A 54,662-nucleotide genomic window follows, 5' to 3' on the forward strand; every position below is an offset into this window, starting at 1 on the left:
CGGGCCGTGGAGGACCGGAAACCAAGGAAATATGCGGTGGCAGCGGTGCATGACTCGCCTTTCCTGCTGCCACAGCACGAGCTGCAGGACCTTACCTTCGAGGAGCAGCGCACTGATGTCCCCGTCAAACGCTGATCAGGAGCGGCGCGCCCCGGTCTCCGTGGTCTGCGTCTTCAATAACCCTGCAGTGCTCCGGGATTGCCTCACGGCTTCCATCGCAGCCGGCCTTCCGGACGCCCCGGACCTCGAATACCTGCCCGTCGACAATACTGCGGGGCAGTTTTCCGCCGCCGGAGCGGCCCTGAACCATGGCGCAGCGTTGGCGCGGAACGACGTCGTGGTTTTTGTCCACCAGGATGTCTTCCTGCACTCCATCCCGGCGATGGAGAAGGTGGCAGCCGCCATGATGGCGGATCTGTCCCTGGGCATGGTGGGCGCAACCGGGATGACCGGAGAAGGCCGCCTCCTGGGGCTGATCCGCGACCGCATCGTCCTGTCCGGCCGCCAGGAACCCGGCCTGACGGATGTGGACAGCCTGGATGAAGTCCTGTTCATGGTGCGCCGGGACCACATCCGGCGGCAGCCGCTGAGCGAGGAGCCGGACCTGTCCTGGCACGCCTACGCCGTGGAATACGGAGCCCGGCTTCGGTCGACCGGCAGCCGCGTGGCGGTGGCCGACATCCCCTTGACCCACAACAGCCTCACCATCAATCTTGACCGGCTGGCCGAGGCGCACCAGTGGATTGCCGGAGCGTATCCGGATCAGCTGCCGATCGTGACGACCTGCGGTACCGTGCAGCAACGCCCACGTGTTCCCGCCGTCCTGTCCGGCCTGGTGGACTCGCAGAAGTGGCGGTACCGGTGGCTCCGGGAATCAGTATCCGCGCACAAGCTCCGCAGCAGATCCCCGTTGCGCCCCGTCACGGTCCTGGGCGACCTTCGCCGCGACATAGACGACATCTGTGCCGCCGCCGGACTCGACGCTGCCACAGTGATCAATGTGCTCCCCGGCATTACCGGAGGGCATGAACTGGGCAAGCCACTGGAGCTGGACCGGCGAGGTGTCCGGTTCCGCTTCCTGGCAGTGGACGACGCGGCCGCTGCCGCCCTGGTGTCCGCCCACGGGCCGGACCGCACCGTCGCCGTGACCAACATCAGCTTCGACACCGCCGGTGAGGTGGTCGGCGCCTTGGCGGGACGGAGGATCATGCTGGGATTCCACGAAAATACCGGACCATGGCTGCTCACGGGGCCGGCGGTTGATGCGGCGGAGGAATACTACCGAACCCCCCGCTCGACCCCCCTCGCTATGAAGGTTGGCTAAGCCGCCTCCGGGCGTCCGACACCCACGCCCGGCCGTGGTCCGGAACCAACTGGGCCAGGCCCATATGCGGTGACTTCCGCCAGGCCGCCCACTGCCGGATCCGCTGGGCGGCTCCAAGGAAGGGCGTGATGTCCGCCCAGGCCGCGTCCAGGCCGGCAAAGCCGGTTTCCTGCTGCACCAACCCCACCAGCCGGTCAACGGGTCCGTCTCCCCAAGGAGTGGGCCCCGGTGCAACCGGCCCAGGTGGCGCCAGTGCCGCCTCGGTGTACACGCGCTCCGCCGTTTCCCGCCAGGCCGAGGGGCTGTGGCCCTCGACGATTGCCCTGCGGGTGGCGGATCCCCGCGCGGTCCTGGCGGACTCCGAATCTGCCAGTTCCGCCAAGGCTGAGACGAATCCTGCCGGTGTTGAGGGGGCGAGGAGGAGGTCTTCAAGTCCTGGTGAATCCGACCCAAGGACTGCACATTCGTCCGGATGGCCCCTGAACGTCACCAGCGGCAGCCCGTGTGCGCCCGCCTCCAGCAGCGAGGTCAGCGACGCGAAGGGAAAAGAGTCCACGTAGGCATCGGCGATGGACAGCAGCGGCGAAATGTTGGCAAGCCGCCCGACGGCCCGGATCCTTCCACCGGTGGCAGCTGCCGCCGCCGCCCAGGCTCCGGCGGGGGAGGGGCCTGCCACCAGGAGGTGCGCATCCGGCCGCCGGAGCAGGAAGGACCTGAACAGGCCAATCAGGGAGTCCGGACCGACGGGATCGTATTTGCTGCCCGCTGCGGCGGATACCACCACGAATGCCGTCTCCGGGATGCCCCACCCGGTCCGTGCAGCGGACCTCTGCGATTCCCCGGCAGGCCCGCCCGGCCCGGCAGGGGCGAGTTCGAGCGGGCGATTGGCCACCACGCAGCGCCCGGCATCAACTCCCCGGCGGCGGATGGCCAGGTCCCGTCCACTCGCCCGCAGGCACAGGACGAGGGCAGCGGCAGACGTTCCCTGCCAAAAGACATGGTCCGCATGGTTGACGTAGACGGCGGGCGGCGCGCCGTGGCCGCCCAAGGCAAGGGAGGGAACGACGTCGTGCGGATGCGCGTGCACAATAACGACGTCGGCCGGGGCGACGATACGGCGCAATGCCGTTGCCCTCTTCATGAGCCCGCCCGGCCGGCGGTCCAGGAGGACCAGATCGCGGGGGTCCGCCAGGCAGGCGACAATTTTGGCCGGACACTCGGTGCTGCCCTGGCGGGTGACCACAACCCGGTGGTGTGAGTCCGGATCCTGGTTGATCCAGTGCGCAATGCTCTGGGTATGGCCGCCGGTTCCATACAGTTGCGTGGCCACGTGGACCACACGGCGCCTGCCCGGTTTTCCCGGCGCCGCAGGCCGGGGATGTGCAATGGAGGACCGTAGCCTGGCCAGGACCTCTTCAAGCCCTTGGTGGCCGAAATACCCGGTGTGGTCTGTCCAGGCGAAACGGGCGGCAAGCTGTGCCTGCACCGCAGCGCGCTCCCACAGCCCGGCTGCTGCCAGGAGGCCTGCGGTCTCCACCAGGCGTTCAAAGGTTTCCCGGTTGGCGTTGATGCCCTGCAAGGCCACCGCTCCTTCCCAGGTTCTTCAACATGGCAACGTCGGCGTGCTTCAACCACAGCAGGCCCGCAGTGAGGGAGCCGGCGACTGCACCTGAGAGCAGCAGGGCCCAGGGGACTCCGAGTTCCATCCGGCCGAGGAGGGCAGAGGCGGCCAACAGCACTGCGGCGGCAGCCGAGGGCAGCAGCAGCTGCCGGAGGACCCGGAGCGGTGGGACGCCCACAGCCCGCAAACGCCAGAGATACAGGGGCAGGACCAGCGCGGCGACGACGACGAATTGGGCCATGGCCACCCCGGCGATGCCGCCGCCGGCGCCGAGAAACAGTGCGGGTAGCAGGGCCACCAGCCAGCACACCTGGATGGACATGATGGAGCCTGTCATTCCCGCAACGACCAGGTAGTCATAGATCAACTCGAAAAGGATCCGGAGCCCGGCCACCATGGCAAGCCAGAACAGTGCGGCGCTTGCCCCCGCCCAGGCGTCGCCGTACACGATCCGGACGATGGTTTCGGACTCTGCCGCCAGGAACGTGACGGCGGGGAAGACGACGCACGTCAGCACACCGATCAGGGCCGTGACCGTGGAGCCCATTCTTTGCGGGTCGTGCTGCATACGGGCCAGCACCACGGGAGCGACGCTTCGGAGCGGCTGGGAGAACATGGTCACCGGCCAGCTCGACAGGTTGAAGGCCAGGACGTACATCCCCAGCATCACCGGCCCGAGCGTACTGCCTGTCACCAATTGGTCCAGGTAGCCCACGCAGAACACGATGATGCTCGTCCCTGCCAAGGGCAGCCCGAACCTCAGCAGTGGCATCAGGACACTGCGGTCCAGTCCCAGGCGCAGGGGAAGGGGCGACTTGATGACGAAGAGCAGGCCGCCGGCCACCGTGCCCGCCAGCCGGCCAACGGCCAGGCTCATTGCACCCATACCGGCCAACACCAGGCAGATCGAGACGATGGCCCCCACCCAGACATTGACCTGGTCGATCAGCATCTTCGTTTTCTGGTCGAATGCCCGCTGCATCAGTGCTGCGGGTGTGGCGACGACGCCGCTGACCAGGACGCAGCACACCATGACCCGGACAACGTCGGTGGCGCCGGGGTCGCCCATGCGGTCCGCGAACCACGGGGCGGCGGCGAGGCCGGCCACGCAAAGCACTGCGCTGGAGAGGATCGAGATGGTGGTCACGGTGGGCGCGATCGGTGCGGGATCCTCCGGCCACCTCACGATGGCGAGGCTGACCCCCAATTCGTTGACGGTCAGGACGGCAAGCAACGCCACCATGGCCACCGCGAAGCTGCCGTACGAGTCGGGCCCGAGCAGCCGGGCCAGGACGATTCCGATTCCCAGCGTGCCGAACCTGGCCACCGCAGTGTTCAGCAGGCTCCAGCCCAGCGCGGAGGTGGCGCCGGGCGCGTTCTGCGGCCCCGCGGACGGCCCTGCGGACTGCTGCCCGGCCTCCCGGACGGAGGCGTGGCCGGGGCGCTTCACCGCTTCCTCCGCTCGGACGTCGTCAACGGACTACGGCTTCGCCGCTGCGCAGGACACCGCAGCAGCAAGCGCCCCAGCAACCCGTTCCTGCTGTTCGGCAGTGATATGCGGGAACAGCGGAAGGGACAGAATCCGGCCGGCAGCGTCCTCGGCGACGGGGAAGGAACCGATAGTCCGGCCCGCATATGCCCCGCTGCGGTGCACCGGAACCGGGTAGTGGATTCCCGCCTGGATCCCGGACGCGTGCAGCGACCCAAGGACGGCGTCCCGGTTCCGGACCCGCACCACGTACAGGTGCCACACGTCCGCGTTCCCGGGTGCCTCCCGCGGCAGCTCAACGCCCGGCACGTCTGCCAACAACGCCGCGTAGCGTTCCGCCGCGGCCCGGCGGCGCAGGTTCCAGCCCTGCAACCTCGCCAGCTTCGCCCTCAGGACCACGGCCTGGACGGTGTCCAGGCGCGAGTTGAACCCGATGGCATCGTGCCGGTACTTCACCGAACTGCCGTGCGCACCCAACAACCTGACATGCGCATCAACACCGGCGTCGGACGTCAGCACGGCTCCCGCGTCCCCGGCCGCGCCGAGGTTCTTGCCGGGGTAGAAACTGGTTCCGGCGGCGAGGCCCCAGGTTCCCGCATGCCGGCCAAACCGAGTTGCGCCCTGGGACTGTGCGGCGTCCTCGATGATCACCGCGCCGCAGGACTCGGCAACGGGGATCAGTCTTTCCATAAAGGCGGTTTGCCCGAACAAGTGCACCGGCACGATCGCCTGCGTGCGGGAGGTTACCGCCGCGGCCGCGGCGTCGGGATCGATCAGGAGGTAGGAGGGGTCGACGTCGACAGGCACCGGGACTGCCCCGATCCGGCTGACTGCCTCAGCCGTGGCGATGAAGGTATTGGCAGGCATGATCACTTCCCCGCCACGCCGCACGCCCCCGGCACGCAGGGCAAGTTCCAGGGCATCCGTTCCGTTAGCAACACCGGCGCAGTGCCGCGCGCCCACGAATGAGGCGTATGCCGCCTCGAATGAGGCAACGGCCGGCCCGCCAATAAAAGATGCCGAACGAAGGACCGTGTCCAGTTCGGCCATGACCTCATCATGGACTTCAGCCTGCTGGGCTGCCAGGTCCACCAGCGGGACCGTTTGGACCTCCACGTCGGAACTCATGAAATACCCCCAACACTGAATCTTTCACCGTCAATTTCGCGGGCGGGCACCCCAACCCACGTCTGCCCGTCGGGCACGTTGCTCAACACCGCAGCCCCCATGCCTACGGTGGCGTATGCGCCCACGGACGTGCGTTCGCGCACGCTGGCGTTCATCCCCAGGTAGGCCGCCCGGCCAATCCGGACTCCGCCGCCCAGCGACACTCCTGCAGCGAACGTGGCGAAGTCCGCCACGTCGTCGTCGTGCGTGAAGGTCACCGAGGGCATGGCCACCACGTGCGCTCCCAGGGTGACGGACGCGGTGAGCGTGACATTCCGGAGCAGGATGCTGCCCCTGCCCACCCGGCACCCCTCGGGGTACTGGACCGAGGGATCGATCGCCGTCGCGTAGCGCGCCTCGGTGAGGCCCATGGCCGTCAGCCGCTCCACCACCGATTCCCGCACCCTGCCGGAACCGATGCACACCAGGATGAACGCGTGTGTGTACTTCGCGGCGTCATCGATGGTTCCCAGCACCGGGGCCCCGTCCACGGTAACGCCCGCCATTTCCCTGTCGTCGTCCAGAAGGCCGACGACGTCGTACTGGCCGCTGCTGCGCACCATCGCCAGGACTTCGCGGGCCAGGCCGCTGGCGGCTATCAGGATCAACTCGCTCACGTGCGCATCCCGGCTGCCGCGCCTCGGATGGTGCCGATGATCCTGTCCAGCCCCTCGTCGTCCAGCTCGTGGTAGACGGGAAGGATCAAAGTCCTGTCATTGAGCCGCTCGGTTTGCTGCAGCAGGGAGCCGCCCGAGTTCCGCCACCGGTAGGCCGGTTGGCGGTGTGCGGCCATGATGCCCCGCCGGGCCGAGATTCCGGCATCCGCCAGCAGCTCCATCAGCCCGTCCCGTGTGGTCCCAAAGCTGGGCAGCACTTCCACCCAGAAGGACTGGAAATTGGTGGTGCCGTAGGGCGGGTCCGAGACGAGCCGGAGGCCCGGGACCCGGGAAAGGGCGGCAACGTAGCGGGCCGCGATAGTCCGCCGCCGCTCCAGCACTTCCGGCAGCCGGGCCAGCTGTACGATTCCGACGGCGGCCTGCAGGTCAGTCATCCGGTAGTTGTACCCCACCTCCAGGTAAACCTCCGGTGGGGCCAGGAGTGATCCGTGCCGGTCCGCGGCGGACACGCTCATGGAGTGCTCCCGCAGCGTCCTTGCCCTCGCCGCCCAATCAGCGCGGTTGGTGGTGAGCATGCCGCCTTCACCGGTGGTGAGGATCTTGCGTGGATGGAAGGACCACACCGCCACGTCCGCGCCGGCCCCCACCGGCCTGCCCTTGTACGTGGACCCCACCGCGCACGCGGCGTCCTCGATCACCATGATCTCGTGCCGGTCGCAGAGTTCGCGGATGGGGTCCAGGTCCAGCGGCACTCCGCCCTGGTCCACCACGATGACCGCCCTGGTGTCCAGGGTGAGGGCGGCGTGGAGGGTTTCCGCGGTAACGTTCCCGGTGGCCGGGTCCACGTCGCAGAACACCGGCCGGGCACCTACATAAGTCACCGCGTTGGCCGTGGCAATGAAGGACAGGGAAGGCACCACAACGTCATCCCCCGGACCGATTCCGGCCACCACCAGGGCAAGGTGCAGGGCCGTGGTGCAGCTGGAAGTGGCCACCGCGTGCCGGACGCCCTGATACTCGGCGAACCTGGTTTCGAACTCCTTGACCTTGGGCCCTTGCGCCACCCAGCCGGATGCCACCACCTCGGCCAATGCCCTTGCTTCCTCGTCGCCGAGCCAGGGTTTCATGACATTGATCCGGGCGAGGACTGGTTCGGCAGTCATCAGGCACCAACCTTCCGCGTGGCCGCAATTTCTTCGCGCAGGGGCATCCACCAGCTGACGAGTTGGCGCAGTCCCTCGTCGAGTTCCACTTCCGCCTTGAAGCCAAGGTCGCGGGCGGCGGCGGACGTGTCGGCCAGCCGGCGGACCACACTGTTCACCTGCCGGGCCGGGCCGTGCTCCACGCTGAGGTCCGAGCCCATGGCCCGCAGCAGCGTGCGTGCCATGTCCAGCAGGCTGGTCTCCGTCCCGCTGGCCACGTTGTATGTTCCTTCGGCAATCCCGCTGCCGGCGGCCAGCACGTTGGCGCGGGCCACGTCCGCCGTATAGATGAAGTCCATGGTCTGGAGGCCGTCGCCGAAGATCAGCGGCGGCTGCCCGTCCATGATCCGTTCCATCCACCGCACCAGAACCTCCGTGTACAGGCCGTGGACGTCCATCCGGGGCCCGTAGACGTTGAAGTAGCGCAGCATCACGTAGTCCAGGCCCGTCATGGCACGGAAGCTCCGGGCCATCCCTTCATTGAAGGACTTTGCGGCGCCGTAGAAAGTGTCGTTGTTGGCGTGGTGGTGCCGTTCGGTGGTGGGGAACTCTTCAGCCATCCCGTAGACCGATGCGCTGGACGCGGCCACGAGCTTGGCCACCTTGTGTTCCGCAGCGGCCTCCAGGATGTTGAAGGTGCCATCCACCAGGACCTCCAGGGCCAGCCGGGGTTCCTCCGCGCACTGGGTGATCCGGATGGCTGCCTGGTGGAACACCAGGTCCTTGCCGCGGGTGAGGTCATGCACCAGGTCACGGTCCTGGATGCTGCCCTGCACCAGTTCCACCTGCCCGGTGGCCAGCGCGCCGGAGAGGTTGTCCAGCCTGCCGCGGACCAGGTTGTCCAGGACGTCGATCCGGTGCACCCCCGCGGCCAGCAGGGCATCCACCAGGGTGGATCCGATGGTGCCGGCGCCGCCGGTGACCAGGACGTTGGCGCCCTCCAGTGCGCTCACCGGGCCCCCTCCAGTTCGGCGCCGGTTCCCGCCATGGCGGCACCCGCCACGGCGGTGGGCCGGCCGTCCAGGGTCAGGCTGCGGGTGACCGCTTCAAGCACGGACAGCACCCGGAGCCCGGAGGCGCCGCCTGTCCGTGCCTGCCGTCCGGTGCGGATGCACGATGCGAGTTCCTGCACCACCTGGCCAAGGGCCTCCCGTTCGGGCAGCGCCGGGGACCAAGTATCCCCCAATCGGTAGGAGACGGCGGTGGACGCCTTCTCGCCGGCCGTTTTCGGCTGCCGGTCCAGGCTCACGCCGCGGTCGTAGACACTGAGCCGCTGCTGGGGGTTCAGGTCGTCCCACACCAGGGTCCGCAGGGATCCGCCGATCACCATCTGGCGGATTTTGGTGGGACTGAGCCAGTTAACGTGCACGTGGGCGGTGGCATCGTTGGGGAGCCGGAAGTTCAAGTGGCCCACGCAGTCGCGGCCGGTCCCCAGCGGGTCCGCCCCGAACGCCGAGACCTCGGCGGGGTTGAGGCCGCCCGGGAGGACGAAGTCCAGGATGGACAGGTCATGCGGGGCGAGGTCCCAGAAAACGTCGACGTCGGGCTGCACCAGGCCCAGGTTGATCCGGGTGGAGTCCACGAACAGGATCTCGCCCAGGGATCCGGACTGCACCAGCTCCTGCATCTTCAGGACCGCCGGGGTGTAGCAGTAGGTGTGGTCCGCCATCAGGACCAGGCCGTTCGCCCGCGCTTCGGCCACCATCTCCAGCCCGTGTTCCCGGCTGTCCGCCAACGGCTTTTCCACCAGGACGTGCTTTCCGGCGCGCAGGGCCGTCATGACCGCTCCATGGTGGGTTCGCGCCGGCGTCGCGATGGCCACGGCATCGACGTCGAAGCTGTCCAGCAGCTCGTCCAGGGACTCGACGCAGGGTACCTGCCCCAGCGTGTCCGCCAGCTTGCGGGCCCGGTCGATGTCCAGGTCGCAGATGGCCACCATGTCCCAGTCCGGGCTGGCCTGGAGGTTGCGCGCCAGGTTGGGACCCCAGTAGCCGGCTCCAACGACGGCGATGCGGAGTTTCGGTGCAGGTTGCGGATGGTTGGCGGAGTGGAAGGGACTGCCGAATTTTCTCATGTCATTTTCTTCCCATTTTGTGAGTGTGTCAGTAAGCGCCGGACGGCCGGACGACAGCCCGGAACGTCCGCCAGAGGATCAGGAGGTCACCGGCAAGGGACCAGTTTTCGACGTAGTAGAGGTCCAGCCGGACCGCTTCTTCCCACGGAAGGTCTGAGCGGCCGTTGATCTGCCAGAGGCCGGTGATACCCGGCTTGATCAGCAGCCGGCGGTGGGTGTGGCGTTCGTAGCCGCTGACTTCCCGGTCCAGCGGCGGGCGGGGACCCACCATGCTCATGTCGCCCAGCACCACGTTCCAGAGCTGGGGAAGCTCGTCGAGCGAGTATTTGCGCATCCAGCGGCCGCAGCGGGTGACCCGGGGGTCATCCTTCATCTTGAAGAGCACCCCGGCGCCTTGGTTCTGCTGGTTCAGCCCCGCCAGCCGCGCCTCGGCGTCGACCACCATGGACCGGAACTTGTACATCCCGAAGACGTGGCCGTCCTTGCCTATCCGGGCCTGCCGGAAGAGGACCGGGCCCGGGCTGTCCCGTTTCACGATCAGGGCGAGCACCAGGAGGACGGGCGCGAGGACCAGGAGGGCCGCCAGCGCAGCGGCCACATCCATGATCCGCTTCATGGCGTGCTTCGCCCCGCCGTACTGCGGAATGTCCACGTGCATGAGCGGCAGGCCATCCACCGGCCGCCAGTGGATGCGGGGACCGGCAACATTGGTCAGGGTGGCGGCGAGGATCAGCTCCGCGGAGGACTCCTCAAGTTTCCAGCCAAGCTCGCGGATAAACCTGTTGCCGCCCGGCAGGGGGCCGGCGATGATCACCGAGTCCGCGTCTGCGAGGCGGACAGTGCGGGCAATATCGTCCGTCGAGGAAAGGACCGGCACCGTGCAGCCGTCCACCCGTAGTCCTGCGCCGCGGCGTGCTCCCGGAAGGCATGCGCCCAGGATCTCGTAGACAGCCCCGGACTTGCGGACCTGCTGGATCACGTACCGGACGTCCTCGGGTTCGCCTACCACCACGGCGCGGGAGAGGTGGCGTCCCTTGGCCTTCTCGGCAGTCAGGCGGCGGCGGAATGCACGGCGGTTCAGGGTGAGAGCCACCAGGCCCAATGGCAGGGATACTGTCACGAAGGCACCGGCGCCGTGGATGGAGAAGATCACGGCAGCGAGGGCCAGGAGGCCAAAGGTGCGGAGCGTTGCCGAGGCAACGCGCTTGTACTCGTCAGCACCGATGCCGAGCACCTTCGGATCCCGGGTGTGGTAGATCTCCAGTGCCGCCAGCCAGGTTGCCGTCAGTGCGGCTGCCGCTGCTGCTGCGCCGCCGTCCCGGGGGCCTTCGGGCGAGAACCCCGCCTCGGAGAGCAGGAAGCCGGCGTAGGCGGAGAGCATGACCACCGCGGCGTCCGCGGACCGGAGGAGGGTGGTGTGCCGGCTGATCCAGGCGGCCGTTGCCTTGCGGGGCCGGGCCTGTGCCGCGGAAGGGAGGGGGGCTGCCGGCGGCAGGGGGAACCGGGTTCCTGCGGTTTCCCCTGCCGCCGGCTGCTGTGTTGCCACCCGCTGTGCAGCAGCGGGCGGAACAAGCCAGTCGAAGGCCGAACGTCGGGTCCTGACAACTGGTATCTCTGCCATGATCACCCTCTCGGTCGTAGCGCCTGTCCCCTGGCTGTGAAGCAAAACTAGCCGTGGCGGCTGGCGTTTGAAGGGGGAGGCCGGGGCCTTTGTGGGTCTTGCAGGGGAAGGCTGCGGAAACTGCGGGTACCGCAACCGAGGGGATTTTGGCTACAAAACGGGCAGCACGTAGGGTTCCCTGGCGGCCTGTCCCTTGTCCGCCGCGAGGGCGGTGAGCTGGGCCCGGGACTCAACACCAAGCTTGCGGTAGATGGCTGTCAGGCGCACTTCCACCGTGCGCACGGAAACATACAGCGTGGCGGCAATTTCCTTGTTCCGCATGCCCCGGGCCACCATTTTGGCCAGTGACCGCTCATGGTCTGCGAGCATCAGCATGGCCGGGTTGCCCTGCTGCCGGACCGGTTCCACGCGTTCGTCCAGGAGCAGGGCATCCACGTGCTGGGTCCAGGCATCCGCCCCCGCCTCGTCGAACATCACCTTGGCCCGGAGCAGGGTGTCCCGTGAGTCGCGCAGTTTGCCGAACGCGTGGAGCCGTTCCGCATAGCACATCAGCGTCCTGGCCTGCTCGAGCATGTGCCCGTTCCGGCCCTGGAGGGCCTGGGAGAAGAGCTGCAGTGATTGTTCGCCGTCGGCCAGCATGGCGCGGCTCCTGGTCACGGTCATCATCAGCCAGGGTGAGCGCAATCCCACGGAGCGGCCCTCGAGGCGCATCAACGCCTGGGTGGCCTCATGGTGCCGGCCCAGGCGGATGAGCACTTCCACCAGGTCGGCCTCACAACGCAGCAAAGTGGGATTGCCGAATCCCATGCCAATCTCGACGGCCCGCGACAACTGGGCAACAGACTCCGCGAGGTCTCCGCGCAGCAGGGCGAAATGGCCCTGGCAGGCGGCGAGCTGTGCAGTCAGGGCCGGGTGGCTGTCCGCGCCTGCGTAACGGTGGGCCTCGACGGCGTGCGCCTGGGCACGTGCGGCATCGCCCACGGCATAGGCGCGCCACACCCGGAAGTAGTGCCGCACCCCGCGGTGGTATTTGATTTCGGGTTCGGAACGCTCCAGGTCGTCGATCAGCGTGACGGCGGCGCGTACGTTACCGGCCCGGATTTCGTTGTCGACTGCCATCAGGGCTGCTGTTTCGCGCCAGTTGACGTGCTCGGGTTCGGCGGAGCCGCGGAGCATGGCAAAGGCCTCCTGGGCGCTTTCATAATGCTCGGCGTAGGTCAGGGCCCGGCCCTGCGCCAGGAGTCCGGCCACCCGCGCGGTGCCGGATTGCTCATACTTGGAGGCAAGGTTTGCGGTGTTGCCGCTGATGGATTCCACCAGCGTTGCCGCCCGGCCGGCAATGGCCAGGCACTGGGCGGAGGCGGAGCCCTTGAAGCCGCTGCCGCACCGCAGGAGTTCGGCGGCGTCCTTCAACTCCCACCTCTCGGCGTAGTAGAGGGCTCCGATGGCCAGCAGGCTGGCCGCGTAGGCGGGATCGTGCTGGCCAAACTCCTTCACGAGCCGCAGCACCATGCTTGAGCGCACCGCGGCGCCCTGGGCGAACTGGATCTCGAAGGACAGGCCGGTCAGGCGCAGGATCAGGGCGGGATTCCGGGTAACCCGTTGCGCCCATTCCAGGTAACGCTGGGCATAGACGAACTCCCCTCGGTTGAACAGGAGCTCCGCCAGCGTGGTGAGGCGGGCCGCCGTCTCGGCCTCCCAGGGGTTGATGGTCAGTGCCCGCTCGATGTATTCCACCGCGAACACCACCTCGCCCCCGCGGATCAAATCCACGGCGTGCCGGAGCAGCTGGAAAGGGGTTTTGCGCTCCAGTGCGGTAAAGCTCAAGTGCCACCTGCGGGCGTAGGGGTCCGTGTTGTTGGCTGCTTCCGCGAGGGAGCGGTGGTTCGCGGTCCGCACTGCCGGGGTCATGGCATTGAAGACGGCTCCCCGGAGCAGCTGGTCACCGATCCCAAGGTGCGGCCCCGTGCGTTTCACCAGGCCGGCGCTGAGGAGTTCGTCCACACTGGTCCACACGTCATGGTCGATCTTTTCGATCGTGGAGATATCGCTGCGGTAGGACAGTGCCAGCAGGTCCAGGACCCCGCGGGCTCCGGGCGTCAGCGCGCCAACCATGGACGCGTACTCGGCGTCAAAACTTCCCGCGGAGGCGAGAGGGACGGGCAGGGCGTACTTTCCTTCGGCGTGCCTGTCCATGAGCTGGTTGTAGAGTTCGACGGCGGCCAGAGGGTTGCCGCGGGTGGCTGCGGCCACGGCGTGCGCGGCCGCCGTCGTGGTCCGTTTCGTGGGGATGCATTCCAGCATCCGGACGGTGTCGCTGTAGCTGAGCGCGCCAAGCTGGAGCACGGGCAAGCCGCTGAACGGGCCTTCCGGCAGGTCTGCCCGCAGGCCGAGGATAAGGACGACGTCGGTACCGGTGAGGCGGCGCGCAAGGAACCCAAGGACTTCCTGGCTGCTGTGGTCCAGTTGGTCGGCATTGTCGATCACGATCACGGTCCTGGTCGAGGAGCGCTGGTGCAGTCCGTTCAAGAGCATGCCGGACACGGCGGGTACGTTCCTGTCTCCGGTGCTGTCGCGAAGGAGATCGTCGGCAATCCGGTTCAGGACGGGATCGTCCATGTTGTTCAGGAGCGCAGTCAGTCCGGAGAGCGGCCAGTCCGATTCGGCGGCGCTGGCGGCCATGAAGACGGCCCGGTAATCGGAGAGGGTGGGGATTTCGGAAAGGAGGGCTGATTTTCCGGTGCCCCTGCTGCCGGCTATTGCCAGGGCAGCTTCCTTGGGTCCGCGGACCACGGAAAGGATTCGGTCCAGTTCTTTGTTCCGGCCCACAAGTGGCATGGCGTCCCCATTCGTCGAAGAAGGAGACCGCATTCTTTCGCTGCCAATTCAAGGTTGATTCACGCGCCCCAGCGCGGGTTCATCCGGTAAGAGTGAATATAGTGCGGGAAGGAAGAAACGGCCATACTGCAGGCGCTGGATTTCATCAAGATTTGGTACAGCTATTGCTCAAGAATCCGATTATCCTAATTTCGCGCGAATTTTGTTCGCTGTTTATTGCATATCGTGAAACAGCAGGAAGCGGTCCCGGGACCTGTAAGGCAGCCCCGGAACCGCTTCCCGTCCGTCCGTCCGGCAGCGGACCTAGGCCGCCGGCTTGAGCGCCGTTCGCCAGGCCACAACGGCGCGGGCGGCGCTCAAGGTCCAGGTGGCTGTTCCGCTGGCCCCCGCCGTCGCCTGCGGTTTGTCAGCCTGCTCGGCAATCTGGCCGGCCGCTGCCTCCCAGCGTTCGGTCCATCCCGACGGAGCGGTGACCACCGGAGCGCTGCAGTCGCAGCCCACTCCGCCGATCAGCATGGCACCGTTGGTGGCCGTGGTGATGCTGCCCACCGTGATGCTGGTGGCGGAGTAGCTGGTGTCAGCCGCCGTCACCACGGGACTGTCCAAGGGCGTGGCGTTGTTGACCCCGCGGTATGCCGTGATGCCGCCGCCCCACTTCGCTGCCGAACTGAGGGTCCAGTTGTAGGTGGCCGGATCAGAGGCACCCACCACCTTGTAGTAGGCGTAGGCCCGGGCCCCTGCGGTGGAGGAACTGTTGATGGACTGCCCGTTGACCATCGCCGTCCAGCCGGCCGGTGCCGTCAGTCCGGGGTTGAGGTCCACGGTGATGGCGGCAACCAGGACGTCGCCGGCCGCAGTGCCGGCGGGAACCGCCAGCGTCGCTGTGGTCACGGCGGTGCCCGAGTTCGCGGTGTTGGCGTTCACCACCGTGATACCGCCGGATGTGGGCGGTGGAGGTGTGCTGCTGACGGTGATCGTGGCCGTCGCCGAGGATGATCCCGTGCTGTTGGTAGCCGTGAGCTTGGCGGTGTAGCTCCCGGCCGCCGCGTAGGAGTGGGCGGGATTCTGCACTGTTGCCGTGCCGCCGTCGCCAAAGTCCCACGCCCAGGAGGTAGGCGTATTCGTGGAGGTGTCAGTGAAGGTGACGTTCAGCGGTGCCGTGCCCGTGGTGGGGTTGGCGGTGAACGACGCCACCGGTGCCTGGCCTGCCGGTGGCGGTGGAGTGCCGCCCAGGGGCCGGTCGGAGAACCAGTATCGTTTGGCCACGTTGTCGCTGGCCATGACCACCAGCCCGGTGGTGTTGTTCACGCTCTGCTTGCTGGTGGTGACGTCATTGATGTTCGACGACGAAGCAGCCTGCATGATGGGCGTGCCGCGGCCGGAACCAAAGACAGGATTGTCCATGGAGGCGGTCTTTTCGTAGATACTGCCCGCTACGCCTGAGAACGCGCAGCCGGATACCGAGGTGGGCGGCGCCGTGTGGAATGCCCGCACCAGGTTGTTCTGGGTATCCAGGACGATCTGGGGGCGGGAGACACAATCACCGGTGGTGGCAATCGTGGACTGGGTGAAGGCACCGGTGCCCGGCTTGAAGACCAGCAGGATGAGTTGCGGCAGTGTCTTGTTGGAGGACGTGTCGTTGAGGCTCGTCTTCACTGCAGCGAAGACCCGGCCCGAGGTGTCGGCCTGCAGGGTCTTGAGGTTCAGGTGGTCATCGGCCTGCCCGTTGCCCCTGAGGGCCGGCTGGAGTTTCCAGTTGGAGTTGGCGGGCTTTCCGTCGGCGTGCGTGGCCCACCACATGGTGTCCGTCAGCTGGTCGCTCCACATGACGCCGATCTGGCCGCCGCCGAATGCCACCACCGCGGAAATGTCATCGGGTGCCGGGTTGGGGCTGGCCACCGGGAGGACGAACGGGGTGCCCCACGTTCCGCCGTTGTTGGTGGAGTAGTTCACGTAGACGGTGTTGGTGAATCCGGAGGTCGAGTTTCCGCCCACCTGCGTCCAGGTTGCCCACACGCCGCCCACGGAGTCCGCGTCGATCGTCATTGATTCGCTGGAGTTGTTGGTGATGGTGGTGGGGAAGCCGCTGTCCAGGGTGTACTTTCCGCCGGAGTAGCTGTACCTGTAGAGCTTGGCGGGCTGGCCCGAAAGCGAGGGTTTGGGGGAGCCGTCGGTGCTGACGGTCACCACGTGCGAGGCGATGAACAGATGGGTGCCGTCCCAGAGCGTATCTGCGAGGGTGCTGCCCCTGGTGTCGTTCACCACCCCGGTATCCACCCAGCTGTTGGAGGTCCGGTCCAGCCGGTAAATGCTCCATCCGGTGCCGGTCTTCCACATGTCCGCCCACCAGGATCCGTCGTTCCACCACAGCTTGCTCTGCGGTTTGTCGGACGTGGGCGGGTTCGCCACCCCTGAGTAGGCCATGCCTTGGGTGCCGTAAACGGTGTCCGCCACAGCGGCCCCCGGTACGCCGAGGATGGAAGCTGCGAGAACGAGTGCGACGACGAGGGCCTGGCCCATCCGACGGGGGAAGTGTCTGAGCTTCATAAGGGAACTCCTGGGGCATTTGGGAAAAATTGAGGGGACGTATGCCCATTGGCCCAGAAACAAAGAGCTCAAGCCCCCAAGTACCGAGTAGCGTAAGCCCGAACGCCGCCGCGGGCAATGCAGGTGCCATACCTAAATGGGGGATTTACGCACTCCCCTACCTAATGGTTCCGGGGCCGCCGTAATCCCCTATACCTAACCGGAATGGCAAACACCGAGCCCTCTACTTGCCTAACAGGGGGTGAACCCCAGGTGAAATGTGAGTACCTACTACTCGTGATACCCGGATTAGGTAGGGGGTAGTCTTCCGGGAACGGCCAGAGGATTGGCGATGGGTTGCTGGGGGATCAGCGACCAGACCATGACCGGATCAAGCGTATGTGCCGCGGCGAAATCGCCGGCGGCATTGTCCAGAATCCGAACTGTCATGAAGTGGTGAGGCAATTGTCGATTTCGCCCCAACTGCCGGCTTTGTTTTCCCAGCCGGGACTCTTATTTCCGCAAGCCTCAATCAGCGTTGTTATTCCTACGTTGAACGAGGAAAAGAACCTTCCCTGGGTTCTGCGCAGGATGCCCTCCTACGTCGATGAAGTGGTGATCGTGGATGGCCGTTCGCAGGACAACACTGTCGAAGTGGCCAGGGCGCTCCGCGCGGATGTCGTGGTGGTCAACGAATCCCGGAAGGGGAAGGGCGTGGCCCTCCGTTCCGGCTTTGCGGCCGCCAGCGGGGACATCATCGTGATGCTGGACGCGGATGGCAGCATGGATCCGCAGGAGATCGGGTGGTTTGTGGCGCCCCTCCAGCACGACTTCGATTTCGTCAAGGGATCACGGCACGTCACCGGAGGCGGGTCCGAGGACCTGACCCGGCTGCGGAAGGCCGGCAACCGGGCGCTGACCGGACTTGCGAACGCTGTCCTGCACAGCAACTACTCGGACCTCTGCTACGGCTACATCGCGTTCCGGCGGGAATGCCTGGAGGTGCTGGAGCTGGAGTCCGACGGTTTCGAAATCGAAACCGAACTCATCGTCCGTGCCGCTAAGGCGGGACTGCGGATCGCCGAGGTTCCCAGCCTGGAGCTGGACCGGATCTCCGGCGCATCCAACCTCCAGACCTTCCGCGACGGCTGGCGCGTGCTGCACACCCTGGCCCGGGAGTGCGCCGTGTGGGAGGCCCCGACGGCCGGGGCCCGCCCCGAGGCCCTGCGCCGCGTGAAGTACACCTATTCCAACGTCCGCTTCCCGCGGCTGCCCGTGGACCCGCACAGCGTCCTCGCCCCGGCGGTGAGCCACCATGCTTGATCGCATGAAACCCCTGTCCGTGACGGTGGTGATCTGCGCCTACACCTCAGCGCGGTGGGGGATGTTGCTCGATGTCATCGAATCGGTCCGCCAGCAGACCCTGGCCCCGGACCAGGTGCTGGTCGTCGTTGACCACAATGAGGACCTGTACGAGAGGCTCGTCGAAATCGTCGACGACGTCACCGTGGTGGAGAGCACCGGCCAGGCCGGCCTGTCCGGAGCCCGCAATACGGGCGTCGGGCTCGCTGAGTCTGACATCGTCGCCTTCCTTGATGACGACGCCGAGGCGGCGCCGGACTGGCTCGAACGCCTGGTTGCGCTGTACGACGATCCGGACGTCCTGGCCGTCGGCGGCAAGGTGGTCCCGCTGTGGGAGGCCGGCCGGCCGGGTTATTTCGCCGAAGAACTGGACTGGATCGTGGGGTGCAGCCACCGGGGCATGCCGCGGGTGGCCTCAGAAGTCCGGAACGTCATCGGTGCCAACATGTCCTTCCGGCTCGAGGTGCTCCGCCAGGTGGGTGGCTTCAACCTTTCGCTGGGACGTAAAGGCACCTTGCCGCTGGGCTGCGAGGAGACCGAAATCTGCATCCGGTCCCAGATTGGGTCACCCGGCTCCCGCATCGTGTACGAGCCGGCGGCACTGGTCCGCCACCACGTCCCCGCCTCCCGGGGAACATGGCGGTACATGATGTCGCGGTCCTGGTCCGAGGGCCTCTCCAAAGCCCAGGTCAGCCAGTTGGTGGGCCACAAACGGGCTTTGGGGCCTGAGCGCCGGTACGTGCGCAGCGTCCTCCCGCGCGCGGTGTTCACCGGGCTGCGTTCCTGGGGCCGCGACGGCAGCCCCGACGGCCTTGGCCGCGCGGGCGCTGTGATCGCGGTGCTCGCCTGCACCGCTGCCGGCTACTTCCAGGGGCGCCGCCTGCAGCACTGGACGGGACCGGATGACGTCGACAACGCGCTGGTTCCGGCCGGCGGACAGTGGAGGGAAGTGCAATGAGCGAGGGCGCCAGCCGTGTGCTTGACGGGCTTCAGGGCGAAGCGCTGATCCTGGTGCCCGCCATGGAGTCCGTGTTGCCCCCGGTCTGGCCCGGGGCCCGATGGATAGGGTCCGTGGACCTGGAGGACCTCGCGGACTGCTCGCACTTTGAACTGGAGAACCATGCCGGATACGAACGGGCACGGCTGCTGGTGCGCGCGTCGGGGGTCGTGCGGGGATTCGTCGACGTGCCGTCGCCGTCGGGAATCGTGGATCGGGCTGTATTCGAGGACGCCCTGGCGGCCTTGCCGCGTGTCACATCATTCCCGCCGGCAGTGACGGCCCCGCACATCACAGTGGTGGTGTGCACCAGGGACCGCACCCCGCAGTTGCGCGGGGCGCTGATGACCATTCTTGCGCTCGACTACCCGCGGTTCGACGTGGTGGTGGTTGACAACGCACCCGCGACGCACGACACGGAAGAACTGGTGCGCCGCGATTTCCGGGACAAGCGACTGCGCCTGGTCACCGAACCGGCTCCCGGCCTCTCCAATGCCAGGAACACCGGCCTGGAACACGCCAGGGGAAGCCTGGTGGCCTTCACGGATGACGACGTGGTGGTCGACAGGTCCTGGCTGTGGGAGATCGCCGCGGCGTTCGAAGCCGCTCCGGAGGCAGCGTGCGTCACGGGGCTCGTCCCGGCAGGGGAGCTCAGGACCCCCACCCAGGGCTACTTCGATGCGAAGGTGAGCTGGTCGCGGAGCCTGGTGCCGCGGGTCTACTCGCTGGCAGACCCGCCCGAGGGGCTGCCGAAGTTCCCCTTCAGTCCTGGAGCCTTTGGGACCGGAGCGAATTTCGCCCTCAAGCGCCACGCCGCCCTCACCCTGGGCGGATTCGACCCGGCCCTGGGCGTGGGTACTCCCACTGGCGGGGGCGAGGACATCGACATGTTCACCCGGGTCATCCTGGCCGGCCACGCCCTGGTGGTCCAGCCCGCAGCCATCGTCTGGCACCGCCACCGGGACGGCCTCGAAGACCTCAGGGTGCAGGCCCGGGGCTACGGCACCGGCCTGGGCGCCTGGATGGCGAAAGTGATGATGGACCCGCACACGGCCAGGCTGGCACTGGCCAGGAGCTGGGGCGTAGGGCTCGAATACCTGAGCCACCCGCACGCCACCCAACCGGTGCCCCACGGATACCCTGCCCACAGTTCCCTCGAGGCGCAGGTGGCCAGGCTCGCCCGGCTGCAGCTGTTGGCCGTGGCCTTGGGCCCCTACAAGTATCTGCAGTCCCGCCGGACAGCAGGCAGCTAGAACAAACAGTCCACCGAGTGCTGGTGCGGAGAACCACTCCGCCAGTGGCAAGCCAATCCAGGAGTTGAAACAGTATGGCGCTTCTTATCAGGGGTGACGTCTCCGGTCCCATGGACTCCCGCACTTCGCGCCGGCACAGGCCCGGGTACGCCGATTACGCCCTGGCCCTGCTGAGTGCCGTGACGGCGGCCCTGATCCTGTTCGACATTGGAGGCGAGTCCTTCGCCGGCGTCAAACTCCTGGCGTGCCTGGTGCTGCCCGGCTGGGCGCTGGTGCGCTGGCTCCCCAGCGTGGACCCGGTAGCGCGCCTGGTCTTCACCGTCGTTGCCGGCGCAACGGCGTTCGCCCTGACCGCCGCGGCCATGGGGTGGCTGCAACTCTGGAATCCCCGGCCCGCCGCCGTCGGCATCATGCTGGCGGCCGCCGTCGCCCTCCTGGTCCCGGGCCCGGCGCGGTCCAGTACTGCCACCTCCCCGCTGCCCCGCCCGCAACTCATCACCTATGCGCCGTGGCTGGTGCTGGTGGCCGCCATGGGCATGTGGGCGGCCTCCCTCGCCGCCACCAACCCGCGCCTGGGGACCTACGGGCTCCTCACGGCTTTCCCGCTGACCTGGTATATCTCACTGGCTCTCGTGGTGGCCCTGTGCATCTGGAGCATCTCGCGGCAGCGGCCGCATTCCGGCTGGCTCACGGGCGCCTCCATCTCCGGGCTGGTGGTCATGCTGTACGCCTCTGCCGGCTTGCTGACCGCGGTCCCGCGGCTGCCCTGGACGTACAAGCACATCGCCGTCACGGACCTGATCCAGACCACCGGGCACTTCGATCCCAGCATCGACATCTACAACCGCTGGCCCGGATTCTTCCTCTTCAGCGCGTTCCTCGGCGAATCCAGCGGATACCAGGACCCCATGGCCTACGCAGGCTGGGCTGAGCCGGTCTTCGCGCTCATGAGTGTTGCGCTGGTGCTCGCCATTGCCAGGACCCTGACCCGGAACCCGCGGATCTACTGGACCGCCGCCCTGGTGTTCACCCTCACCAACTGGCTCAACCAGAACTACTACTCACCACAGGCCTTTGCGTACACCCTGCACCTGACAATGTGCCTGGTCATCCTCACATTCCTGCGCGGCACGCCCGCCGCCTGGGTGCTCAGGCTGGAAGGCCGGCTGGCCGCCAGGCTCTCCAAGTCCGGCCCCCGGGTGGAAGAGCCCGCAACGTACACCGGCCGCCAGCAGGCACTGGCAATCGTGGCGGTCCTGGTCCTGCAGGCAATGATTGTGATGAGCCACCAGTTGACGCCCTACCTGGCCATCCTGGGCCTCTTCCCGCTCTTCCTGACCCGCTACTTCAAGCCCGCATGGGTTGCGCCGGCACTGCTGCTCATGGCTTTGCTCTACCTCCTGCCAAACGTCGATTTCGTGGCGGGCAAGTACGGCCTCTTGAGCGGCTTCGATTTCTTCGCCAATGCCGGCTACAAGGCGTCCAACGGAAGCCCCGGCCCCTCGCTCCTCTCCGGGCGCTGGCTGGCACGCGAGGCGCTCGCCCTGTCATTGTTCACGGCATTGCTGGCCGGGCTCGGATTCATCCGCAACATCCGCCTGGGCAACATCCGCACCACCCTGATCGTGGGGACGCTGGCGGCAACGCCGATCCTTGGGCTTTTCGGCACCTCCTACGGTGGCGAGGGCAGGCTCCGCGTCTTCATGTTCGCCCTCCCGTGGCTGGCCATCGGCGCAGCCTGGTTCCTCTGGTCCGGCAGGGTGCCCACCCGGAGGGCAGTAGTGGGGGCAGCGTCCTCCATCACGGTCCTGGCCGTGATGTTCACTGCGGTGTACTTCCAGAACGAGGCCAACGTCCGGGTGCCGGCAGCGGATGTTTCGGCCAGCCGCTGGCTCGATTCAAATGTCCAGAAGGGCGACGCGGTGGTGGAGACCAACTACCACCTGCCGCTCCTGATCGGCCCGCACTATTCCTTCTTCCTCCGCACCGGCCAGCTGGTGTCGGTTGCCTCGAAGCTCCACAGTTCCACCCAGCCCTTCACCGGCGATGACATGGTGGCCTATGTGGACAAGACCCGGGCAGGGGCGAACCTGAGGGCCTCGGACCGGCTGTTCGTTGTGGTCTCGGACCTGCAGCAGCGGACCTCAACGGGTGTCCTGCGGCAGTTTGCCAAGGACGCCATGGTCCCGTTGGAGCACGACCTGGACGTATCCAAGGCCGCCCAGGTTGTCTTTGAGAACAAGTCGGTGCGAATTTATGAGGTTTCCCGTGCTGACTGGGGCAACTAGCGGCCGGGTGTACCAACTGTCGCTGGTCACGGTGACGTCCCTGTCCCTGGTCGGGGCGGCGCTGCTGGCCCTGCACGCGGATTCATCCCAAGTCAACGGGGCGCCCCGCGGGGACCTGCCCTCGTGGCGCCAGACCATGGTCCAGGACTTCAACTCCCCTGCGGCCGCAGGGGCGGTGGGCCGCGTCTATGGCCCGGACATGCGCGGCTATGACGGACTTTCCGATTCCTCCGGGTTCGGAACGTACACCCCCGACGAGGTCCTCTCGGTCCACGACGGCTACCTTGATTTCCACCTCCACTACTCGAACAACAGGCCGCGGGTGGCCAGCGTCATCCCGTTCGGGTATTCGGGCCAGACCTACGGAAGGTACTCCGTCCGGTTCAGGTACGACTCCATTCCGGGGTACAAGGTGGCATTCCTTCTCTGGCCGGCCAGTGACGACTGGAACGAGGGGGAGATCGACTGGCCGGAGGGCGCCCTGGACGGCTCCCTTTACGGGAACTCCGCGATCAAGGGCACCCGGACCTCGAACGGCATGCAGTTCGACCCCGGCGACAGGCGCTATTCGGCGGCCCGCCCGGGCCAGTGGCACGTCGCCACCATCGAATGGCGTCCCGGCCTGGTCCAGTGGTTCCTGGATGGCCGGCTCGTGGACCAGACCACCAAGCCGGCGGGAGTGCCGGACACCCCCATGCGCTGGACGCTTCAGGTGGAAACGGCCGACGACGCCTCCAGTACCTTCCCTGCCCCCGGCACCGCCGGACACCTCCAGGTCGATTGGGTCGTGCAGTATGCGTACACACCCTAGGCTCCCCGAACAGCTTCACACCGTACCCCCGGACTTGGCTCCGGCAACCGATTGGAGGGTGGCGCCGTGGACGTCCTGAACAGCGTGCCGGCAGGCGGCATTGCGGCTGAAACCCTGCGCGTCCATCCCAAGGTGGCCGCTGTGTTCGACGTCCTCAATGCGTCCGACTGGCCGTGGCTGCTGCTCCGCGGCGAGGAAGACCTCGCGTTGCCGTCCGGCGACGTGGACATCCTCGTGGACAGCGGCCTCCTGCCCCGGCTTGATGAACTGCTGGCCGCCGCAGGGTTCTGCCGGGTGCTGGCCCTGGGCCACGGCAGCCACCGGTTCTACTTCTGCTACACGGTGGATGACGGAGCCTGGATCAAGCTCGATGTGGTGTCCGACCTCGCATTCGGGCCCTACCAGCAATGGCGCACGCCGTGGGCGCCCCGCTGCCTGCGCCGCCGGGTCCGCCGCGGCACTTACTGGATGCCGGACCCGGCTGACCAGGCCTGGCTGCTCCTGCTCCACCTGTTCATGGACAAGGGCGGGATCTCCCCGGAGCGGCAGCCGTTGGCGCTCGCGGCGGCAAGGACCGCGGCCGACGGCGGGCGGATCGCGGAGTCGGTCAGGCGCAGGGTGGGTGCCGGGCCGGTGGCCGAGATGGTGGACCTGGTCCTGGGCGGACGGTTCGACGATGTGCCCGCCACGGCGGCCCGCATGCGTGCCGCCTGGCGCGGCGGCGTGAGCCCGCGCCTGGTCGCAGCAGCCAACAGGCTGCTGAGGCGTTCCGGGGCCCAGGTCCGCGGGCACACTCCGCTGCTGGGCGTCATGGCACCGGACGGGGCCGGCAAGACCACGTTGCTCAACGGCCTGCACGCCGATGTTCCGTTGCCCACCAAGTACGTCTACATGGGCCTCTGGGGTGCCGGTCCCTGGGACAAGGTCCTGGGCCGGATTCCCGGCGGCCGGACCGGGAAGAAGATCTACCGGCTGGTGCGGGGCGGAGTGCTGGCCAGGTTCTACCGCCTCATGGGCAAGGTGGTGCTGATGGACCGCGTGGCGTACGACGCGCTGCTGGGCGGCTCGGGCGGCGGACCCCTGGCCGGGATGAGCAATGCCCTCGCGCTGGCGGTGATCCCGGCCCCGGACGTCCTCCTGGTGCTGGACGTGCCGGGCCCGGTGATGTTTGAGCGGAAGGGCGAGCACACCCCGGAGCTGCTGGAATCATGGCGGCAGGACTACTTGCAGCTGGCTGGGCGCCTCCCCGGCGGCCGGGTGGTTGATGCCGCCCAGCCGGCGGAGGCCGTCCAGCGGGTGGCCACCGGCATTATCTGGGAGACGTTGTCCCGGGCCGCCGGCACCCGCCCGGCCAACCGTCGTCGCCATCCAGGGCACGACGGCGGTCCTGTTGCGCCGGAGAACGCGGCCCCGGTGGCCCAGGAGGCGGGCGCGGCGGAGGCCCTGGCCCTGCACCTCTGGCGCCTCCTGGACTGGCGTTTCCTGATCCCTGTGCTGCAGCCCCGCAACCTCGGCTTCGGCGGACAGGTAAGCCGGGAAACCGAGTCCGCGCTGCGGCTGTTGGACCCGGAGGCCGTCCGCCTGGCAGGCCCTGGCGCGGGAACGGGCGGCGCGTCATGCGACGTGGTGTTGCTGGCCTCTCCGGAACGCGGCCATATGGAAAGCGCCGGGCTGGCGCTGGAACCCGGAGGATGGATTTGCGTGGAAGCCAGCCGTTCCCTTCTCCGGCGTTCCGGACCCAGGACGCTCAGGGGATGGAAACGGACACTGGAGCGCCGCGGCTACCAGGACGTCACCTTGTACTGGAATGCACCCAACCGCGACCGCACCGCCAGGCTGGTTCCGGTCCGTTCCGGGGTAGCCATCCGCGACACCCTGGCGTTGCGGAAAGACGTTCGGTTTGGAGCGCTCAAAGCTGCCGCGGCCCACCTGGCCCTGGCACTTCACGTCTTCGACCTCATGGTTCCGGAGGGCACCGTCACGGGCAGGCGACCGGAACGGGGCGGCCGGCCATGAGTTTCGTCGACCAGTTCCTCCGTGAGCACTTCGAGGAGTTCGCCCTTGGCCAGTACGGCCTGGGCAGCCGGTGGGAAACGTTGCTGCTCACGCCGCGCTTCACCACCTCCCGGCACGTGGTGGCCCTGGTGTTTCCGTCCCGCGGCAGCGAACCCGCCCTGGTGGTGAAGATCCCGCGCCAGCCCGGTGACAGCAGCGGCGTCCGGCGTGAGGCCGCCATGCTGGACCAACTCTCGGCCGCCGTCGACAGCCCGGGCGTTCCGCGCCTGGTGGGAATCCGGGACCAGGGGCCTTACACGGTCCTGGTGGAAACAGCATTGACCGGCATTCCCCTGGACCCGCGGAAGGTGGCCGCGGACCTCCCCGCCGCCGTCGCGGCCGGGACCGGCTTTGTGGGGTCCCTTCCCTGCACCCATGCGGCGACAGACAACCCGGACTGGTACCAGCGCACGGTCGCCGCCCCGTTGGCGGCACTGGAGCGGCTGGCCGGACCGGACGCGCAGACCGGCCGCCTTGTGGAGCGCACCCACGAACTCCTTGAGCCCCTGCGTGCGGCCCGGCTCCCGGCCGTCGTTGAGCACGGCGACCTCAGCCATCCCAACCTGCTGGTCAAGCCCGGCAGCGGCCTGCAGGTCATGGACTGGGAACGCTCCCTTCCGGATGGCGTTCCCGGGCACGACCTCGTGTTCTACCTTCAGTACCTCAGCGAGTCCAGCGAGCAGGCGTTCGCCAGGGACGCCCAGATCGCAGCCTTCGACAAGGCGTTCGGCCCGGGCGGCTGGGCGCTGGATCCGCTGTCGCGCCACCTGGGCGTGCGGGGAGTGGAGGCCTCGCTGCTGCCGCTGCTGGTGATCTCCACCTGGGCGCGGTCCACCGCAACGCTCGCCGACCGCCTGGCGCAGGAAGCGGAAGCCGATCCGTCGCAGGGCAAGGACAAGGTCCGTGCCGCGCTCCAGGCGGACAGGGACTACTGGCTGTGGCGCCATGTCGTCACAGCCGCCTAGGACACGGCTTCCCGTCGAACACGGCACGCGGTCGAAAGCGGCCGCGCATCAAAACCGGCTGACCTCAGGAGACGTGGTCGCGTGCCGGCCCAGGGGAGTCGTGGCGGTGCGTGAAGAGCCCCAGGATCTCGTCGTGCAGGCCCCGGTACCCGAACCGCAGCACCGCGTAGACCAAGGCCACGCCGGCAACGACCATGACGGCGAGTGTCAGCACGGGTCCCAGCGCATGCCGTGACAGGTTGAACAGGCCCACCAGGGCCACGGCCGCCCCGCAGGCCAGGCCCGGTGCCGCAGCGCGGAGCATCCGGCGCATCCTTGTCCCCATCACCTTGGCAGCCACCGCCTGCATGCCAAAGGCGAACACCACCGCCACCACCATCTGGGCGCACGCAACACCCACAATGCCCCACCGCGTGGCGAACACCAGCGCGGGGAGCAGGACCACCAGGCGGACCACGGAGATCCAGATGGAAAGCCCGGGCCTGCCCAGGGCTTTGTAGACGTCATTCGCCCCGGCGCCGAGGGAACGCGCCGCCGCGTAGAGGGCAAGAAATACCAGCGGCGTTACGGATTCCTCCCACTGCTGGCCGAAAAGGACCGGCACCAGGACCGGCGCCACCACGGAGAGTCCCACGCCGGCCGTGATGCCGTACAGGGCCTGCACCGTGACGCTCTTCAGGTACCCGTCGCGCAACCGCTGCCGGTCGCCGCGGACTTGTGTGTAGAGCGGGAACAGGACGGTGGAAAGCACGAAGAACACGTTGAGGATCAAGGCCTCAGGCAGCCGGAAGGCCAGCGTGTACAGGCCCAGCGCGTGGGCCCCCAGCACGATCCCGATCACCAGGTAATCGACGTCGAAGATGGCCCTGGCCAGCATGGTGCTCCCCGCAACGGGGGCGCCGAACCGGATGTTCTCGCCCAGGGCGCTCCTGCTCACGCGCCAAAGCTGCCAGGGCGCCTCGTGGCGGACCAGGAACCAGCAGGTGGCGGCGTAGGCGACCGAGCCCGCGGCCGTTCCGACGGCGAGCGACCAGGCGCCGTGGCCGGTGAAGGCCAAGTAGAGGGTCACCGTTCCCATGGTCGCGGCCCGCAGCACCGGGGCGGCGGTGAGTTGCCGGAACTTCAGGTCCCGGCGCATGATCGCCTCCGGGACGGCCCCGCAGGCCGTGGCCAGCACGGAGACGCCTAGTACCCGCACCAGCGGGGCCACGCCGTCGAGCCCTATGAGGTCTTCCACAACATCAGCCGCGAGCATGGCCGCCAGGGCCAGCATGGCCCCGAGGGCCACCGACAGCAGGAGCGCCGAACGCGCTATCACTTTCGTTTTGGGAAGGTAGACCAGCGCCTGGCCCACCCCGGCATCGGCGATGGTTTCGGCGTACGCCATGAGCACCAGCGCCAGCGCAACGAGGCCATACTCCTCGGGCGACAGCAGCCGGGCCAGCACCACGGTGGTCACCAGCACGATTACCCGACCGGAAGCGAAAGCGAGCCCCTGCCACAAGGCTCCCCGGACTCCCTTGCGTTCGAGCTCGCCGGGCGCGTATGTCACAGTTGCCTTGCGGTGCCGGATAAGTCCCCGGCGGCGGATGACGCAGCCACGGCCGCCCGCACCTCGGCCAGGTACTCTCCGGCCACCGTGTCCCAGGAGCGAACGGTGCCGGCCTGGTCCGCAGCGCCGCCGGGTGTGCCATGCGGCGGCCGGGGTGCCCTGAGGTGTTCCACGATCTTGCGGACCATCGCGTCCCGGCCGGCCTCAACGGTGAGCAGCGGGTGCGGGGGAAGTTCCCGGGCCGCCACCGGGGATGCCACCACGGGCAGCCCGGCCGCGAGGGCCTCGAGCACGGAGTTCCGGATGCCCACGCCGTGCTCGTCGGGGAAGACCGCGACGTCGGCTCCCTGGAAGATGTCCGGGAGCGAAGGCACGTTGGCAAGGATTTCAACCTTCGGACCGGCCAGCGCCTGGACTGCTGCGGTCGGTTGCCGTCCGGCGATGACGAACCGGGCCTCGGGCACCTCCCGCCACACCAGGGGGGCGATGCTGGTGGCCAGGACCGTGGCACTGTCGACGTTGGGGGCATAGTTGAGGCTGCCCGCGAAGCAAACCACCGGCGAAGTCCTGTCCCGGCGCGGGCCGGTGGCCACAGTTGTGCCGTTGGGCACGCTTTGCACGGCCCTGCCGAGCTTCGCGGACCAGGCTGCAGCGTCCTGCGCCCCGACGGTCAGCAGCCGCGCCCTGGCGGGCAGCGACCGTTCCGCGCGTCCGGCGAGTAGTTCGCGCAGCCGGTAGGCCGGCCGCAGGGAGCGCGCAATGGCCGTGTCCATGGCGGCCCGGATGGACCAGGGGTCCACGGTTTGCAGCACCAGGGGACCGGCCGCGAAGTGGGACAGGAAAAGGGCGTGGGGCCCGTGGATGAGGGTGGCATCATTGCGGCCGGACAGGGTGGCTGCCGCTGCCCGCGCTGAGGGGGTGGAGCGCCGCTGTTTTCCCAGGCCGGCAAGCCCGCCGAAGGAAAGGACAAACGCGGCGGGGTCAGCCCGCGGGGCCAGTTCGTGGACGGTTTCGCAGCGGGCCCGGATCTCCGCCGGAACCGGCACGGGGCCGGAAAACGTCAGCAGCGTGACGGCAACATCTGCGGGAAGATGGAGGATCACTTCGTACGGGATCATGGAGCTTCCATCACCGAGTTGCGGGTCCCGGTTTGGCACGCTTTCAGTCACGTACAGGAGCTTCATTGCAAGAGTGTACTGGATCACACTCTGGCGGCAGGGTTGCTTTGGGTAACTTTGCGGGGAACCGCAGGAAACTAAAAAAGGGGCGACGGCGGGGAGTCCCCGCCGTCGCCCCTTTTGAGGAAGCGCGTGGCTGGCTACTGCCAGGCGCGCACGTAGTCCACCAGCATCTGGGACTGCGGGCCGTACACCGGGTTCGTTGACGAAGCACCGACGTTCAGGACGATGTACTGCGGGGCGTTTCCGTCGTCCGTGGGGTAGGACTTGACCTTCACGCCGTCGAAGTAGACGTCGGAGGAGTTGGCCATCCGGTGCAGGCCGAACGTGTGGTACTGGTTGGCCCAGTCGCCGCCGACGGCACCCTGGTTGTGTGCGCCTGAGCTGGAATGGAAATTCACGGTCATCTTCCCCTGGAGGACCTCAGCGATGTCGTTCTCGCCGGTGGCGGGCCAGGACTGCCCGGTGGTCCAGAACGCCGGCCAGTTGTAGAGGCCGTTGGCGTTGCCCGGGAACTTGATGCGGGCCTCGACGTAGCCGGTGGTGAACTGGTAGCCGGTGCCCGCTCCGCCCTTCGGGTTGGTGGAGACCAGGGACCCGGACGAGGACGAGGCGAGGCTGAGGGCCAGGTTGCCGTTGGCCACGGAGACATTGGCGGGGCTGGTGGCCACCTTATTCATGCTTCCGCAGTTGGGGGCGAACCAGCAGTTGGACCACTTTGCGCTGTCCAGCCCGGAGCCGTTGAACTCGTCGGCGAAGGTCATGGTCCAGTTTCCCGGGACCCCCGTGGGCATGGGCGTGCCGCTGTTGGCCAGCTGGGCCGCGGCGGGGGCCACGGCGATGGGGGACTGCGGGGCCGGAGCGGCCGCTGCGGGTGCCGGGGCGGCTGTAGCGGGAACCGGTGCCTGCGCCGGAGCCTGCTCCGAGGCGGGAGCGGGGGCTGGGGCGGGGGTGGTGGCCGGTGCGGACGGGGCTGCGGCGGACGGAGACGCTTGAGCCTGTACTTCGCTGCCGACCTCGGAGGCGCTGGCTACCCGGGAGACATCTGCAGGTTCATTGCCGTTGGCCAGGCCGAGGCCCAGGGAAGCTGCGCCGAGGACGGCTGCCGCAAGGCCGGCGGCCAAGGGCAAGCGGCGGCGGGATTCTTTGGATGTCAGGAACTGCCGGAGTCCGGCCGGAGCTGTCTCGTTTTGATAACGGCGCGCGCGTTTGGCGCTCACTTTGCGGGATGCGGGCATGGGGAATTTACCTCTCAACACCTGCGGAGTTAGCTGTCGGGTTCGAATGTTGCCATTCGGCCGCGCACTGCGGCTTCACCCCGAGGGCAGGCGGAAGCCATACCCGTGACGCTTGGGTCCCCCGCCTCTGCCTTGGAACCTAAGGGATCGCGGAAGCGGCAGAGTTGGGCGTCTTCCGGGATTGGGGCCGGCTGGGGCGGCCCCTCGAAGACCGTACACGAAAATCCCCGCGGAATCACAATTGGGTAACGGATGCGCGGTAGCGGGCGTGGCGTGCCGCCCCATGGCCACCCGGGAGTCTATCGGAGGCTGCCTGATTCCCGCGTTATCCACATAGGTGGCAAACGGTGCGGCCTCCGCAGCATCACGCGGCTAGCGTTGAGTCAAGCGCGAATCGCCTATCAGGTCCAGATGCACTAAGATATTGAAGTCTGTGCTGCGTCCTGCCTCCCTATCGGCGGCAAGGCACTGCACGGAATCGCAAATGAACCTCCTGTTACGGAAATGCCGTAACCGCTTAGCCCAAAGGAGGTGGGTTCACATATGCGTCCTTACGAATTGATGGTAATCATCGACCCCGAGGTCGAAGAGCGTACCGTTGAGCCGTCGCTTCAGAAGTTCCTGAACGTCATCACCAACGATGGTGGAACCATCGAAAAGGTTGACATCTGGGGCCGTCGCCGGCTGGCTTACGAGATCAAGAAGAAGTCCGAAGGTATCTACGCCGTGGTGAATTTCACCGCCAAGCCGGAAACCGCCAAGGAACTTGACCGCCAGCTGTCTCTTAACGAGACCATCATGCGCACCAAGATCACCCGCCCCGAAGAGCAGAAGGTTGTTGCTGAGTAATTCAGCAACCGTCTTCATTCTTTACCCCGCAGGAAACGCACTCTTCACCCAGGATCGAACAAGGAGGCAGTAGATGGCAGGCGAGACCACCATTACGGTCATCGGTAACCTCACCAATGACCCGGAATTGCGGTTCACACCGTCCGGTTCCGCAGTAGCGAACTTCACCATCGCTTCCACCCCCCGCACCTTTGATCGCCAGTCCAACGAGTGGAAGGACGGGGAGACCCTGTTCCTCCGCGCCGCTGTATGGCGTGAAGCTGCCGAGAACGTCGCCGAATCCCTGACCAAGGGTATGCGCGTGATCGTGACCGGCCGCTTGAAGAGCCGTTCCTACGAAACAAAAGAAGGCGAAAAGCGCACCGTTATCGAGCTTGAGGTCGACGAAATCGGCCCCAGCCTGCGCTACGCCAACGCCAAGGTCAACCGCACCCAGCGCTCCGGCGGACAGGGTGGGGGCGGCTTCGGCGGCGGCAACGGCGGCGGTGGCTTCGGAGGCGGCAACCCTGGTGGAAACCAGGGCGGTAACTCCGGTGGAGGCTGGGGCGGCGGCAACCAGCAGGCTGCACAGGACGATCCCTGGGCCACGCCCGGCGTGTCCAATGCAGGCGGCTGGGGCAACGGCCCCGATTCCGAACCTCCCTTCTAAAACCCAAACAACGGCCCGACGCCGGGACAGCCCGGGAGCCGCAAGGCACCCAAGGTTTTACCGCCGCCGGACCACCACCATCCCGTGGATCAATATCCACGGGCTCCCTAGAATAGGAGCTCCACGATGGCTAAGGCTGAACTCCGTAAGCCCAAACCAAAGTCCAACCCCTTGAAGGCCGCTGACATCACTGTCATCGACTACAAGGACGTAGCATTGCTGCGCAAGTTCATCTCCGACCGCGGAAAGATCCGCGCCCGTCGCGTCACTGGCGTCACGGTGCAGGAACAGCGCAAGATCGCCCAGGCAATCAAGAACGCCCGCGAAGTTGCTCTGCTGCCTTACTCCGGCGCTGGCCGCGGCTAAGGAAGGGATTAACTAACATGGCAAAGCTCATTCTGACCCACGAAGTAACCGGTCTCGGTGCTGCTGGCGATGTTGTCGAGGTCAAGGACGGTTACGCACGTAACTTCCTGCTGCCCCGCGGCTTCGCCCTGACCTGGACCAAGGGTGGCGAGAAGCAGGTTGAGTCCATCAAGGCTGCCCGCGCTGCCCGTGCGCACGCTTCTGTTGAAGCTGCGCAGGCACAGGCCCAGGCTCTGTCCTCCAAGAAGGTCAAGCTCGAGGTGAAGGCCGGCGAGTCCGGTCGTCTCTTCGGTACCGTCAAGCCTGCTGATGTCGCTGCCGCTGTTGAGGCCGCCGGCCTCGGCGCCATCGACAAGCGCAACGTTGAACTGCCGAACCACATCAAGTCTGTCGGTTCGTACACGGCCAACGTGCGCCTGCACGAGGACGTTTCCGCTGTCATCGACCTCGAGGTCGTTGCCGGAAAGTAGTTTCCGCACTGCAGTGCAATGGCCCCCGCCCGGGATTCCGGTGCGGGGGCCCTTTGCGTGCAAGGTCACGGCCGGAAGTCCCGGTCACTCGGCGCCGGTCCCCTAAGCTGGCGTGAAGCCGGACCTTCGTTCCGGGCCGGCACCATTCCACCGTTTCCCTCGGAAGGTCACCCAGCGTTGCCGTTCCTCTTCGTCAGCTGCATCCTCCTGGTGGCCGCAGCCATCAGTTTTGCGACCGACCGAAGGCGCCTTCGGAACGGAGTCTTCCTCGTCTCCGGTGCGGTCCTGGCCTGGACTGGGCTACTCGTTGTCTCCGGGAACAACTCCGTCCCTGTCCTCATGACCCTGGCCTTGGGCCTCCTGCTCGTCGTCTCAGTGCCTGTCCTGGCTGTCTTCCTGGTCCTCAACGGACTCATCATGCTGCGCCGTGAGGGCCGCAGCCACGCAAACCTGCTGTCCCTGCTCGCCGGCTTGGCCGTGGTGGCCGTTCCGCTGGCCCTGGCCGCCCTGCAAACGGCCGAACCCGGGCTCAGGGTGCTCACCTGGGTGGCCGCCCTGCTGGCTGGATATGTGGGCTTCGTGTTCGTCAGCTACGTGGTCTATTCGCTCATCTACTCCAACCTGCCGCCGCGCCGGCATCCCGAATACGTGGTGGTTTTGGGTTCCGGCCTGGCCGGTGGCTCCGTTCCGCCCCTGCTGGCCGCACGGCTTGACGCCGCGGTTCGCCTGTACCGCGGCAAGCGTGGCGGGTCCATCAAAGCGCTGATCCCCAGCGGCGGGCAGGGAGCCGATGAGCACCTTCCCGAAGGGACGGCGATGGCCCGCTACCTGCAGGAGAAGGGTATTCCTGCCAGCCGGATCATCGTGGAGGACCGGGCCACCACCACCATGGAGAACCTGGACTTTTCGCGTGAGCTGATGGAGCGGCCGGACGCTCCCGTCACGGTGGTCACCAGCAGTTACCACGTGTTTCGCGCGGCCATGTTTACCCGGCGCGCGGGGCTGCGCGCGCACGTCACCGGGGCCAGGACGGCGGGCTATTTTATCCCCAGCGCCTTCCTTCGGGAATTCATCGCCATCCTCGCCACGTACCGGTGGATCAACCTGGGTTTCTGTGCCGCGCTGGTCGGCGTTGCCTTGGCCGCCATGGCCGTGCCGCTGCTTCCCGGCTGAAACCGGTGGCTGGCCGGAGCGCCGGTGATAGCCTGCTCCGGTGAACCCGACACCCAGCAGCCGTCCCTTCCACCAGGTGGATGTTTTCGCCGGCACAGCGTACCGGGGCAACCCGCTCGCCGTCGTCCTCGATGCCCAGGGCCTGGACGCGGCAACAATGCAGCACTTCGCCAACTGGACCAACCTCTCGGAAACCACCTTCCTCCTGCCCGCGGAGGATCCCCGTGCCGACTACAAGGTCAGGATCTTCACGGGGAGCGAGGAGTTTCCGTTCGCGGGTCATCCCACGCTGGGATCAGCGCACACCTGGCTGCAGGCCGGCGGCGTTCCGAAGTCCGGCGACTATCTGGTGCAGGAGTGCGGCGCCGGGCTGGTCAGGATCAAGCGCGACGCCGGCCGGCTGGCTTTCGCCGCACCGCCCCTCACGCGCTTCGAGGCAATCGAAGAGCCCGCCAGGCAGCAGTTGGCCGACGCTTTGGGGATACCGGCAGGTGACATCATGGACGCATCCTGGCTGGTCAACGGACCGGAGTGGATCGGTGTCCTGCTGGGCTCCGCGGACCAGGTGCTGGCCCTCGCGCCGGATCCGGTGGCCATGGGGAACTTGAAGGTCGGTGTCATAGGGCCGCACCCTCCCGGCGGGGAGGCTGACTTTGAGGTGCGGACGTTTATCCCGGGGGATGCGATGGTGGAGGACCCTGTGACGGGCAGCTTCAACGCAGGGGCCGCCCAGTGGCTCATTGGAAGCGGCAGGGCACCAGCGCGCTACGTCGCCGCGCAGGGCACCGTCCTGGGCCGGGCAGGCCGTGTGCACGTCACTGCCGAGGACGGTGTTGTGTGGGTGGGCGGCGAGTCCAGTACCTGCATCCGAGGCACCGTCCTGCTCTGATCCAGGGCACCGGGAATACTCCAGGCTATGTCGCCGTTCAGGGATATAGATGCAAATACATGTATGAAGAACTGAACGAACACCAGGAGAATGCCATGGAAACCCGCCGTCTAACAGTCCTCTCCGCCGGACTTGGCGTCCCATCGTCCAGCCGGCTGCTGGCCGACCAGCTCGCGGCCGCTGCCGGGCGGCGCCTCACCGCGGGCGGCTATGAGGTGGTGGCTGACGTCGTCGAACTCCGGGATTTGGCCGTGGACATCGCCAACAACTTCGTCACCGGGTACGCCGCACCCCGCCTGGCGGAGGTCATCGCAGGCGTGGAGGCCTCGGACGGGATCATCGCCGTGACGCCGGTCTTCAGTGCCTCCTACAGCGGCCTCTTCAAATCCTTCTTCGACGTCCTGGACCCCAAGTCCCTCGACGGCAAGGCCGTCCTGCTGGGCGCTACGGGGGGCACCGACCGGCACCAGATGGTGCTTGATTATGCGTTGCGCCCGCTGTTCAGCTACCTGCGGGCCCGCACGGCCGCCACGGGAGTCTTCGCCGGGCCGCAGGACTGGGGCACCACCGAAGAGGGCGGCTCCTCGCTCGCGGACCGCATCGAGCGCGCCGCCTCCGAATTTACCCTCCTGCTGGATGGGCCCCAGCCCGGCCGGAAGCCGGCACCCCTGGAGTCCTTGCCGTTCGAGCAGCTCCTGGCCGGAATTGCCGGGCCCCGCTAGTCGTCCAGCAGCGCGATGAATTCCCGGGCCTGGACCGGTGAGATGTCCGAGTGCCGCGTCAGGGCAGTAACGGCGGCCTCGGTGTCACCGCTGCGGGCCAGGGAGCGGATCCGGCCGTAAATTTCGTCGTTGAGCATATTGCTGCTCACCTCGCGGGTCACGTCGCCCTTGCTGGCGATGGCGCGGTAGCGGTAAGGGAACCGCTGTGGTTCGTCATCGTCCTCCACGGCCTCCGCCGGCTCCTGGCGGCGGTATGGCTGGGGGTGGGCTGCCAGGGCGCCCACGGCGTCACGGGAAGCCCTCAGCCCCTCGCCCGTGACCTCCTGGTACAGCCTGATGGCGGCCATCGCCTGGCCCTGCGCAATCATGGCGTACAACCGCCGGTGTTCGCTCTCCGACAACTTGCCGGCCGCGGCCCGGGCCAGTTCCGGTGCCGGCTCCCGCTCCACGCCGGCCGGACCTGAAGGGGCACCTCCGCCTGCCGCCCTGCGCCCTCGGGCCATGCGGTAGGCAAAGATGACTCCCGCAACAACGGCGAGCAGGATAAGGACCGGGACCACAAGGGATTCCATTTTTACGAGCCGTTCTGTGTACTCCTGGCCGTCGCCAAGGCGGTTGCGTTGCCGGCTGTCCGTCCAGCCATGGCCAATACCTAGAGCTTAATCCAGAACCCGGTTATCCACAGCAATATTCACCGCGCTGCATACTGCAACGTTCCCTGCCGGTCAAACTCCGCCAAGGGAATATGAGTAGCGCCACGCGAGCCGGAGCGGGCATGCCGCAGCCGGCGCCCGGCCACCTCCCGCCCGCCGCTGCGCGCGTAAACCTGTGGATGAAATTCCCCGAAAGAAATATTTACTCCACATGCTGGCGAAGATGTTTTCGCAGGTCAGATGGCTTTAGCGGCAAAAAAAAATTCCTATATCCACAGGCTTCCCCACAGGCTGTGCACAAGCTATGCCCCGTAGTGCACAGGTTATCCACAGGAGTACCGGCCTGCTGGCTTTGCGGCTGGACCGGTGGCGGCTACCGTAGCGGGGTACCTGTTTTCCACGGCCGGACCAAGGCCTGTAACCCTCAATCAAAAGCCTCTCCGGGCCCCCTTGCCGGGCGCTCTGTGGAAAAGCTGTGGATAGTGGGGATAACTTCGGGCCGGTGGCGGCATCCAGGCCCGCGGGTGCCTCATTGTCAGAGCCGGCGGGTAGTACTGGACGCGTGGCGGGTTCCGTTTCGGATCCGCAAACAGGATGGATCACCGGGCTCCTGGCCCGGCACACATGGAGGACGGCAGCTTTGACAATCGCGCATCTGGACCCGGTGGAAGCAACCCGCGGATCGGACGCGAGCCGCAAACCTCCCCAGGACATCCCGGCGGAACAGTCGGTCCTGGGCGGCATGATGCTGTCCAAGGACGCCATTGCCGACGTCGTTGAGATCCTCCGGGGACAGGACTTCTACCGCCCGGCACACGAGACCATCTACGAGGCCATCATTGACCTCTACGGCCGCGGGGAACCGGCGGACGCCGTTACAGTGTCGGACGAACTGACCAAGCGCGCCGAAATCAACAGGATTGGCGGACCCGCCTACCTGCACGAGCTCATCCAGACCGTACCCACTGCGGCCAACGCCGGCTATTACGCCGAGATCGTCGCCGAACGGGCCGTACTGCGACGGCTGGTCAACGCCGGCACCAAGATCGTCCAGTTGGGCTACGGCTCGGACGGCGAGGTCGAAGACCTCGTGAACCAGGCGCAGGCCGAGGTCTACGCCGTGGCGGAACGCCGCACCGCCGAAGACTACGTGGTGCTCAAGGACGTCATGGAATCCACCGTGGATGAAATCGAGGCGTCCGGCCACCGCGGCGAGGGCATGACCGGCGTGCCCACCGGCTTTTATGAACTCGATGAGCTGACCCACGGCCTCCACCCGGGCCAGATGATCGTCATCGCGGCACGCCCCGCGGTGGGTAAGTCCACCTTCGCCTTGGACTTCGCACGGTCCGCAGCCATCAAGAACAACCTGGCCACCGTCATGTTCTCCCTGGAAATGGGCCGGAACGAGATCGCCATGCGCCTCCTGTCCGCCGAGGCCACCATTGGCCTGCAGGACCTCCGCAAGGGAACCATCAAGGACGAGCAATGGTCCAAGATCGCCACCACCATGGGCCGGATGAATGATGCTCCGCTGTTCATCGACGACAGCCCCAACATGTCGCTGATGGAGATCAGGGCCAAGTGCCGCCGTTTGAAGCAGCAGCACGACCTCAAGCTGGTCATCCTCGACTACCTGCAGCTGATGAGCTCAGGCAAGAAGGTGGAGTCCCGCCAGCAGGAGGTTTCCGAGTTTTCGCGTGCGCTCAAGCTCCTCGCAAAGGAACTCCAGGTGCCCGTGATCGCCCTGTCCCAGCTGAACCGTGGCTCGGAACAGCGCCAGGACAAGCGGCCCATGGTCTCTGACCTCCGCGAGTCCGGTTCCATCGAGCAGGACGCCGACATGGTGATCCTGCTTCACCGCGAGGATGTCTACGACAAGGAATCGCCGCGCGCCGGCGAGGCGGACATCCTGGTGGCCAAGCACCGTAACGGCCCCACCAAGGACATCGTGGTGGCGTTCCAGGGCCACTACTCCCGCTTCGCCAACATGGCGGGCGACTCCGGAGGCGGCGGCTTCTAGGCTCCGTTCGTGCTGGTGGCGGCAGGTGCCGCGCCGGCCAGCAGATGGTTGGGCAGCCGGTTTCCGGGCGCCGTTCCCCGGATCTCCAGGAGTTCGCGGGCATGGGCGTGCAGCCGCTTGTCTTCGTCGCTGACCGGCACCCACGGCGGGACGGGCACTGAATTGCCCTCGTCGTCGCGCGCCACCATCACGGTCAGGCAGTAAGTGGTGAGGTTAAGCTCCCGGCCCTTGGGGTCGCCGGAGCGGACATGGACGGCGATGTGCATGCCCTTGTTGCCGGTGTACACCAGCCGCGCCTCCACCTCCACCACGTGGCCGATCAGCAAGGGCCGGTAGAAGCGCACGCCGCCGGAGAATACGGCCACGGTGTCCCGGCCGCAGTAGCGTGAGGCACACAGGTAGGCGGCTTCGTCGATCCACTTCATCACAATGCCGCCGTGGACCTTGCCGCCCCAGTTGACGTCGGTGGGGGCGGCCATGAAGCGGAGCGTGACGCGTTCCGCCGTGCCGGCTTCGGTATATTCCTGATGGTTCATAGCTGCCACGATCTGTTCGCGGACCTTGATCCTTGCCAGTGCGTGGTCACGTTGCTCGACCTCGGCGGAAGTGGCGGGTTCGAACTGGGGCACCGGGATGGGTTTGCCATCCGCGCCCACGGCCACGAAGATCACCATACACTGGCTGCGCATGGTGGCCGGGCCGCCTTTCGGATCCCCGGATGAGACCACGGTGCGGATGTGCATCGAGGAGCGGCCGGTGTAGACGATGGTGGCCTCCACTTCCACCATGTCGCCGCTGTTGACCGGGTCCGCGAAGTGGATGTTTCCCACGTAGGCGGTCACGCAATAGGACTTGGCCCAGCCCACAGCCGCCGCATACGCGGCCTTGTCCACCCATTCGAGTACCGTGCCTGCATCCACGGAGCCGCTGTGCCCCACATCGGTGGGGGCGGCGAGGAAGCGGAGGGTCACGGAGTTGGGGTGGCCTGTCTCAGTCATGCTGCGATCATACTGACGGCGCCGGTTACCGGCCGGTTCGCGCCCCGGCGTTCACCTGCCCGGGAGTGCCTCTTAATGCCCGACGGCGGCCGGTCACCATGGGGTGGCCGGCCGCCGTCGGGCGTTGCGGGACTGAGGCAGGCTAGGCCAGGACGGCCAGCCGTGAGGTGCGCCGGCCGAACAGTGCCCGGTCCACGGAGAGCCGGCCGGGACCGGCCAGGGCCAGCGCGAAGGCTGCCGCGGCCAGGAGCAGGACCAGTTCGTAGCCTCCGTTTGCCGCGAAGACGCCGGCGGGAGCGTGGACAAGGAAGAGCGCCCCAAGCATGTCGAGGACCAGGAGGGCGGCCACCACGCGGGTGAGGATCCCAAGAATCAGGGCTGCGCCGCCTGCGAGTTCAAGGACGGCGACGGCCGGGGCCATGACGTCCGCGGCGGGGACGCCCATCTTGGCGAATGAGGCTTGCGTGCCGGCGATGGTCCATTCATTGAACTTCTGCCAGCCGTGGGCCGCGAAGAGGAAACCCAGGATGACACGCAGGACGGTAAGGGCAACTGTGGTCAGTCGTGACTGGTTCATGCATTCCACTCTTGTCCACAATTGATTGAAGAGTCAACCAAATCGTGGCGATTGTGGCGTTTGTCATGCTCTCTCTCCAAGTCATTGCGCCCGGTTAGGCTGGCACGGTGCCCATAGAACCCGCACCCGCTGCCACGACCTCCGGCCGGAGCCATTCCCGCGAAATACTCCGCCTCGCCGTACCCGCCTTTGGCGCCCTGGTTGCCGAGCCGCTCTTCCTGCTGGCGGACTCGGCCATCGTGGGGCACCTCGGCGTTGCCCAGCTCGCGGGGGTGGGCCTGGCCTCCGCGGTGCTGCAGACCGTCGTCGGACTCATGGTGTTCCTCGCCTACTCAACCACCCCCGCCGTGGCCCGGGCACTCGGCCAGGGCCAGGTGGGGAAGGCCCTTGCGGCCGGTCGCGACGGCGTGTGGCTGGCGCTGCTCCTGGGCGTACTGCTGGCGGCGGCAGGGTTCGTCGCCGCGGAGCCGGTCATCGCCCTGTTCGGCGCTGACGGCCGCGTGCGCAGCTTTGCCATCGATTATTTCCGGTGGTCCATGCCCGGCTTGGTGGCCATGCTGCTGATCTTTGCCGGCACCGGTGTGCTGCGCGGGTTGCAGGACACCAGGACGCCATTGGTGGTGGCCACTGCCGGGTTCGGCGTGAACATCGTCCTGAATTTGTGGCTCGTGTACGGGCTCGGACTGTCCGTGGTGGGTTCGGCGGTGGGTACCAGCCTCGCGCAATGGGCCATGGCCGCTGTCTACCTGGTGATGGTGCGCCGGAATGCGGTCCGGCACGGCGTCAGCCTGGCGCCCAGCTGGCGGGGCATCCGGAGCAGGACGCGCGTCGGGTCGTGGCTGATGCTGCGCACCCTCAGCCTGCGCGCAGCGATCATGGCCACCGTGCTGGTGGTGACGGCGCAGGGGGAGGTCAACCTCGCCGCGCACCAGTTGGCCATGACCATCTTTTCCTTCCTGGCGTTTGCGCTGGATGCCCTGGCGATTGCAGCGCAGGCGCTGATCGGCAAGGAGTTGGGTGCCTCCAATGCGGGCAAGGCCCGGGTGCTGACCAAGACCATGATCCGCTGGGGTGCCGGATTCGGGGTGGTGACCGGGGTGCTGCTCGCCGCGGTGGCCCCCTGGGTTGGGGTGCTGTTCACTCCGGATATCCGGGTGCAGTCGGTACTTACGGTTGCGCTGTGGGTATTGGCGGCCGGCCAGCCCCTTGCCGGATATGTCTTTGTCCTGGACGGGGTGCTGATCGGCGCCGGCGACGCCCGGTACCTGGCGCTGGCCGGACTGGTGAACCTTGCTGCCTACCTGCCCCTGCTCTCGGCGGTGGCGCTGTCCGGCGCCTCCGGCGGGGCCGGGATCGGCTGGCTGTGGGCCGCGTTCGCCCTGGGGTACATGGCCGCCCGCGCCCTCACCCTGGGACTGCGAGCCCGGTCGGACCGCTGGATGGTGCTCGGTTCAGCGTAAATCCCGGCCGTGCCCGTCATGGAAGGGACGCCCGGTTCGACCTTCCAGCTGCCCCCACTAAACTGGACCGGTGACGCAACCATCGACTCCCACGGGCGCAGTTCCCGGAACCACCCCCCGCCCTGATCTCTGGAAGCCGGTCCTGCTCCGTTCCGCGGCGGCCCTGGTGTTTGGCGCCGTCACCGTCTTCTGGACGTCGCCCTCCGTTGAGGTCATGGGCTGGGCGGGTGGACTTTACCTCCTGGCCGCCGGCGTGCTGACGCTCCGGGCCATCCCCGCAACGGGAATTGCCCAGAAGTCGGCGTCCGGGAAAATGCTGTCTTTCGCCGGCGCATCGGCGGCCGGTGCCGGCGTGGTGGTGATCCTGCTGCACAGCGATCTTTTGTTTGGTGTCATCGCCGCTCTGGGCCTGGGTGTGGCCGGCGTTCTTGAGCTGGCGTGCGGCCTGAAGCACCGGGGGCGGCACGTCCTGGCCAAGGACTGGATCGCCTCCGGAATCATCGGGATTGGCACGGCGGTGCTCCTGCCCTTTTTCATCGGCCTTGGCGCCCATGCGCTGCTGGGCGTGGCGGGCGGCGGCGCAATCATTTCGGGCGTGCTGTGGGTGCTGTCAGGCCTGACGCTGCGGTACGATGCCCGCGCTGCCGCCGTAAAGCCGTAAACTAGGAAGAGCGCCCTTCTACTAGCTGTAGAAAATTTTGGTGCTACACCGCAATTCGTGAACCAGGCCGGCCGTGCGCCGCCTCAGGGAGGAACCACCGTGGCTGACCAGCATCCAGGAAAACCGCGCAGCCTGCGGACCTCGGTGAAGGGGCCGCTGATGTTCTCGGCATTCTGGGCCGTCGTCGCCTTCGTTGCCGTGCTGATCTTCGCCTCCGGCGGCAGCGCCCGCACTCCCCGATTCGATCTCGCGTTCACCGCGGGTGGCATCGCCTTCATCGTCACCCTGGTGGTGGCTGCCATGTTGTCCATGAGCTACAAGGAAAATGCTGAACACCTGGGCAAGGGATCGGGTGTGAACCTCAGCTCGGCACCTAAGCCGGGCCATGGTTACGGTACTCCCACCACCCAGGACCCGTCGTCGCCCGAAGGTGACGCGGACGGCACCTCCCGGCGCTGATTGCCCCCCGCTGAGGGTGCCGCCCTGCTGAAGAAGCGGAACCGAGAGCGCCTCCCCAAACTTGGGCGATGCCGACGCGCGCATTGATATGCATTTATTAGCTACAATCCCCATTATGCGGAAGATGCTGGGGCGTCGCTCGGCATAGGAGATGCATTCTGATGGTGTTTAAGATCGGCGATAGAGTGATGGCCCACCGAGAAATAAGGGTCCCGGGCCGGCCTCCAGTCGTCCGGACCAACAAGGGAATCGTCCTAGACACGATGATGTCAGGCATTTTTACCACAACTACTCGCTACCGGGTCGTCTTCAATTCCACCGATCCTGAAGCCAAGGGTTACCCCGTGATTCTTGAATCAGTAGGGGATGAGCAAATAACTCCGCCACCGCCCGAAGACGAAGCACTTCGCCGCTGACCCTGATGCCACCACACGCGACCGCCCTGACACTCTTCCGTAGACGTGGGACAGACCAGAGCCGCTCCAACGGTGCATCGCCCCAAGGTGACTGGAGCGCCGGGCGGCGCTACTGTTGCGACGCCACGCCGAAAGGGCGGGTCGGTTAGGGGAACAAGGTCGCGCCGAGATTTTCGCTCGGCTACGTAATGGGCTTCGTGAGACGACTGCGGTCTGGTTGACAGGACGTCGGTTGGCGATGTCGTCAGACTGTGCGTCCAAGCATAAAGGTGACGTCGGAGTTGAGGTTTAGGGTTACGTCATTAGTGGTAGCGAGAAACCACCTGAATGTGGCGAAATCCAACTGTCTCTTTCGAATGCAAAGACTTTAGACGCGGGTAAGTCATAAACTCCTTGTGCACCTCATGCTGACATAGGTTATCTTCACCGGTCGATTCCGGCAGAAGCGACCAGGAGGCATGGATGAATTACGACACGACCAATTCTGACGGAATCGCCGTGCACTACGACGATCCACGTGATCTCTCCGATATCGTTACCAACCTCGCACGGGTAACAGCTAAGGGCCGCCGAAAGCTGGCCAATGATCCCTTGACGAAGGCGTTTCTTACATCGGCTTTGAAACTGACTGAGGAACTCTTCATTTCGCCGTCCAGCGATGACGAGGAAGTCCGTCCGACCATGTCGTACCTGTCGCGTCCGAAAGTGCTTGCGCAAACCATCACCAGCGCACCAGAACTTGTACCCACTGCGGGAAAGTTCCGAGATCGCTGGTCCTCCCACCAAGATTTTCTAGCTGACTTCATTTCGTATGCTCTCACTGCCCGGCACTGGAGCCTCCACATCGCTTTGTCTCAAAGTGCCGAAACCATGCTGAGCTCTCCTGAGGACTTCTCAAGATCCGTGCATCGAATTGCCTATGAAGACTTGAAACTTGTCCTCGAGCTTCCCGCTTACAGGTTCCAACTCTTAGCGGTTGCATCGGCATCGTCAGATTCGGTCGCGTCGGAAGCGCTGGCGAAAATGTACTCAACGTTAACCGACGCGTGGACCGCGCTGTACTCCCAAGTCTTCCTTGCGCACGGAATCCGGTTCCGGCCCGGGGTGACCCTCGACACTTTCAACATCATTCTCCAGTCCACCGCTGAGGGTCTCGGTATGCGGCTGCTATCAGGCGTCCACGAGCCGATATTGGACCACGAGCAGAAAAAGACAATCCTAGGCACAGCCGCCTTGGCCTTGTATCTGGCCTTCGTCGACTCTGGGGACGGGCTGACCGTTGAGGAAGCCGCGCAGAAACGCATCCTTGGCTAGGCGGCAAATCACCTCCCGCGCGGGAGGACTTGTCTCGGAGGACTCTGCAAAGTGCCCCCGGTTTGGCCACTAGCTTGGGAGTTTGCGTGCTGATCAAATAGCGCTACCCGCACTACTCAGCAAGGGAGTTCATATGAAACGGAAAATCGCGTCAATGGCTGCAGCAGCCACTCTCGCGGCCACGGTTATGTTGCCACTTACTGCTGTTCCAGCGTCAGCTGCCCCGAACGGGTGCCGGGCTGGAGGCGGATTCACCTATTCGACCGCCTACTGCTCGGGCGGCACGGGTTCTTACCAAGCCTACGCCGTATGTTTTCAGTCCTATTGGCCGTACTTTCGCGCGTTCGTAGAAAGTGATTGGAAGCGTGCAGGAAGTGGCCAGACCGCATGGGTTTGGTGTCCCTTCGGCTACAACGTTTGGTCACGTGGAGTAGGTATCCGAAACTAAGCGCAAGGGTCGGCAAGCCTCACGTCCGAATTCATCTTCTACAGTGCTCCTTGTTTGGCTGAAGCCGGCACCTCGGTAGGTGTCGGCTCTTCAGTTTCCTCATCCGTCATGGGTTGGGAATTGGGCAAAGCCAACGGATATCTTGCGGTCACCGGTTATGACCTCTGGCTACATTTCGCCCGTGAGGGAGGAGAAAGCCGGCGGCCAGCAGCGCTCCGTGAGTCCTGGCTGCACTAACCTGCCGCGGCCTGCCGGGCCCGGTAGGCGGCAACATGCGCCCGGTTGGCGCAGTTGCCGGTGTCGCAATACCGCTTGGAGCGGTTCCGGCTCAAGTCCAGGACGGCAGCGTCGCAGTCCTCAGACTCGCAGGTCCGCATGCGGTCCATCTCCTTGCTGCGGATCACATCGGCCAGCGCCATGGCCGCCTCGGTACTCATCCGCTCCGCCAGCGGAGCCTCGGGGGCTGTGGCATGCAGGTGCCAGTCCCAGCCGTCGTGCTTCATCAGCTGCGGCAGGGCATTGGCGTCCCGCAACAGCCGGTTGACGGTGTCCACGGCGGCGTCCTCGCCCGCTGTCCACACCCCTGCGAGTACGCCGCGCAGCTGCCGGACGCTCTGCAGTTCCGTGGCGTCCCGTGTCCTGGCCCCGGAAAAGCCCTCGGCCGCGAGGAAACTGTCCAGGTCCCCCACCGAGGTCAAACCTTCCCTGCCGTTCGCGGCGGTGTTGATGAGGTTCACCACCGTGCGCAGGGCCACCTCAGTGTCAGGGGCGAAAACCATGTTGACTCCTTACAGTGCGAAAGCGTACTGTCATGACCATTACCCCACTTTACTCCTGACAGGAGGCGACGGTGCCTGCCGCCACGAACCACACACACCCCCAAGCGCCCATCAGGCGGCCCGGCTTCCTTGCCTCCGGGCTTGGCATCGCGCTCTTTTCCTCTGCGGTCTTCGGCCTGTCAGGGTCCTTCGCCAAGGCGCTCCTTGAAACCGGCTGGTCTCCCGGGGCAGCAGTTACCGCGCGCCTGACGGGCGCCGCGCTGATCCTTGCCCTGCCGGCGGTGTCCGCGCTCAAGGGCCGCTGGCACCAGCTGCGGGACAACTGGGTCACCATCGTGCTGTTCGGGCTGATCGGCGTGGCGGCCTGCCAGCTGTTCTACTTCAACGCCGTGGCGCGGCTGTCCGTCGGGGTTGCGCTGCTGCTCGAATACCTTGCCCCGGTGATCATCGTCCTGTGGCTTTGGGCGGCAAGCCGGCGGCGCCCCCGGGTGCTGACCGCCGGCGGGACGCTGCTGTCCCTGGCCGGACTGGTGCTGGTCCTCGACCTCACCGGCGCCGTCAAGGTTGACCTGGCAGGCGTCCTGTGGGGCATGGCCGCCGCTGTCTGCCTGGCGATCTACTTCTTCATCACCGCCAAGGAAAACGACACCCTGCCGCCCATCGTCCTGGCCTCGGGCGGACTCCTGGTGGGGGCGGCGGCGATGTGGCTGGCCGGTGCCGCGGGCGTGCTCCCCATGGCATTCAGCACGGCGGACACCCGCCTGGGCCCGTGGACCATGCCATGGTGGGGGCCGCTGGCGGGGCTGGTGGTGCTCGCCACCGTCCTGGCCTACACCTCGGGCATCATGGCGGCCCGGGCCCTGGGCTCCAAGGTGGCATCCTTCGTGTCGCTGACCGAAGTGCTGTTCGCCGTCGTCTGGGCGTGGCTGCTGCTGGGCGAGCTCCCGGGCGCCATCCAACTGCTGGGCGGCGTGCTGATCGTCGGCGGCGTCATCCTGGTGCGGCTCGACGAGCTCCGCGCCCCGGGCGCGGCGACAGTGGGGGAAGCGCCCGGGGCTCCCGTGCCGGCGTCCCCCCTGGAGCACGCGAACGACGTCGAGCCCGTGCCTTAGGGCGCGCCGCCCCCGTCAGCGGAACCCACGCCTTAAAAGACGACGGCCCGGGCACCTTCGGTGCCCGGGCCGTCCGGCGGCATGTCCTGCCGCGAAGGCATTAGCCGTTCGAGGCCTGGCTCTGCTGCTCGGCGTTGCGCTTGGCCTGGTTGCCGGCGTCCTTCAGTGCCTCGGCAACCTTGGTCAGCATGGTGACGTGCTGGCCGTCCCATTCGCCCTTGAACTTGTCCGCGTCCGGGCCCTTCCAGTCGGTCCCGTGCAGAAGCTTGGTAAGCGTGGATTTCTGCGTCTCGATCTGGGACGCCCCATCCTGAAGCCTGCTGCCGAGCTGTCGAAGCTGCTCAACGTCTGCACCCCAAATAGCCATCAGTTTCTCCTTGTTAGAACGTGGATCCGAACCAGGTCGGCATCCCCAGCGGCCCCCCGGCTCATCCGGAAGATCCATTGCCTAAAACCTACCCCGGCCCGTAAAACGGTGTCGATGGGCAGCCCTGCCCATGCCGGACTTCCCATGGACGCCGTGGCCGGACGATCCAAAAAGGGGTCGATCCCAAGCGTTCGAGAGCCTAGCATGGCGGTATGTGCCGGAATATCCGAACCCTCCACAACTTTGAACCGCATGCCACGTCCGAGGAAGTCCATGCGGCTGCCTTGCAGTATGTCCGCAAAATCAGTGGCAGCACCAAACCGTCCAAGGCCAACCAGGAAGCCTTTGACGAGGCGGTGCACGAGATTGCGCACATCACCCAGCACCTGCTGGAGGCCCTGGTGACGCAGGCGCCGCCCAAGGACCGGGACGCCGAAGCGGCCAAGGCCAGGACGCGCGCCGCCGTCCGTTACGGAACTGCCTGAGACTCAGCGCCGGGGCTTGCCGAAGCTGCGCAGCCGCAGCGAGTTGGCAACCACCAGGACGGAGCTGGCGGCCATCGCTGCGCCGGCAATCATCGGGTTGAGGAGGCCAAGCGCGGCCACCGGAATCCCCACCGCGTTGTAGAAGAACGCCCAGAACAGGTTGGTCTTGATGGTGCCCAGGGTCTTCCGGGACAGTTCGATGGCCTGGGCCACCTGCGCCAGGTCGCTGCCCATGACCGTCAAATCCGCGGCTTCGATGGCAACATCGGTTCCGGACCCCATGGCAATTCCAAGATCAGCCTGGGCCAATGCCGCGGCATCATTCACGCCGTCACCGGCCATGGCCACCGTGGCGCCGCCGGCCTGGAGCCTGCGCACCGCTGCGACTTTCCCTTCGGGCAGCACGCCGGCGTAGACGTCATCCGCGGCGATGCCGACGGCGGCGGCAACCCGGGCGGCGACGGCCGCGTTGTCTCCGGTCAGCAGGATGGGCCGCAGGCCCAGCGCCTTCAACCGGGCGACGGCGGCCGCGGAGCCTTCCTTGACGGTGTCCCGCAGGCTGATGATTCCGGCCGGCGTGCCGTCCACCGCGACGCAGATGGCCGTGGCGCCCGACTCCTCGGCGGCCGCCAGCTCGGCCTGCTGGCCGGCGTCCAGGAGGATTCCTTCCTGGCTGAGCCAGCCGCCGCGCCCCGCCATCACGGACCGGCCCTCCACGGTTCCGGATACTCCGCCGCCCGGGGCGGAACTGAACCCCCGCACGGACGGCAGGCCGCCGTCGTCGTCCCTTGTGCCCGCAGGATCTGCGGCAGATGCCGCTGCCGAGGCAATGGCGCGGGCCACCGGATGCTCCGAGGCGGCCTCGAGGGCGCCGGCCAGCCGGAGGAGTTCGTGCCGGCTGATCCCGGGGAATGCCAGGACAGAGTCCACGGCCAACGCGCCGGTGGTGACGGTTCCGGTCTTGTCCAGCAGGATGGTGTCCACGGTGCGGGTATCCTCCAGCACCTGCGGGCCCCTGATCAGCAGGCCCAGCTGCGCTCCGCGGCCGCTGCCTGTCAGGAGGCCTACCGGGGTGGCCAGGCCCAGGGCGCACGGGCAGGCAATCACCAGCACGGCGACAGCAGCAGTGAACGCCTGCCGAAGGTGGCCGCCATCCACGTCCGGACCGGCGAGCAGGAGCCAAAGCACGAACGTGAGGACGGCCACGGCCAGGACCACCGGAACGAAGACGGCACTGATGCGGTCGGCGAGGCGCGCGATCGGTGCCTTGCCGGTCTGGGCCTGGGATACCAGGCGGGCCATCTGGGCCAGGGTGGTCTGGGACCCCACCCGGGTTGCCCGGACCAGGAGGCGGCCGGACGTGTTGATGGTGGCACCTGTCACGCGGCTGTCCGGGGCCACCTCAACGGGGACGGACTCGCCCGTGACCAGCGAGGTATCCACGGCGGAGTCGCCGTCGATCACTACGCCGTCGGTGGCGATCTTCTCGCCCGGCCGGACCACCATGACGTCGCCGACCTGCAGTTGGTCCGCGGGGATCTGCTGTTCGCGGCCGCCGCGCAGGACCGTGGCGTCCTTGGCGCCCAGGTTCAGCAGGGACTGGAGTGCGTCGCCGGCCTTGTGCTTGGCGTTGGCCTCAAGGTAGCGGCCAAGGAGCAGGAAGGTGGTGACCACGGAAGCCACTTCGAAGTACAGGCCGCCGGACATGCCCTCCATGCCCGGGTGCGCCGTCATGCCGGGCTCGGCCAGCAGCTGCCAGGCCGAGAAAAGGTAGGCGGCAGCAACGCCCAGCGACACCAGGGTGTCCATGGTGGATGCCAGGTGCCTGGCGTTGATTGCAGCCGCCCGGTGGAAGGGCCACGCCGCCCAGGTGACCACGGGAAGCGACAGTATGGCCGCGGCCCAGCCGCAGTTGGGGAACTGGAACGCGGGAACCATGCTCACCAGGAAGACGGGCACGGTGAGGACGGCGGCGAGGATGAGGCGTGGCCGAAGCTGTGCGGCGGCGTGCTCGACGTCGGGTTCCGCCGCTCGCGGCGCGCGGACGCTCGCCGTGTAGCCTGCGGCGTTGACCGTGTCCACCAGCTGCTCGTCCGTGATGCCGGCCGGGACCGTGACGTAGGCCTGCTCCAAGGGGAGGTTGACCGTGGCTGCCACGCCGTCGAGCTTGCCGAGTTTCTTCTCCACCCGGTTGACGCAGGAGGCGCAGGTCATCCCCTGGATGTCCAGTTCCACCACCCGGGTGCCGGGAGGATGCAGCAGTTCTTGGTGGCTCATGTCAGCTTTCCGGTACGGGAGGGTTTTCAGGCTTCGTTGGCGACCATCAGGTAGCCGGCCTCGGCCACGGCTTCCCCGAGGTCCTGCGGGGAGAGGTCGCCGCTGGACGTGATGGTCACGGTGGAGATGCCGCCGGCGTTGAGGTCCACCTTCACGGCTTCGACGCCGGCCAGGGCCTCGATTTCCTCGGTGACTGCGGATACGCAGTGGCCGCAGGTCATGCCCGAGACACTGATGGTGGTGGTGGCGGGGGAGGTGGTGCTCATGGCGTGCTCCTTCTTTCTGCCCGGCGGTGGCCGGCGCGGGGTTTCTGTTGTCAGCGCAGCAGGCGGCCGATGGCGTCGGCGGCTTCCTTCACCTTGGCATCGATCGCCTCGGCGCGCGCGGCGGGGTCCGGTTCGGAGGCCGCACCCACGACGCAGTGGCCGATGTGCTCCTCAACCAGGCCCAGGCTGACGGCATGCAGGGCCTTGGTGACGGCGGAAACCTGGGTCAGGATGTCGATGCAGTACTTGTCCTCATCCACCATGCGGGCGATGCCGCGCACCTGGCCCTCAATGCGCTTCAGCCGCCGCAGGTAGGCGTCCTTGTTGCCCGTGTACCCGTGCTGGGGGGTGGCATCGCCGGCCGGTGCGGGATGGTCCACCGCCACGGCTGCTTCTTCGGTAGGGTTCATGCCCCCAATGTATACCCCATGGGGGTATGAGGCAAGTACCCCATGGGGGTATCCGGCGTAGTCGAAGCTCCCGCCGGCCGGGCCGCTCACCGGACACAAAAAAGCTCCGGAGTGCGTTATTGGGGGATACGCACTCCGGAGCAGCATTTGGGCAGTTTCCCGTTTCCACTTACGCGGAACCGGCCTGCTTGAACCAGCTTACTGGCTGGTAAGGCAGGGCGCCAGCTACGCGAATAACTACTTTCGCTTTACTTTAAGCGGCGCCCCGGTGGCCCGTTTTTCGCTGAAAAACTGCGGGTCACGGAGTGTCTTCATGGGCAGGCATCCGGTAGGGGACCACCAGGACGGGGCGGCTTTGGTGATGGCTGAGCCACGTTCCCGCCGAGCCGCTGAGGGCCTCGGAAAGGCGGTGCGAAAAGCCGCGTTCGGAGGTGCCCACGATGATCATCGGGGCGTCGAGTTCGGCGGCGAGCTGCCCCAGGGCGCGTGCCGGATCCCCGGCGAGCGTGCGGAGCGACCACTCCGGCGGCGTGCCGCCGGACGTTGCTTTGTCCACCGCAGCCTGGACCTGGGCGTTCAATTCCGTCGCGAGGCTCCGGATGTCGCCGCCGTCATCCGGGTGCAGGGTCAGGCGGTGTGCGGAACGGGCAGGATCCCACTCCACCAGGTAGCTGGCCTCATCCACGTAGGCGCACACCAGCGGCGCGGCCAGCCGGGCGGCCAGGTTGGCGGCGGTTTGGAGGACCTCAGGATGTTGTTTGGGCATAACCCCCACCAGCAAAGGCGCACCTTTAGCGTATTCCCACGTCATGCAGCCCATTGTCCGCCCACGGGGTGCGGCGTCAACAGGTACCTTCGGCCTGAGGCGTGGGGTCGCCGCCCGCTGAATTGACGTCGGTTCCCCAGGTTAAGCCGCTGCCGGGGAGGCCGTGACCACAACATTCTTGCCCCACGGATCCTCGGTGAAGCAGCTGATCAGGACCAGCCGGTTGGGCACCATGTCCCAGACCGGGCTGTCCTTCAGGGTGGACTTCACGTAGGTGGTGACGCTGTCCACTTTGTAGGTGATGGTGCCGGCAGCGGTTTCCAGCTGAAACCGGTCGCCCACGGACGCCGCCGAACTGAGGTGGTTGAAAGGGGCATCCGCGCCTTCCCAGCTGTGGCCTATCACGTACGTGGTGTTGCCGGAGCCGGTGCCCGGGATACCGAACGGCGTCAGCCAGTAGCCGTCCTTGGTGGCGGGGGGCTCGATTGTCCTGCTGGATTGGGCGGCGCCATCGAGGTCCAAGGGATGGATGGCCACGTCGAGGTCAGCGGATGGGTAGCGGATGTGGACGGGTTGAGCTGCCGCCGGAAGCTGGGGTCCGGCCGGGGCTGCAACGGCCGGGACGGCCGCCGGGGTCGCCTGGACGGGCGCGGACGTGGCATCCGGTGTGCCTGTTACCGCGATCGGAGCGGCGGCACTGCGGGAGGGTGCAGCGCCTGGTGTCATCGAAGCTGAGGCCTGGGCACCGGCGTGGGACGGCGCCTGTTCCTGCTCGAGCAGCGGACTGCCAAAGGTGATCGACAGGAAAGCCACCACGCCGCAGGAGAGGATGGCCAGGTCGCCACGGTTCAAGCGCCGCCATGGCCGCCGCGTACGGGCAGCGTGCCGGCTCCGTTCCTGTGGCATGGCACTCCTGGTGCGTTGGTTCGGTGTTGGGGTTCGGTGTTGAGGTTCCGTTGTGGAAGGAAGGCGCCCTGGCGGGCACTGGCAGGACGCCTTCCTTGGCACGGGGCCACTGGAAGCGGGCTGTACCCGCTAGCCGGCAGTGTTCACGGAGCGGGACCGGCGGCGGACTGCCACCGCGGCTCCTGCGGCCGCCAGTGCTCCCACGCCGGCAAGCCATGCCGGGCCGCCGTCCCTGGCGTCAACCGCCGTCTGGGCGTTGAAGCCCTGGTTGGTTCCCACGCTGACGGGAGCCGCCGCCGGAGCGTCCTGGGCTGCAACCTGCGGGGCTGCAGCAACCTGCGGGGCTGCAGCAACCTGCTGGGCGGGAGCAGGCTGGGCGGGAGCGGCCGCGGCAACGACGGCAGCCGGCGGATCCACCACCGGAGCCGCTGCCGGCGGCTGCACCACGGGCTGGTCGACGACGACGGGTGGCGTCACCACCGGCGGGGTCACCACCGGGGGATCCACGACGGCGGGCGGGGTCACCACGGGCGGCGTGACGACGGGAGGGTCGACGACGGCGGGCGGCGTCACAACCGGCGGGGTCACCACGGGAGGGTCGACGACGGCGGGCGGCGTCACCACGGGCGGCGTTACGACCGGTGGGTCGACGACGACCGGCGGATCGATCACCTCACCCGGAGGCAGCGTCGCACCGCACTGGTTGACGTAGCGGATCTTCCCCGCGTTGTCCCAGTTCTTGCCGGCCGGCAAGTTCGGGGTTGGCGGGATGATGTCCTGTGCGTGCTGGTCGTGTCCGCCGATCCCGCTGGTGTTGAACGATATCGGCGTGAGGGTGCTTCCGTTCCAGTGGCAAACCACCACTTGGCCGGGAGCCGCCATGGCAGGCGCTGTGAGGCTGATCAGGCCCAGCCCCATCACCCCCAGTGTGGCTAAGGTGCGTTTCATGTTTTCTCCCCATATATATGTGTGAAACGGACCATGGTGAGGAAAGGGCAGCGGTGGCGCCATCAGCCCCAGCAGCACGGTCAGCTTGCGTGAGTTTTCAGGCTAGGGGCGCCCCCGGAAGCAGTCGCGAGTAACGGCTACTCGTCTTTTTTGCGGGCGGGGCGGCCAGGTTACTTGCCGGTACCCTAAATGCGGCACGGCCCACCTGCTTCCACGGCGAAGCCTTGTCCGGCACCTGCGCCGCGCCTAACGTTTTAAGTGACGCAGGGAGGTGAACCTGGAAATCTTCATGTGGTGGTTGGACCTGGACCTTGCAAGCAAGGAGTGGCTCCGGGAAAACCTCTATGCGGAGGAGCTGCCGCTTCCGGTGCTCCAAGGCATTGCGGAGGCCGGCGGGCCACACCCCGGCAACCCCGCGGCCGTCCTTAATGCCGCCGACTGGGACTTCATCCAGACCCAATCGGAGTTCGTGGACTGAAGGCCCTGCAGGGTCCTGATAACCGTTGCGCGCTGATCCACCGGATGGTTGCATGGTGCGCATGGCAACGGCGCAAACATACCTCTTGGCGATCGGCACTAAAAAGGGCCTGTGGCTGGCCACAAGCCAGGACAGGCAGGAGTGGTCCTTCACCGGCCCCCATTTCCTGATGGCGGAAATCCCCAGCATCGGAATCGACACCAGGGAGGGCCGCACCAGGATCATGGTGGGGGTCAGCAGCCCGCACTGGGGTCCCACTGTGGCGCACTCAGATGACCTTGGCGCCACCTGGACCGAGCCCGAGCAGGGGGCCATCAGGTTCCCGGCGGACACCGGCGCAGCCTTGGAACGCGTCTGGCAGATCTACCCGGACGCGGCGTCACGCCCGGGCGTGGTGTGGGCAGGAGCCGAACCCATCTCGGTCTGGAAGTCGACCGACGGCGGCGAGCACTTCGAGCTGAACCGCGGTTTGTGGGACCACCCGCACCGGAGCGAATGGGGAGCAGGCTATGGCGGGGCGGCGGCGCACTCGATCGTGGTCCACCCCGGCGGTGACACGGTCCACGTGGCCATGAGCACCGGCGGCGTCTACCGCTCGCTCGACGGCGGCACGTCTTGGGAAGCGCGGAACAAGGGCATCTCGGCGTACTTCATGCCGGATCCCAACCCCGAGTTTGGCCAGTGTGTGCACAAGATCGCGGCCGACGCGGTGGTGGACGGGCGCCTCTACGCCCAGAACCACCACGGGGTTTACCGGACGGACAACAATGCCGAAAGCTGGGACTCCATCGCCGAGGGCCTGCCGGCCGATTTCGGCTTTGTCATGCTGGCCCACCCGCGCAGGGAGGGGACGGCGTGGGTGGTTCCGATGAAAGCCGATGGCGAACGCATCCCACCTGACGGCAAGCTCGCCGTCCACCGCACGGACGACGCCGGGAATACCTGGACGAGGCTGGACGCCGGCCTGCCGGACAACGAATACAACAGCGTGCTCCGGGACGCGGCGTCGGTGGACACCGCCGAACCGGCAGGGGTGTACTTCGGTACGCGGGGAGGGACCGTCTACGCGAGTGCGGATGAAGGCGGAACGTTCACGGAGGTGGCCACCCACTTGCCGGACGTCCTGTGCGTGCGGGCGGCAGTGCTGGCCGGTGCCTGACATTTCGTTGGTGCTGCCCAGCGTCCTGCAGCCCCTGGCCGGCGGGCAGTCGGTGCTGACTGCACCCGCCGACCGGCCGGTGACGGTGGGAAAGCTCCTTGATGCGGTGGCCGCCGATTACGCCATCCTGGGCCGGCGGCTCCGCGACGAGACCGGCGCGCTGCGGCGGTTCGTCAATATCTACGTGGGCGGCGATGAGGTGCGGCGGATGCAGGGGCTGGACACCGAAGTCGCGCCGGGCCAGGAGGTCCTGGTGATCCAGTCGGTGGCCGGCGGCTGAAGGCCAGTGCCCGGTCAGTCTGGTGGCGGGCAGTCCTGACTGACTGCGCCCGCCGCCAAACGTCCGGTGCCTAGGTGTTCTTCCCACGGAGATTGTGAACGCGGTCGATGGGTGATTTGCCGCC

The 54,662-nt window shown here is 66.8% G+C and carries 52 protein-coding genes and 1 riboswitch (1 of these 53 only partly in view); of the genes, 27 read left to right on the plus strand and 25 right to left on the minus strand.

What is annotated here, in order from left to right; genetic code table 11:
- A protein-coding gene (locus QRN53_RS07925; protein ID WP_285243462.1) for a YveK family protein crosses the window boundary here: on the plus strand, positions 1 to 135 show its end. Its footprint begins 765 nt before the window's first position; only the last 135 of its 900 coding nucleotides appear in the window; its start codon lies beyond the left edge, outside the window; its stop codon occupies positions 133 to 135.
- Positions 116 to 1,324, plus strand: a complete 1,209-nt coding sequence (locus QRN53_RS07930) for a glycosyltransferase (protein WP_285243463.1) — start codon at positions 116 to 118, stop codon at positions 1,322 to 1,324. Before QRN53_RS07925 ends, QRN53_RS07930 begins: the two co-directional genes overlap by 20 nt.
- Here the strand turns inward: QRN53_RS07930 and QRN53_RS07935 are convergent.
- The 11 genes from QRN53_RS07935 to QRN53_RS07985 all read right to left on the minus strand — a co-directional run bounded on the left by QRN53_RS07935 (position 1,308) and on the right by QRN53_RS07985 (position 16,929).
- The gene (locus QRN53_RS07935) at positions 1,308 to 2,903 is read right to left on the minus strand and encodes a glycosyltransferase (RefSeq protein WP_285243464.1); all 1,596 of its coding nucleotides are present in this window, start codon (positions 2,901 to 2,903) and stop codon (positions 1,308 to 1,310) included. The genes QRN53_RS07930 and QRN53_RS07935 overlap by 17 nt on opposite strands.
- Positions 2,869 to 4,395, minus strand: a complete 1,527-nt coding sequence (locus QRN53_RS07940) for an oligosaccharide flippase family protein (protein ID WP_285243465.1) — start codon at positions 4,393 to 4,395, stop codon at positions 2,869 to 2,871. Before QRN53_RS07940 ends, QRN53_RS07935 begins: the two co-directional genes overlap by 35 nt.
- Positions 4,396 to 4,425: 30 nt before the next feature.
- Positions 4,426 to 5,562 carry a DegT/DnrJ/EryC1/StrS family aminotransferase gene (locus tag QRN53_RS07945; RefSeq protein ID WP_285243466.1) on the minus strand — a complete coding sequence of 379 codons (1,137 nt, stop codon included), beginning with the start codon at positions 5,560 to 5,562 and terminating at the stop codon, positions 4,426 to 4,428.
- Positions 5,559 to 6,218 carry an acetyltransferase gene (locus QRN53_RS07950; RefSeq protein WP_285243467.1) on the minus strand — a complete coding sequence of 220 codons (660 nt, stop codon included), beginning with the start codon at positions 6,216 to 6,218 and terminating at the stop codon, positions 5,559 to 5,561. Before QRN53_RS07950 ends, QRN53_RS07945 begins: the two co-directional genes overlap by 4 nt.
- The gene (locus tag QRN53_RS07955) at positions 6,215 to 7,381 is read right to left on the minus strand and encodes a DegT/DnrJ/EryC1/StrS family aminotransferase (protein WP_285243468.1); all 1,167 of its coding nucleotides are present in this window, start codon (positions 7,379 to 7,381) and stop codon (positions 6,215 to 6,217) included. Before QRN53_RS07955 ends, QRN53_RS07950 begins: the two co-directional genes overlap by 4 nt.
- A complete protein-coding gene (locus QRN53_RS07960; protein WP_285243469.1) occupies positions 7,381 to 8,373 on the minus strand; it encodes an NAD-dependent epimerase/dehydratase family protein in 993 nt (330 codons plus the stop codon). Before QRN53_RS07960 ends, QRN53_RS07955 begins: the two co-directional genes overlap by 1 nt.
- Positions 8,370 to 9,494, minus strand: coding sequence for a Gfo/Idh/MocA family protein (locus QRN53_RS07965; RefSeq protein WP_285243470.1), 1,125 nt, complete (start codon positions 9,492 to 9,494; stop codon positions 8,370 to 8,372). The genes QRN53_RS07960 and QRN53_RS07965 overlap by 4 nt, the downstream gene beginning before the upstream one ends.
- Before the next feature lie 28 nt (positions 9,495 to 9,522).
- A complete protein-coding gene (locus QRN53_RS07970) occupies positions 9,523 to 11,115 on the minus strand; it encodes a sugar transferase (RefSeq protein ID WP_285243471.1) in 1,593 nt (530 codons plus the stop codon).
- 150 nt (positions 11,116 to 11,265) lie between these two features.
- Positions 11,266 to 13,953 carry a helix-turn-helix transcriptional regulator gene (locus QRN53_RS07975; protein ID WP_285243472.1) on the minus strand — a complete coding sequence of 896 codons (2,688 nt, stop codon included), beginning with the start codon at positions 13,951 to 13,953 and terminating at the stop codon, positions 11,266 to 11,268.
- A gap of 303 nt (positions 13,954 to 14,256) precedes the next feature.
- A complete protein-coding gene (locus tag QRN53_RS07980) occupies positions 14,257 to 16,500 on the minus strand; it encodes a PKD domain-containing protein (RefSeq protein ID WP_285243473.1) in 2,244 nt (747 codons plus the stop codon).
- A 288-nt stretch (positions 16,501 to 16,788) separates the two neighbouring features.
- Positions 16,789 to 16,929 (minus strand): hypothetical protein, encoded by a 141-nt coding sequence (locus QRN53_RS07985; protein WP_285243474.1) that lies wholly within the window; start codon positions 16,927 to 16,929, stop codon positions 16,789 to 16,791.
- A gap of 6 nt (positions 16,930 to 16,935) precedes the next feature.
- Here QRN53_RS07985 and QRN53_RS07990 point away from each other — a divergent pair, with 6 nt between their 5' ends.
- From QRN53_RS07990 to QRN53_RS08020, 7 genes are all read left to right on the plus strand, one after another.
- Positions 16,936 to 17,802, plus strand: a complete 867-nt coding sequence (locus QRN53_RS07990; RefSeq protein WP_285243518.1) for a glycosyltransferase family 2 protein — start codon at positions 16,936 to 16,938, stop codon at positions 17,800 to 17,802.
- A gap of 4 nt (positions 17,803 to 17,806) precedes the next feature.
- A complete protein-coding gene (locus tag QRN53_RS07995; RefSeq protein WP_285243475.1) occupies positions 17,807 to 18,799 on the plus strand; it encodes a glycosyltransferase family 2 protein in 993 nt (330 codons plus the stop codon).
- Positions 18,796 to 20,091, plus strand: a complete 1,296-nt coding sequence (locus QRN53_RS08000; protein WP_285243476.1) for a glycosyltransferase family 2 protein — start codon at positions 18,796 to 18,798, stop codon at positions 20,089 to 20,091. The genes QRN53_RS07995 and QRN53_RS08000 overlap by 4 nt, the downstream gene beginning before the upstream one ends.
- A gap of 74 nt (positions 20,092 to 20,165) precedes the next feature.
- The gene (locus QRN53_RS08005; protein ID WP_285243477.1) at positions 20,166 to 22,379 is read left to right on the plus strand and encodes a hypothetical protein; all 2,214 of its coding nucleotides are present in this window, start codon (positions 20,166 to 20,168) and stop codon (positions 22,377 to 22,379) included.
- A complete protein-coding gene (locus QRN53_RS08010) occupies positions 22,360 to 23,190 on the plus strand; it encodes a glycoside hydrolase family 16 protein (RefSeq protein ID WP_285243478.1) in 831 nt (276 codons plus the stop codon). Before QRN53_RS08005 ends, QRN53_RS08010 begins: the two co-directional genes overlap by 20 nt.
- A gap of 66 nt (positions 23,191 to 23,256) precedes the next feature.
- Positions 23,257 to 25,206: a hypothetical protein gene (locus QRN53_RS08015; RefSeq protein WP_285243479.1), complete on the plus strand. Its 1,950-nt coding sequence runs from the start codon at positions 23,257 to 23,259 to the stop codon at positions 25,204 to 25,206.
- On the plus strand, positions 25,203 to 26,210 hold the full coding sequence (locus QRN53_RS08020; RefSeq protein WP_285243480.1) for an aminoglycoside phosphotransferase family protein: 1,008 nt from the start codon (positions 25,203 to 25,205) through the stop codon (positions 26,208 to 26,210). Before QRN53_RS08015 ends, QRN53_RS08020 begins: the two co-directional genes overlap by 4 nt.
- 64 nt (positions 26,211 to 26,274) lie before the next feature.
- Here the strand turns inward: QRN53_RS08020 and QRN53_RS08025 are convergent, their stop codons facing one another.
- The 3 genes from QRN53_RS08025 to QRN53_RS08035 form a co-directional block, all read right to left on the minus strand.
- Positions 26,275 to 27,762, minus strand: a complete 1,488-nt coding sequence (locus tag QRN53_RS08025; RefSeq protein ID WP_285243481.1) for a lipopolysaccharide biosynthesis protein — start codon at positions 27,760 to 27,762, stop codon at positions 26,275 to 26,277.
- A complete protein-coding gene (locus QRN53_RS08030; protein ID WP_285243482.1) occupies positions 27,759 to 28,946 on the minus strand; it encodes a glycosyltransferase in 1,188 nt (395 codons plus the stop codon). The genes QRN53_RS08025 and QRN53_RS08030 overlap by 4 nt, the downstream gene beginning before the upstream one ends.
- Before the next feature lie 134 nt (positions 28,947 to 29,080).
- Positions 29,081 to 30,178 carry a glycoside hydrolase family 16 protein gene (locus QRN53_RS08035; RefSeq protein ID WP_285243483.1) on the minus strand — a complete coding sequence of 366 codons (1,098 nt, stop codon included), beginning with the start codon at positions 30,176 to 30,178 and terminating at the stop codon, positions 29,081 to 29,083.
- 6 nt (positions 30,179 to 30,184) lie between these two features.
- Positions 30,185 to 30,334, minus strand: a riboswitch (cyclic di-AMP (ydaO/yuaA leader).
- Between the two features lie 387 nt (positions 30,335 to 30,721).
- Between QRN53_RS08035 and rpsF the strand changes: the two genes are divergently transcribed.
- From rpsF to QRN53_RS08070, 7 genes are all read left to right on the plus strand, one after another.
- Complete coding sequence (gene rpsF / locus QRN53_RS08040) at positions 30,722 to 31,027, plus strand: 30S ribosomal protein S6 (protein ID WP_013602900.1); 306 nt, start codon at positions 30,722 to 30,724, stop codon at positions 31,025 to 31,027.
- Positions 31,028 to 31,100: 73 nt separating this feature from the next.
- On the plus strand, positions 31,101 to 31,676 hold the full coding sequence (locus QRN53_RS08045; RefSeq protein WP_018762866.1) for a single-stranded DNA-binding protein: 576 nt from the start codon (positions 31,101 to 31,103) through the stop codon (positions 31,674 to 31,676).
- A 126-nt stretch (positions 31,677 to 31,802) separates the two neighbouring features.
- Positions 31,803 to 32,042 carry a 30S ribosomal protein S18 gene (rpsR, locus tag QRN53_RS08050; protein WP_003800144.1) on the plus strand — a complete coding sequence of 80 codons (240 nt, stop codon included), beginning with the start codon at positions 31,803 to 31,805 and terminating at the stop codon, positions 32,040 to 32,042.
- A 17-nt stretch (positions 32,043 to 32,059) separates the two neighbouring features.
- Entirely contained in the window at positions 32,060 to 32,512 is a 453-nt protein-coding gene (rplI, locus tag QRN53_RS08055) for a 50S ribosomal protein L9 (RefSeq protein WP_018762867.1), read from the plus strand.
- A gap of 177 nt (positions 32,513 to 32,689) precedes the next feature.
- Positions 32,690 to 33,685 (plus strand): YdcF family protein, encoded by a 996-nt coding sequence (locus QRN53_RS08060; RefSeq protein WP_285243484.1) that lies wholly within the window; start codon positions 32,690 to 32,692, stop codon positions 33,683 to 33,685.
- A gap of 40 nt (positions 33,686 to 33,725) precedes the next feature.
- Positions 33,726 to 34,574: a PhzF family phenazine biosynthesis protein gene (locus tag QRN53_RS08065; protein WP_285243485.1), complete on the plus strand. Its 849-nt coding sequence runs from the start codon at positions 33,726 to 33,728 to the stop codon at positions 34,572 to 34,574.
- Positions 34,575 to 34,669: 95 nt separating this feature from the next.
- Positions 34,670 to 35,296, plus strand: a complete 627-nt coding sequence (locus tag QRN53_RS08070) for an FMN reductase (protein WP_285243519.1) — start codon at positions 34,670 to 34,672, stop codon at positions 35,294 to 35,296.
- On the opposite strand, the gene QRN53_RS08075 is transcribed toward QRN53_RS08070, so the two are convergent.
- Entirely contained in the window at positions 35,293 to 35,868 is a 576-nt protein-coding gene (locus QRN53_RS08075; RefSeq protein ID WP_285243486.1) for a hypothetical protein, read from the minus strand. The genes QRN53_RS08070 and QRN53_RS08075 overlap by 4 nt on opposite strands.
- Positions 35,869 to 36,589: 721 nt before the next feature.
- Here QRN53_RS08075 and dnaB point away from each other — a divergent pair.
- On the plus strand, positions 36,590 to 37,972 hold the full coding sequence (gene dnaB, locus QRN53_RS08080; RefSeq protein ID WP_285243487.1) for a replicative DNA helicase: 1,383 nt from the start codon (positions 36,590 to 36,592) through the stop codon (positions 37,970 to 37,972).
- On the opposite strand, the gene QRN53_RS08085 is transcribed toward dnaB, so the two are convergent.
- On the minus strand, positions 37,969 to 38,970 hold the full coding sequence (locus tag QRN53_RS08085) for an acyl-CoA thioesterase (protein ID WP_285243488.1): 1,002 nt from the start codon (positions 38,968 to 38,970) through the stop codon (positions 37,969 to 37,971). The genes dnaB and QRN53_RS08085 overlap by 4 nt on opposite strands.
- A gap of 142 nt (positions 38,971 to 39,112) precedes the next feature.
- Entirely contained in the window at positions 39,113 to 39,547 is a 435-nt protein-coding gene (locus QRN53_RS08090; protein ID WP_285243489.1) for a DoxX family protein, read from the minus strand.
- A gap of 107 nt (positions 39,548 to 39,654) precedes the next feature.
- Here QRN53_RS08090 and QRN53_RS08095 point away from each other — a divergent pair, with 107 nt between their 5' ends.
- The 5 genes from QRN53_RS08095 (at position 39,655) to QRN53_RS08115 (ending at position 43,857) form a co-directional block, all read left to right on the plus strand.
- Positions 39,655 to 41,007, plus strand: a complete 1,353-nt coding sequence (locus QRN53_RS08095) for an MATE family efflux transporter (RefSeq protein ID WP_285243490.1) — start codon at positions 39,655 to 39,657, stop codon at positions 41,005 to 41,007.
- A gap of 70 nt (positions 41,008 to 41,077) precedes the next feature.
- Positions 41,078 to 41,668 (plus strand): hypothetical protein, encoded by a 591-nt coding sequence (locus tag QRN53_RS08100; RefSeq protein WP_285243491.1) that lies wholly within the window; start codon positions 41,078 to 41,080, stop codon positions 41,666 to 41,668.
- Positions 41,669 to 41,767: 99 nt separating this feature from the next.
- On the plus strand, positions 41,768 to 42,127 hold the full coding sequence (locus tag QRN53_RS08105; RefSeq protein WP_285243492.1) for a hypothetical protein: 360 nt from the start codon (positions 41,768 to 41,770) through the stop codon (positions 42,125 to 42,127).
- A 161-nt stretch (positions 42,128 to 42,288) separates the two neighbouring features.
- On the plus strand, positions 42,289 to 42,543 hold the full coding sequence (locus QRN53_RS08110) for a hypothetical protein (protein ID WP_285243493.1): 255 nt from the start codon (positions 42,289 to 42,291) through the stop codon (positions 42,541 to 42,543).
- 462 nt (positions 42,544 to 43,005) lie between these two features.
- The gene (locus QRN53_RS08115; protein ID WP_285243494.1) at positions 43,006 to 43,857 is read left to right on the plus strand and encodes a hypothetical protein; all 852 of its coding nucleotides are present in this window, start codon (positions 43,006 to 43,008) and stop codon (positions 43,855 to 43,857) included.
- Positions 43,858 to 44,538: 681 nt separating this feature from the next.
- Here QRN53_RS08115 and QRN53_RS08120 read toward each other — a convergent pair.
- A complete protein-coding gene (locus QRN53_RS08120) occupies positions 44,539 to 45,084 on the minus strand; it encodes a CGNR zinc finger domain-containing protein (protein WP_285243495.1) in 546 nt (181 codons plus the stop codon).
- Between the two features lie 71 nt (positions 45,085 to 45,155).
- Here QRN53_RS08120 and QRN53_RS08125 point away from each other — a divergent pair, with 71 nt between their 5' ends.
- Positions 45,156 to 46,196 (plus strand): EamA family transporter, encoded by a 1,041-nt coding sequence (locus QRN53_RS08125; protein ID WP_285243496.1) that lies wholly within the window; start codon positions 45,156 to 45,158, stop codon positions 46,194 to 46,196.
- Between the two features lie 100 nt (positions 46,197 to 46,296).
- Here QRN53_RS08125 and QRN53_RS08130 read toward each other — a convergent pair whose 3' ends face one another.
- A complete protein-coding gene (locus QRN53_RS08130; protein ID WP_285243497.1) occupies positions 46,297 to 46,563 on the minus strand; it encodes a WXG100 family type VII secretion target in 267 nt (88 codons plus the stop codon).
- A 212-nt stretch (positions 46,564 to 46,775) separates the two neighbouring features.
- Between QRN53_RS08130 and QRN53_RS08135 the strand changes: the two genes are divergently transcribed.
- A complete protein-coding gene (locus QRN53_RS08135; protein ID WP_285243498.1) occupies positions 46,776 to 47,048 on the plus strand; it encodes a DUF2277 domain-containing protein in 273 nt (90 codons plus the stop codon).
- A gap of 3 nt (positions 47,049 to 47,051) precedes the next feature.
- Here QRN53_RS08135 and QRN53_RS08140 read toward each other — a convergent pair whose 3' ends face one another.
- The 6 genes from QRN53_RS08140 to QRN53_RS08165 all read right to left on the minus strand — a co-directional run bounded on the left by QRN53_RS08140 (position 47,052) and on the right by QRN53_RS08165 (position 52,621).
- Positions 47,052 to 49,325, minus strand: a complete 2,274-nt coding sequence (locus QRN53_RS08140; RefSeq protein WP_285243499.1) for a heavy metal translocating P-type ATPase — start codon at positions 49,323 to 49,325, stop codon at positions 47,052 to 47,054.
- A gap of 26 nt (positions 49,326 to 49,351) precedes the next feature.
- The gene (locus QRN53_RS08145; protein WP_285243500.1) at positions 49,352 to 49,591 is read right to left on the minus strand and encodes a heavy-metal-associated domain-containing protein; all 240 of its coding nucleotides are present in this window, start codon (positions 49,589 to 49,591) and stop codon (positions 49,352 to 49,354) included.
- Positions 49,592 to 49,641: 50 nt separating this feature from the next.
- The gene (locus tag QRN53_RS08150; RefSeq protein ID WP_285243501.1) at positions 49,642 to 50,001 is read right to left on the minus strand and encodes a metal-sensitive transcriptional regulator; all 360 of its coding nucleotides are present in this window, start codon (positions 49,999 to 50,001) and stop codon (positions 49,642 to 49,644) included.
- A 298-nt stretch (positions 50,002 to 50,299) separates the two neighbouring features.
- Entirely contained in the window at positions 50,300 to 50,812 is a 513-nt protein-coding gene (locus tag QRN53_RS08155) for a universal stress protein (RefSeq protein WP_502934831.1), read from the minus strand.
- 96 nt (positions 50,813 to 50,908) lie between these two features.
- Complete coding sequence (locus QRN53_RS08160) at positions 50,909 to 51,673, minus strand: class F sortase (protein WP_285243503.1); 765 nt, start codon at positions 51,671 to 51,673, stop codon at positions 50,909 to 50,911.
- A gap of 129 nt (positions 51,674 to 51,802) precedes the next feature.
- On the minus strand, positions 51,803 to 52,621 hold the full coding sequence (locus QRN53_RS08165) for a hypothetical protein (RefSeq protein WP_285243504.1): 819 nt from the start codon (positions 52,619 to 52,621) through the stop codon (positions 51,803 to 51,805).
- Between the two features lie 277 nt (positions 52,622 to 52,898).
- Between QRN53_RS08165 and QRN53_RS08170 the strand changes: the two genes are divergently transcribed.
- The 3 genes from QRN53_RS08170 to QRN53_RS08180 are packed head-to-tail and all read left to right on the plus strand — an operon-like array spanning position 52,899 to position 54,538.
- A complete protein-coding gene (locus QRN53_RS08170; RefSeq protein WP_018762888.1) occupies positions 52,899 to 53,099 on the plus strand; it encodes a hypothetical protein in 201 nt (66 codons plus the stop codon).
- A 52-nt stretch (positions 53,100 to 53,151) separates the two neighbouring features.
- Complete coding sequence (locus QRN53_RS08175) at positions 53,152 to 54,258, plus strand: WD40/YVTN/BNR-like repeat-containing protein (RefSeq protein WP_285243505.1); 1,107 nt, start codon at positions 53,152 to 53,154, stop codon at positions 54,256 to 54,258.
- Positions 54,251 to 54,538 carry a MoaD/ThiS family protein gene (locus QRN53_RS08180; RefSeq protein WP_285243506.1) on the plus strand — a complete coding sequence of 96 codons (288 nt, stop codon included), beginning with the start codon at positions 54,251 to 54,253 and terminating at the stop codon, positions 54,536 to 54,538. Before QRN53_RS08175 ends, QRN53_RS08180 begins: the two co-directional genes overlap by 8 nt.
- Positions 54,539 to 54,662 lie beyond the last annotated feature (124 nt).

It is taken from the genome of Pseudarthrobacter sp. fls2-241-R2A-127 (assembly GCF_030209355.1).
Classification (GTDB): domain Bacteria; phylum Actinomycetota; class Actinomycetes; order Actinomycetales; family Micrococcaceae; genus Arthrobacter.

Excerpts from the sequence above, each read along its gene's own strand:
- QRN53_RS07930 (WP_285243463.1), top strand. The coding sequence starts at position 116 with ATGTCCCCGTCAAACGCTGATCAGGAGCGGCGCGCCCCGGTCTCCGTG.
- QRN53_RS07945 (WP_285243466.1), bottom strand. The coding sequence starts at position 5,562 with ATGAGTTCCGACGTGGAGGTCCAAACGGTCCCGCTGGTGGACCTGGCA.
- QRN53_RS07955 (WP_285243468.1), bottom strand. The coding sequence starts at position 7,381 with ATGACTGCCGAACCAGTCCTCGCCCGGATCAATGTCATGAAACCCTGG.
- QRN53_RS07965 (WP_285243470.1), bottom strand. The coding sequence starts at position 9,494 with ATGAGAAAATTCGGCAGTCCCTTCCACTCCGCCAACCATCCGCAACCT.
- QRN53_RS07970 (WP_285243471.1), bottom strand. The coding sequence starts at position 11,115 with ATGGCAGAGATACCAGTTGTCAGGACCCGACGTTCGGCCTTCGACTGG.
- QRN53_RS07975 (WP_285243472.1), bottom strand. The coding sequence starts at position 13,953 with ATGCCACTTGTGGGCCGGAACAAAGAACTGGACCGAATCCTTTCCGTG.
- QRN53_RS07980 (WP_285243473.1), bottom strand. The coding sequence starts at position 16,500 with ATGAAGCTCAGACACTTCCCCCGTCGGATGGGCCAGGCCCTCGTCGTC.
- QRN53_RS07985 (WP_285243474.1), bottom strand. The coding sequence starts at position 16,929 with ATGACAGTTCGGATTCTGGACAATGCCGCCGGCGATTTCGCCGCGGCA.
- QRN53_RS07995 (WP_285243475.1), top strand. The coding sequence starts at position 17,807 with ATGAAACCCCTGTCCGTGACGGTGGTGATCTGCGCCTACACCTCAGCG.
- QRN53_RS08000 (WP_285243476.1), top strand. The coding sequence starts at position 18,796 with ATGAGCGAGGGCGCCAGCCGTGTGCTTGACGGGCTTCAGGGCGAAGCG.
- QRN53_RS08005 (WP_285243477.1), top strand. The coding sequence starts at position 20,166 with ATGGCGCTTCTTATCAGGGGTGACGTCTCCGGTCCCATGGACTCCCGC.
- QRN53_RS08020 (WP_285243480.1), top strand. The coding sequence starts at position 25,203 with ATGAGTTTCGTCGACCAGTTCCTCCGTGAGCACTTCGAGGAGTTCGCC.
- QRN53_RS08030 (WP_285243482.1), bottom strand. The coding sequence starts at position 28,946 with ATGAAGCTCCTGTACGTGACTGAAAGCGTGCCAAACCGGGACCCGCAA.
- QRN53_RS08035 (WP_285243483.1), bottom strand. The coding sequence starts at position 30,178 with ATGCCCGCATCCCGCAAAGTGAGCGCCAAACGCGCGCGCCGTTATCAA.
- rpsF (WP_013602900.1), top strand. The coding sequence starts at position 30,722 with ATGCGTCCTTACGAATTGATGGTAATCATCGACCCCGAGGTCGAAGAG.
- QRN53_RS08045 (WP_018762866.1), top strand. The coding sequence starts at position 31,101 with ATGGCAGGCGAGACCACCATTACGGTCATCGGTAACCTCACCAATGAC.
- rpsR (WP_003800144.1), top strand. The coding sequence starts at position 31,803 with ATGGCTAAGGCTGAACTCCGTAAGCCCAAACCAAAGTCCAACCCCTTG.
- rplI (WP_018762867.1), top strand. The coding sequence starts at position 32,060 with ATGGCAAAGCTCATTCTGACCCACGAAGTAACCGGTCTCGGTGCTGCT.
- QRN53_RS08070 (WP_285243519.1), top strand. The coding sequence starts at position 34,670 with ATGGAAACCCGCCGTCTAACAGTCCTCTCCGCCGGACTTGGCGTCCCA.
- QRN53_RS08075 (WP_285243486.1), bottom strand. The coding sequence starts at position 35,868 with ATGGAATCCCTTGTGGTCCCGGTCCTTATCCTGCTCGCCGTTGTTGCG.
- QRN53_RS08085 (WP_285243488.1), bottom strand. The coding sequence starts at position 38,970 with ATGACTGAGACAGGCCACCCCAACTCCGTGACCCTCCGCTTCCTCGCC.
- QRN53_RS08090 (WP_285243489.1), bottom strand. The coding sequence starts at position 39,547 with ATGAACCAGTCACGACTGACCACAGTTGCCCTTACCGTCCTGCGTGTC.
- QRN53_RS08110 (WP_285243493.1), top strand. The coding sequence starts at position 42,289 with ATGGTGTTTAAGATCGGCGATAGAGTGATGGCCCACCGAGAAATAAGG.
- QRN53_RS08115 (WP_285243494.1), top strand. The coding sequence starts at position 43,006 with ATGAATTACGACACGACCAATTCTGACGGAATCGCCGTGCACTACGAC.
- QRN53_RS08120 (WP_285243495.1), bottom strand. The coding sequence starts at position 45,084 with ATGGTTTTCGCCCCTGACACTGAGGTGGCCCTGCGCACGGTGGTGAAC.
- QRN53_RS08130 (WP_285243497.1), bottom strand. The coding sequence starts at position 46,563 with ATGGCTATTTGGGGTGCAGACGTTGAGCAGCTTCGACAGCTCGGCAGC.
- QRN53_RS08135 (WP_285243498.1), top strand. The coding sequence starts at position 46,776 with ATGTGCCGGAATATCCGAACCCTCCACAACTTTGAACCGCATGCCACG.
- QRN53_RS08140 (WP_285243499.1), bottom strand. The coding sequence starts at position 49,325 with ATGAGCCACCAAGAACTGCTGCATCCTCCCGGCACCCGGGTGGTGGAA.
- QRN53_RS08145 (WP_285243500.1), bottom strand. The coding sequence starts at position 49,591 with ATGAGCACCACCTCCCCCGCCACCACCACCATCAGTGTCTCGGGCATG.
- QRN53_RS08150 (WP_285243501.1), bottom strand. The coding sequence starts at position 50,001 with ATGAACCCTACCGAAGAAGCAGCCGTGGCGGTGGACCATCCCGCACCG.
- QRN53_RS08155 (WP_502934831.1), bottom strand. The coding sequence starts at position 50,812 with ATGACGTGGGAATACGCTAAAGGTGCGCCTTTGCTGGTGGGGGTTATG.
- QRN53_RS08160 (WP_285243503.1), bottom strand. The coding sequence starts at position 51,673 with ATGCCACAGGAACGGAGCCGGCACGCTGCCCGTACGCGGCGGCCATGG.
- QRN53_RS08165 (WP_285243504.1), bottom strand. The coding sequence starts at position 52,621 with ATGAAACGCACCTTAGCCACACTGGGGGTGATGGGGCTGGGCCTGATC.
- QRN53_RS08175 (WP_285243505.1), top strand. The coding sequence starts at position 53,152 with ATGGTGCGCATGGCAACGGCGCAAACATACCTCTTGGCGATCGGCACT.